Source organism: Amycolatopsis azurea DSM 43854 (assembly GCF_001995215.1).
Lineage (GTDB): Bacteria > Actinomycetota > Actinomycetes > Mycobacteriales > Pseudonocardiaceae > Amycolatopsis > Amycolatopsis azurea.
The window spans coordinates 1-54,802 of sequence record NZ_MUXN01000016.1; the positions used below are offsets into that span (position 1 = coordinate 1).

General features: G+C 68.8%; 60 protein-coding genes and 1 pseudogene (1 of these 61 cut by a window edge). 29 read left to right on the forward strand and 32 right to left on the reverse strand.

The annotated features are described in order from the left end of the window. Positions 1-358: 358 nt before the first annotated feature. From B0293_RS21045 to kstD, 7 genes are all read right to left on the reverse strand, one after another. Positions 359-814, reverse strand: a complete 456-nt coding sequence (locus tag B0293_RS21045) for a riboflavin kinase (RefSeq protein ID WP_005162162.1) — start codon at positions 812-814, stop codon at positions 359-361. 100 nt (positions 815-914) lie between these two features. Continuing rightward, on the reverse strand, positions 915-1,664 hold the full coding sequence (locus B0293_RS21050; RefSeq protein ID WP_039919061.1) for a methyltransferase domain-containing protein: 750 nt from the start codon (positions 1,662-1,664) through the stop codon (positions 915-917). A 52-nt stretch (positions 1,665-1,716) separates the two neighbouring features. Beyond that, complete coding sequence (locus B0293_RS21055) at positions 1,717-2,580, reverse strand: MaoC/PaaZ C-terminal domain-containing protein (RefSeq protein WP_005162168.1); 864 nt, start codon at positions 2,578-2,580, stop codon at positions 1,717-1,719. A 10-nt stretch (positions 2,581-2,590) separates the two neighbouring features. Beyond that, entirely contained in the window at positions 2,591-3,616 is a 1,026-nt protein-coding gene (locus B0293_RS21060; protein ID WP_005162171.1) for a ferredoxin--NADP reductase, read from the reverse strand. After that, positions 3,613-3,873 (reverse strand): hypothetical protein, encoded by a 261-nt coding sequence (locus tag B0293_RS21065; protein WP_005162174.1) that lies wholly within the window; start codon positions 3,871-3,873, stop codon positions 3,613-3,615. Before B0293_RS21065 ends, B0293_RS21060 begins: the two co-directional genes overlap by 4 nt. Continuing rightward, on the reverse strand, positions 3,870-5,009 hold the full coding sequence (locus B0293_RS21070; RefSeq protein ID WP_005162178.1) for a Rieske 2Fe-2S domain-containing protein: 1,140 nt from the start codon (positions 5,007-5,009) through the stop codon (positions 3,870-3,872). Before B0293_RS21070 ends, B0293_RS21065 begins: the two co-directional genes overlap by 4 nt. Beyond that, positions 5,006-6,676 carry a 3-oxosteroid 1-dehydrogenase gene (kstD, locus tag B0293_RS21075; protein WP_005162181.1) on the reverse strand — a complete coding sequence of 557 codons (1,671 nt, stop codon included), beginning with the start codon at positions 6,674-6,676 and terminating at the stop codon, positions 5,006-5,008. Before kstD ends, B0293_RS21070 begins: the two co-directional genes overlap by 4 nt. 99 nt (positions 6,677-6,775) lie before the next feature. On the opposite strand from kstD, the gene B0293_RS21080 reads away from it, so the two are divergent. The 6 genes from B0293_RS21080 (at position 6,776) to B0293_RS21105 (ending at position 13,180) form a co-directional block, all read left to right on the forward strand. Then, positions 6,776-8,374, forward strand: a complete 1,599-nt coding sequence (locus B0293_RS21080) for an FAD-binding protein (RefSeq protein WP_005162183.1) — start codon at positions 6,776-6,778, stop codon at positions 8,372-8,374. 43 nt (positions 8,375-8,417) lie between these two features. Beyond that, positions 8,418-9,593, forward strand: a complete 1,176-nt coding sequence (hsaA, locus tag B0293_RS21085; RefSeq protein WP_005162186.1) for a 3-hydroxy-9,10-secoandrosta-1,3,5(10)-triene-9,17-dione monooxygenase oxygenase subunit — start codon at positions 8,418-8,420, stop codon at positions 9,591-9,593. Beyond that, positions 9,593-10,441, forward strand: a complete 849-nt coding sequence (gene hsaD / locus B0293_RS21090) for a 4,5:9,10-diseco-3-hydroxy-5,9,17-trioxoandrosta-1(10),2-diene-4-oate hydrolase (RefSeq protein WP_005162189.1) — start codon at positions 9,593-9,595, stop codon at positions 10,439-10,441. The genes hsaA and hsaD overlap by 1 nt, the downstream gene beginning before the upstream one ends. Beyond that, positions 10,441-11,355, forward strand: coding sequence for an iron-dependent extradiol dioxygenase HsaC (hsaC, locus tag B0293_RS21095; protein ID WP_005162197.1), 915 nt, complete (start codon positions 10,441-10,443; stop codon positions 11,353-11,355). The genes hsaD and hsaC overlap by 1 nt, the downstream gene beginning before the upstream one ends. After that, positions 11,352-11,918, forward strand: a complete 567-nt coding sequence (gene hsaB, locus B0293_RS21100) for a 3-hydroxy-9,10-secoandrosta-1,3,5(10)-triene-9,17-dione monooxygenase reductase subunit (RefSeq protein WP_005162198.1) — start codon at positions 11,352-11,354, stop codon at positions 11,916-11,918. Before hsaC ends, hsaB begins: the two co-directional genes overlap by 4 nt. Positions 11,919-12,016: 98 nt before the next feature. Continuing rightward, positions 12,017-13,180, forward strand: coding sequence for a S8 family peptidase (locus B0293_RS21105; protein ID WP_005162202.1), 1,164 nt, complete (start codon positions 12,017-12,019; stop codon positions 13,178-13,180). Here B0293_RS21105 and B0293_RS21110 read toward each other — a convergent pair. Both B0293_RS21110 and B0293_RS21115 read right to left on the reverse strand, forming a co-directional pair. After that, positions 13,168-13,518: a hypothetical protein gene (locus B0293_RS21110; RefSeq protein ID WP_005162205.1), complete on the reverse strand. Its 351-nt coding sequence runs from the start codon at positions 13,516-13,518 to the stop codon at positions 13,168-13,170. The genes B0293_RS21105 and B0293_RS21110 overlap by 13 nt on opposite strands. Positions 13,519-13,549: 31 nt before the next feature. Continuing rightward, positions 13,550-14,596 carry a fatty acid desaturase family protein gene (locus tag B0293_RS21115; protein ID WP_005162208.1) on the reverse strand — a complete coding sequence of 349 codons (1,047 nt, stop codon included), beginning with the start codon at positions 14,594-14,596 and terminating at the stop codon, positions 13,550-13,552. A gap of 108 nt (positions 14,597-14,704) precedes the next feature. Between B0293_RS21115 and B0293_RS21120 the strand changes: the two genes are divergently transcribed. The 4 genes from B0293_RS21120 to B0293_RS43550 all read left to right on the forward strand — a co-directional run bounded on the left by B0293_RS21120 (position 14,705) and on the right by B0293_RS43550 (position 17,162). Beyond that, positions 14,705-14,992, forward strand: a complete 288-nt coding sequence (locus B0293_RS21120) for a DUF6881 domain-containing protein (protein WP_005162211.1) — start codon at positions 14,705-14,707, stop codon at positions 14,990-14,992. Positions 14,993-15,151: 159 nt separating this feature from the next. Beyond that, entirely contained in the window at positions 15,152-15,433 is a 282-nt protein-coding gene (locus tag B0293_RS21125; protein WP_005162214.1) for a hypothetical protein, read from the forward strand. A gap of 51 nt (positions 15,434-15,484) precedes the next feature. Continuing rightward, on the forward strand, positions 15,485-16,666 hold the full coding sequence (locus B0293_RS21130) for an HNH endonuclease signature motif containing protein (protein WP_077241360.1): 1,182 nt from the start codon (positions 15,485-15,487) through the stop codon (positions 16,664-16,666). 358 nt (positions 16,667-17,024) lie between these two features. Next, positions 17,025-17,162 carry a hypothetical protein gene (locus B0293_RS43550; protein ID WP_157376430.1) on the forward strand — a complete coding sequence of 46 codons (138 nt, stop codon included), beginning with the start codon at positions 17,025-17,027 and terminating at the stop codon, positions 17,160-17,162. Between the two features lie 164 nt (positions 17,163-17,326). Here B0293_RS43550 and B0293_RS21135 read toward each other — a convergent pair whose 3' ends face one another. After that, positions 17,327-17,704, reverse strand: coding sequence for a nuclear transport factor 2 family protein (locus B0293_RS21135; RefSeq protein WP_005162220.1), 378 nt, complete (start codon positions 17,702-17,704; stop codon positions 17,327-17,329). 94 nt (positions 17,705-17,798) lie between these two features. On the opposite strand from B0293_RS21135, the gene B0293_RS21140 reads away from it, so the two are divergent. Then, positions 17,799-18,719, forward strand: a complete 921-nt coding sequence (locus B0293_RS21140; protein WP_005162221.1) for an RNA polymerase subunit sigma-70 — start codon at positions 17,799-17,801, stop codon at positions 18,717-18,719. Between the two features lie 79 nt (positions 18,720-18,798). Here B0293_RS21140 and B0293_RS21145 read toward each other — a convergent pair whose 3' ends face one another. From B0293_RS21145 to B0293_RS21165, 5 genes are read right to left on the reverse strand one after another with little or no spacing between them, the layout of a single operon-like run. After that, positions 18,799-19,770: an acyl-CoA dehydrogenase family protein gene (locus B0293_RS21145; RefSeq protein WP_005162222.1), complete on the reverse strand. Its 972-nt coding sequence runs from the start codon at positions 19,768-19,770 to the stop codon at positions 18,799-18,801. Further along, complete coding sequence (locus B0293_RS21150) at positions 19,767-20,696, reverse strand: acyl-CoA dehydrogenase family protein (RefSeq protein WP_005162223.1); 930 nt, start codon at positions 20,694-20,696, stop codon at positions 19,767-19,769. Before B0293_RS21150 ends, B0293_RS21145 begins: the two co-directional genes overlap by 4 nt. Further along, positions 20,693-21,826, reverse strand: coding sequence for an acyl-CoA dehydrogenase family protein (locus tag B0293_RS21155; RefSeq protein WP_039919063.1), 1,134 nt, complete (start codon positions 21,824-21,826; stop codon positions 20,693-20,695). The genes B0293_RS21150 and B0293_RS21155 overlap by 4 nt, the downstream gene beginning before the upstream one ends. Then, complete coding sequence (locus tag B0293_RS21160; protein WP_005162224.1) at positions 21,826-22,665, reverse strand: enoyl-CoA hydratase; 840 nt, start codon at positions 22,663-22,665, stop codon at positions 21,826-21,828. The genes B0293_RS21155 and B0293_RS21160 overlap by 1 nt, the downstream gene beginning before the upstream one ends. Next, on the reverse strand, positions 22,662-24,152 hold the full coding sequence (locus B0293_RS21165; protein ID WP_005162226.1) for a FadD3 family acyl-CoA ligase: 1,491 nt from the start codon (positions 24,150-24,152) through the stop codon (positions 22,662-22,664). The genes B0293_RS21160 and B0293_RS21165 overlap by 4 nt, the downstream gene beginning before the upstream one ends. Before the next feature lie 72 nt (positions 24,153-24,224). On the opposite strand from B0293_RS21165, the gene B0293_RS21170 reads away from it, so the two are divergent. From B0293_RS21170 to B0293_RS21185, 4 genes are read left to right on the forward strand one after another with little or no spacing between them, the layout of a single operon-like run. Beyond that, complete coding sequence (locus B0293_RS21170; protein ID WP_005162227.1) at positions 24,225-25,343, forward strand: acyl-CoA dehydrogenase family protein; 1,119 nt, start codon at positions 24,225-24,227, stop codon at positions 25,341-25,343. After that, positions 25,340-26,107 (forward strand): SDR family oxidoreductase, encoded by a 768-nt coding sequence (locus tag B0293_RS21175; protein ID WP_005162229.1) that lies wholly within the window; start codon positions 25,340-25,342, stop codon positions 26,105-26,107. Before B0293_RS21170 ends, B0293_RS21175 begins: the two co-directional genes overlap by 4 nt. Before the next feature lie 7 nt (positions 26,108-26,114). Beyond that, entirely contained in the window at positions 26,115-26,717 is a 603-nt protein-coding gene (locus tag B0293_RS21180; protein WP_005162232.1) for a TetR/AcrR family transcriptional regulator, read from the forward strand. Continuing rightward, positions 26,710-27,861, forward strand: coding sequence for an acetyl-CoA C-acetyltransferase (locus tag B0293_RS21185; protein WP_005162235.1), 1,152 nt, complete (start codon positions 26,710-26,712; stop codon positions 27,859-27,861). Before B0293_RS21180 ends, B0293_RS21185 begins: the two co-directional genes overlap by 8 nt. On the opposite strand, the gene B0293_RS21190 is transcribed toward B0293_RS21185, so the two are convergent. Then, the gene (locus B0293_RS21190) at positions 27,845-28,990 is read right to left on the reverse strand and encodes an MFS transporter (RefSeq protein WP_077241353.1); all 1,146 of its coding nucleotides are present in this window, start codon (positions 28,988-28,990) and stop codon (positions 27,845-27,847) included. The genes B0293_RS21185 and B0293_RS21190 overlap by 17 nt on opposite strands. Before the next feature lie 70 nt (positions 28,991-29,060). Here B0293_RS21190 and B0293_RS21195 point away from each other — a divergent pair, with 70 nt between their 5' ends. Beyond that, positions 29,061-29,513 carry a winged helix-turn-helix transcriptional regulator gene (locus tag B0293_RS21195; protein WP_005164329.1) on the forward strand — a complete coding sequence of 151 codons (453 nt, stop codon included), beginning with the start codon at positions 29,061-29,063 and terminating at the stop codon, positions 29,511-29,513. 571 nt (positions 29,514-30,084) lie between these two features. Here the strand turns inward: B0293_RS21195 and B0293_RS21200 are convergent. Genes B0293_RS21200 through B0293_RS21220 form a run of 5 tightly spaced genes read right to left on the reverse strand, consistent with a single transcriptional unit; the run spans position 30,085 to position 33,590 of the window. Beyond that, positions 30,085-31,428, reverse strand: coding sequence for an NAD(P)/FAD-dependent oxidoreductase (locus tag B0293_RS21200; RefSeq protein WP_005164334.1), 1,344 nt, complete (start codon positions 31,426-31,428; stop codon positions 30,085-30,087). Further along, positions 31,421-31,657: a ferredoxin gene (locus B0293_RS21205; protein WP_005164337.1), complete on the reverse strand. Its 237-nt coding sequence runs from the start codon at positions 31,655-31,657 to the stop codon at positions 31,421-31,423. The genes B0293_RS21200 and B0293_RS21205 overlap by 8 nt, the downstream gene beginning before the upstream one ends. A gap of 32 nt (positions 31,658-31,689) precedes the next feature. After that, positions 31,690-32,295 (reverse strand): ferric reductase-like transmembrane domain-containing protein, encoded by a 606-nt coding sequence (locus B0293_RS21210; RefSeq protein WP_005164340.1) that lies wholly within the window; start codon positions 32,293-32,295, stop codon positions 31,690-31,692. Continuing rightward, entirely contained in the window at positions 32,288-33,055 is a 768-nt protein-coding gene (locus B0293_RS21215) for a DUF4142 domain-containing protein (RefSeq protein ID WP_005164343.1), read from the reverse strand. Before B0293_RS21215 ends, B0293_RS21210 begins: the two co-directional genes overlap by 8 nt. Continuing rightward, complete coding sequence (locus B0293_RS21220) at positions 33,039-33,590, reverse strand: hypothetical protein (RefSeq protein ID WP_245192058.1); 552 nt, start codon at positions 33,588-33,590, stop codon at positions 33,039-33,041. Before B0293_RS21220 ends, B0293_RS21215 begins: the two co-directional genes overlap by 17 nt. Positions 33,591-33,835: 245 nt before the next feature. On the opposite strand from B0293_RS21220, the gene B0293_RS21225 reads away from it, so the two are divergent. The 4 genes and pseudogenes from B0293_RS21225 (at position 33,836) to B0293_RS21240 (ending at position 36,302) form a co-directional block, all read left to right on the forward strand. Then, positions 33,836-34,387 carry a sigma-70 family RNA polymerase sigma factor gene (locus B0293_RS21225; RefSeq protein ID WP_039919256.1) on the forward strand — a complete coding sequence of 184 codons (552 nt, stop codon included), beginning with the start codon at positions 33,836-33,838 and terminating at the stop codon, positions 34,385-34,387. Further along, positions 34,384-35,133 (forward strand): anti-sigma factor family protein, encoded by a 750-nt coding sequence (locus B0293_RS21230; protein WP_005164347.1) that lies wholly within the window; start codon positions 34,384-34,386, stop codon positions 35,131-35,133. Before B0293_RS21225 ends, B0293_RS21230 begins: the two co-directional genes overlap by 4 nt. Before the next feature lie 224 nt (positions 35,134-35,357). Then, a pseudogene (locus B0293_RS44980) lies at positions 35,358-35,489 on the forward strand (DUF1996 domain-containing protein); the annotation flags it as partial. Between the two features lie 255 nt (positions 35,490-35,744). Then, positions 35,745-36,302 carry a sugar O-acetyltransferase gene (locus B0293_RS21240; protein WP_005164351.1) on the forward strand — a complete coding sequence of 186 codons (558 nt, stop codon included), beginning with the start codon at positions 35,745-35,747 and terminating at the stop codon, positions 36,300-36,302. A 122-nt stretch (positions 36,303-36,424) separates the two neighbouring features. Here B0293_RS21240 and B0293_RS21245 read toward each other — a convergent pair whose 3' ends face one another. Then, on the reverse strand, positions 36,425-36,892 hold the full coding sequence (locus B0293_RS21245) for an Lrp/AsnC family transcriptional regulator (RefSeq protein WP_005164352.1): 468 nt from the start codon (positions 36,890-36,892) through the stop codon (positions 36,425-36,427). Between the two features lie 103 nt (positions 36,893-36,995). On the opposite strand from B0293_RS21245, the gene B0293_RS21250 reads away from it, so the two are divergent. Beyond that, positions 36,996-37,472, forward strand: a complete 477-nt coding sequence (locus B0293_RS21250; RefSeq protein ID WP_005164353.1) for a DUF2000 domain-containing protein — start codon at positions 36,996-36,998, stop codon at positions 37,470-37,472. Between the two features lie 3 nt (positions 37,473-37,475). Here the strand turns inward: B0293_RS21250 and B0293_RS21255 are convergent, their stop codons facing one another. From B0293_RS21255 to B0293_RS21275, 5 genes are read right to left on the reverse strand one after another with little or no spacing between them, the layout of a single operon-like run. After that, a complete protein-coding gene (locus B0293_RS21255) occupies positions 37,476-38,267 on the reverse strand; it encodes an alpha/beta fold hydrolase (protein WP_005164354.1) in 792 nt (263 codons plus the stop codon). A 31-nt stretch (positions 38,268-38,298) separates the two neighbouring features. Next, the gene (locus B0293_RS21260; protein ID WP_005164355.1) at positions 38,299-39,345 is read right to left on the reverse strand and encodes an NAD(P)H-dependent flavin oxidoreductase; all 1,047 of its coding nucleotides are present in this window, start codon (positions 39,343-39,345) and stop codon (positions 38,299-38,301) included. After that, entirely contained in the window at positions 39,342-40,067 is a 726-nt protein-coding gene (locus B0293_RS21265; protein ID WP_005164366.1) for a CoA-transferase subunit beta, read from the reverse strand. The genes B0293_RS21260 and B0293_RS21265 overlap by 4 nt, the downstream gene beginning before the upstream one ends. Beyond that, positions 40,064-40,924, reverse strand: coding sequence for a CoA transferase subunit A (locus B0293_RS21270; protein WP_005164371.1), 861 nt, complete (start codon positions 40,922-40,924; stop codon positions 40,064-40,066). Before B0293_RS21270 ends, B0293_RS21265 begins: the two co-directional genes overlap by 4 nt. After that, complete coding sequence (locus B0293_RS21275) at positions 40,924-41,673, reverse strand: enoyl-CoA hydratase family protein (protein ID WP_005164374.1); 750 nt, start codon at positions 41,671-41,673, stop codon at positions 40,924-40,926. Before B0293_RS21275 ends, B0293_RS21270 begins: the two co-directional genes overlap by 1 nt. 91 nt (positions 41,674-41,764) lie before the next feature. On the opposite strand from B0293_RS21275, the gene B0293_RS21280 reads away from it, so the two are divergent. Together B0293_RS21280 and B0293_RS21285 are read left to right on the forward strand one after the other, a co-directional pair. Next, on the forward strand, positions 41,765-42,562 hold the full coding sequence (locus B0293_RS21280; RefSeq protein ID WP_005164377.1) for an SDR family oxidoreductase: 798 nt from the start codon (positions 41,765-41,767) through the stop codon (positions 42,560-42,562). After that, a complete protein-coding gene (locus tag B0293_RS21285; protein WP_005164380.1) occupies positions 42,559-43,464 on the forward strand; it encodes an SDR family oxidoreductase in 906 nt (301 codons plus the stop codon). The genes B0293_RS21280 and B0293_RS21285 overlap by 4 nt, the downstream gene beginning before the upstream one ends. A gap of 199 nt (positions 43,465-43,663) precedes the next feature. Here the strand turns inward: B0293_RS21285 and B0293_RS21290 are convergent, their stop codons facing one another. Further along, positions 43,664-44,536, reverse strand: coding sequence for a GNAT family N-acetyltransferase (locus tag B0293_RS21290; RefSeq protein WP_039919269.1), 873 nt, complete (start codon positions 44,534-44,536; stop codon positions 43,664-43,666). A gap of 57 nt (positions 44,537-44,593) precedes the next feature. Between B0293_RS21290 and B0293_RS21295 the strand changes: the two genes are divergently transcribed. After that, positions 44,594-45,448 (forward strand): SCO6745 family protein, encoded by an 855-nt coding sequence (locus tag B0293_RS21295; RefSeq protein ID WP_407640103.1) that lies wholly within the window; start codon positions 44,594-44,596, stop codon positions 45,446-45,448. A 40-nt stretch (positions 45,449-45,488) separates the two neighbouring features. Next, a complete protein-coding gene (locus tag B0293_RS21300; RefSeq protein WP_005164385.1) occupies positions 45,489-45,974 on the forward strand; it encodes a pyridoxamine 5'-phosphate oxidase family protein in 486 nt (161 codons plus the stop codon). A gap of 12 nt (positions 45,975-45,986) precedes the next feature. Here the strand turns inward: B0293_RS21300 and B0293_RS21305 are convergent, their stop codons facing one another. Then, positions 45,987-47,150: a steroid 3-ketoacyl-CoA thiolase gene (locus tag B0293_RS21305; protein ID WP_005164387.1), complete on the reverse strand. Its 1,164-nt coding sequence runs from the start codon at positions 47,148-47,150 to the stop codon at positions 45,987-45,989. Positions 47,151-47,392: 242 nt separating this feature from the next. Here B0293_RS21305 and B0293_RS21310 point away from each other — a divergent pair, with 242 nt between their 5' ends. The 3 genes from B0293_RS21310 to B0293_RS21320 are packed head-to-tail and all read left to right on the forward strand — an operon-like array spanning position 47,393 to position 50,528. After that, positions 47,393-48,619: a cytochrome P450 gene (locus B0293_RS21310; RefSeq protein ID WP_005164395.1), complete on the forward strand. Its 1,227-nt coding sequence runs from the start codon at positions 47,393-47,395 to the stop codon at positions 48,617-48,619. A gap of 49 nt (positions 48,620-48,668) precedes the next feature. After that, positions 48,669-49,457, forward strand: coding sequence for a transglutaminase-like domain-containing protein (locus tag B0293_RS21315; RefSeq protein WP_005164399.1), 789 nt, complete (start codon positions 48,669-48,671; stop codon positions 49,455-49,457). Positions 49,458-49,505: 48 nt separating this feature from the next. Further along, positions 49,506-50,528 carry a YhjD/YihY/BrkB family envelope integrity protein gene (locus tag B0293_RS21320; protein WP_005164405.1) on the forward strand — a complete coding sequence of 341 codons (1,023 nt, stop codon included), beginning with the start codon at positions 49,506-49,508 and terminating at the stop codon, positions 50,526-50,528. On the opposite strand, the gene B0293_RS21325 is transcribed toward B0293_RS21320, so the two are convergent. The 3 genes from B0293_RS21325 to B0293_RS21335 are packed head-to-tail and all read right to left on the reverse strand — an operon-like array spanning position 50,525 to position 53,773. After that, the gene (locus B0293_RS21325; protein ID WP_005164407.1) at positions 50,525-51,685 is read right to left on the reverse strand and encodes a thiolase domain-containing protein; all 1,161 of its coding nucleotides are present in this window, start codon (positions 51,683-51,685) and stop codon (positions 50,525-50,527) included. The two genes, B0293_RS21320 and B0293_RS21325, sit on opposite strands and share 4 nt — an antisense overlap. Continuing rightward, on the reverse strand, positions 51,682-52,737 hold the full coding sequence (locus B0293_RS21330; protein WP_039919258.1) for a thiolase domain-containing protein: 1,056 nt from the start codon (positions 52,735-52,737) through the stop codon (positions 51,682-51,684). The genes B0293_RS21325 and B0293_RS21330 overlap by 4 nt, the downstream gene beginning before the upstream one ends. A gap of 7 nt (positions 52,738-52,744) precedes the next feature. After that, a complete protein-coding gene (locus tag B0293_RS21335) occupies positions 52,745-53,773 on the reverse strand; it encodes a Zn-ribbon domain-containing OB-fold protein (RefSeq protein ID WP_005164411.1) in 1,029 nt (342 codons plus the stop codon). Between the two features lie 53 nt (positions 53,774-53,826). Here B0293_RS21335 and B0293_RS21340 point away from each other — a divergent pair, with 53 nt between their 5' ends. Further along, positions 53,827-54,802 carry the 5' portion of an acyl-CoA synthetase gene (locus B0293_RS21340; RefSeq protein WP_005164413.1) on the forward strand. It continues 584 nt past the right edge of the window, so the window shows 976 of its 1,560 coding nt (coding positions 1-976); it begins with the start codon at positions 53,827-53,829; its stop codon lies beyond the right edge, outside the window.

Genomic DNA, 54,802 nt, shown 5'->3' on the forward strand with positions numbered 1-54,802 from the left:
CGGCGAACGGGGGGAAGCTCACGCCTACGTCCAACGCCGCACCACAGAAGGCATCCCCAAACGACACATCATCCGCTGCCTCAAACGCTACACAGCCCGCGAAATCCACCGAGCACTCATCACAGACCTCACCCCTTGACATCAATAGGAGCATCTTTCGCAACGCTCAACGTTGCGAAAGTGGCTTTCACAACTTCGCGACTGTCTAGGCCGGATGCCGTGAAGGCCTCCTTACCTACCCTGAAGGTAGTGAAGGAGGCCTTCACTACCCGGTCGGCGTGAACGAGGCGAGTCAGACCAAGGAGGCGTGTTGCGAAAGTGGCTTTCGCAACGTCCGCGACACGGTGCGCCTGGCAGCTCAGGCGGTGACGCGGCGGACGACGCCGTCCCCGGCGTCTCCCGCGTCCGGCAGGCCCTCGGCAGGGTTGTCCGCGGCCCATTTGCCCGCGTCGGCGATGTCCTTGTCGAGCGCGGCGATCAGCGCCTCCGACGACGGGTACGCCTTCTGCTCCCGCAGGTGGTGCCCCAGCCACACGGTCAGCACCTCGCCGTACAGATCGCCGCTGAACTCCAGCAGATGCGCCTCGACGAGCCGGTAGCCGTCCGCGCCGTAGTACGTCGGACGCCTGCCGACGGAGACCGCGGCCGCGATCCGCGTGCCGTCCGCGCGCTCGGCCCAGCCCGCCCACACTCCGTCGCCGACCTGGCCGTCCTGGTCGCGCAGCGCGATGTTGGCGGTCGGGAAGCCCAGTTCCCGGCCCCGCTGATCGCCCTGCTCCACCTGGCCACGGACCACGAAGTACTCCGCCGTCATGCCGCCCCCGTCCTCGCTGTCACGAAAGCCATGAATACCACGCCTCGCAGCGGAGGTCGACCGCCGTCCATGCGGCGGGAGGTGTCCATTGTGTACTCGGTCACGTGCTGACGAGCCGGTACCCCAGATCGAGTTCCGTCCGGCCGAGCAGGCCGACGTGATGCCGGTGCCAGTGCCCGTCGGCGAGGTCGGCGCGCAACCGGCCGACGGCGTCGGCGACGACGTTCTGGTCCAGCAGCGCGACTCCGGACATCCCGGCGCGCACCCGCTCGGACAGGTAGGCCTCCGGCCTGCGCCAATACGCGCCGAGGAACCCGTCGACGCAGTCCGAGGGCACCGGCAGCGGAGCGACCGTGGGTGTCTCGCCCGCCGCGCGCAGCTCCTCGACGATCCTGTCGAGACAGGCCAGCCTGCTCTCGTGCTCGGCGATCTCCGGCAGGTAGTCCCGCACCAGCCAGAATCGCGAGAACACCGCCTGGTCCCAGGTCACGATCACCTGGCGGCGCGACACCCGCCGAAGCTCGGCCAGCCCTGCGGTCACGTCCGTCCAGTGGTGCACGGTGAGCACAGCCATGCCGACGTCGAAGGCACCGTCGGGGAAGGGCAGCCCTTCCGCGCGGGCCTGGACGGCGGCGGCCGCGGTGGCCGGACGCTGCGCGATCATCCGCGAAGACGGCTCGACGGCGACCACATCGCGATCACCCGGCTCGTAGGAACCGGCTCCGGCGCCCACGTTGACCACGGAGCGCGCGTCGCCGAGAGCGGCTGTCACGGTGGCCGCGATCCGGGGGTCCGGGCGTCTTGATCGCGCGTAGTCCCGGCCTAGTTCGGCGTACGGGTCGGAGATCAAGGGGCGCACCCGGCCGAGTGTAGCCAGACCCGCTACCAGCGGGAACGATGATTCAGTCTGTCGTGGTCAAGAAAGTGTCGGAAAGAACGGGCGCCTCGTCCCGATCCGGTGCCGACGTCGTGATCAGCAGCCCGGCGGGCTCACGCCAGACGCGGGTCCGCAGCGGTTCGCCGGGGAAGACGACGCCGGCGAACTTGGCCGAGAAGGAGGCGACGCGGGAGGTGTCGCCGTCGAGGAATTCGTCGGTGACGGCCTTCGCGACGACGCCGTAGGTGCACAGGCCGTGCAGGATCGGCTTGTCGAACCCGGACGCCGCGGCGAACCCGGGGTCGGCGTGCAGGGGGTTGCGGTCCCCGCAGAGCCGGTAGAGCAGGGCCTGCTGCGGCAACGTCGGTGTGTCGATGACGGCGTCCGGCTCCCGCGCCGGGAGCTCGACGCGGTCGGACGGGCCCCGCTCACCGCCGAAACCCCCTTCGCCACGGGCGAAGATGCTCGACCGCAGCGTCCACAGTGGAGTCCCGTCGGAGTCGGTGGCGACCGTCTCGTTCACGATCACGGCCGCCTTGCCCTTGTCGAAGACGTCGACGATCCGCGTCCGCGCCACGGCCTTGCCCGAGGTCGGGATCGGCCGGTGCGCGATCACCTCCTGCTTGCCGTGCAACACCTTCCCAAGGTCCACCTCGACGCCGGGGAAGGAGACCGCGGGCGGTTCGAACACGCGCAGGTTCGCCGCCACGGTCGCGAACGTCGGCAGTACCTGGAGGCCGTCCTCGTAGGTGTAGCGCAGCTCCCGCGGGCTCATCGGATCCGATCCGGCGCCCAGGGCCAGGTGGTAGAGCTGCACGTCCGACGCGGTCCAGGCGAAGCTCACCTCGCCGAGGTCGGCGCCGATCGCGACCGAAGGATCGATGGGCACGGGGGAACTCCTACTCGTAGGTGACGGTGACGTCGTCGGTCAGCGGCAGGGACTGGCACGCCAGCACGATGCCTTCGGCGATGTCGTCGCCGTCGAGGACCTCGTTGTTCAGCATCTTGACCTCGCCGGAGGTGATCCGGCAGGCGCACGCGCTGCACTGGCCTTCGCGGCACGAATACGGCGCGTCGAAACCCTTTTCCAGCAACAGGTCCAGCAGTTTCGTGCGGCGCGGCCAGTCTAGGTTCCTGGTCTCGCCGTCGAGGGTGACTTCGACCTTCACCGGGGTTTCGGCCTCTTCGACGGCCACCGGCTCGGCCACCTCGAACGGGTTCCCGCCGAGGGACAGGAACCGCTCCAGGTGGATCCGCTTGCGCGGCAGTCCGAGGTCCTTCAGCACCGTGCGCGCGGCGTCCATGAACGGGCCGGGGCCGCAGATGAACGCCTCGTGCGCGGTGTACGGAGCCACCAGCGCCCTCAGCTGCGCCTCGGTCGGCAGCCCTTGCAGGCTCTCCAGCCAGTGCACCACGACCAGCCGGTCCGCGTGCTTGGCGGCGAGGTCCGTGAGTTCCTTCGCGAAGATGACCGACCGCTCGTCGCGGTTGGCATAGAGCAACACCACCTTGCCGGTTCCGTGCGCCAGCGCGGACTTCAGGATCGACATCACCGGCGTGATGCCGCTGCCGCCCGCGAGCAGCAGGAAGTCCTCGTCGAGCGACGCGGGGCTGAACACCCCGGCCGGCGGCAGGACCTGGACCTCCTGGCCCGCCCGGAGGTTGTCGCAGAGCCAGTTCGACCCGTAGCCGTCGGCGGTGCGTTTGACGGTGACCTGGACCCGGTTCTCGTGCGGCGCGCTGGAGAGCGAGTAGCAGCGGGCCACCGAGCCCGTCCGCTCGCTCGGCACCCGGACGGTGAGGAACTGCCCTGGCGTGTAAGCGAAAACGGAGAGGTGCTCGGCCGGGATCTCGAACACGATCGACCGCGCGTCGGCCGTCTCGGTGATCACCTCGGCCACGGTCACGGTGACGGGACCGCTCATTCGGGCACCTCCAGCTCGCCGTCCTTCAAAGCGATCTCGATGCTCTCGCCGAGATTGCCGCAGGTGTCGAGCAACGCCGTCTGCGCTCCGGAAGCCTTCCGCTCCGCGAACACCGGGCAGCTGCGGGACGCGTCACTCGTCCACTGGATGCTGGTGTGCTGCATGCTGCTCTTCTTGACCAGCACGCACGTCCCGCACGCACGGCAGTTCAGCGGCCGTAGCCCGGCGGTGAGGAATTCGACGGTCTCGGGCTTCACACCCCGGCCTCTTCCGCTTGCTGCCTCGCCAGGTTGTCGGCCACCTCCGCCGCCCAGACCTCGTTGGCGCGGCTGGTGTCCACTTCGAACTCGAACCGCTGAGTCATGTCCTCGGTGACGTCGGCGGCGTCCACATAGAACTGGTCGTACCAGCGGCGCAGCTGGTAGACCGGCCCGTCCTCCTCGCACAGCAACGGGTTGTCGATCCGCGTCTTGTTGCGCCAGATCTCCACGTCCTGCAGGAAGCCGACGCCGATGCCCTTGGCGAACTTGCCGGCGATCTTGTCCGCGTGCTCGTCCGAGACGCCCTCGAACTTCTTCACGCTCACGCCCCATTGCAGCACGAACGAGTTCTCGGTGACCGGGTAGTGGCAGTTGATCAGCACGTTCTCGATCTCGAAACCCTGGTACGTGTTGAGCAGCTTGTTGATCATGTACGAGGGGCCGAAGTACGACGCCTCCGACCGCAGCAGGTTCTCCTCGCCGCCGTAGTTGGACGCCATTCCCTTGTCCGGACGGCCCTTCGTGTTCAGGTACTGGGTGGCGATGTGCCCCTCGAACACGTTCTTGAAGTAGGTCGGGAAGGCGTAGTGGATGTAGAAGAAGTGCGCCATGTCGACCATGTTGTCGATGATCTCGCGGCAGTTGGAGCCCTCGATCAGCACCGAGTCCCAGGTCCAGTTGCTCCACTCGCCGGTGAAGACGCCCTCGATCCGCGGGATGACGACGTCCTCGGGCGGCGGGTTGCCCTCCGGGTCGTGCCAGACGAACAGCTGCTTGTTCTCCTCCAGCACCTGCCACGTCTTCGTCCGCGCGCGCAGCGGAACCCGCTTGGCGTAGGGGATCGAGACGCATTTGCCGTTGCCGTTCCAGCGCCAGTCGTGGAACGGGCAGGCGATCTCGTCGCCCTTGACCTCGCCCTGGGTGAGGTCGCCGCCCATGTGACGGCAGTACCCGTCGAGCACGTTCAGCTTGCCGGACGAATCGGCGAAGACCACCAGTTTCGTCCCGAACGCCGTGATGGCGTGTGGCTTCCCGTCCCGGAACCGCTCGGCGAGGCCGAGACAGTGCCAGCCGCGCGCGAACCGCGAAGGGAGCGCGCCCGCGTCGATCTGCCGTACGGATTCCGTCGTCATCGGCTGCCTCCCGCTTTGGTGTGATCTTGCTTCGCGAGATGCTCGGCCGCAAGGTAGCCGAACACCATCGCCGGGCCGATCGTCGCGCCGGGGCCCGCGTAGGTGCGGCCCATCACCGCCGCGCTCGTGTTGCCCGCCGCGTAAAGTCCGTCGATCACCGAACCGTCTTCGCGCAGGACACGCGCGTGCGGATCGGTCCGCAAACCGCCCTTGGTGCCCAGGTCGCCGGGCACGATCTTCACCGCGTAGTACGGCGCGACGTCCAGCGGGCCCAGGCTCGGGTTGGGCTTGTTCCGCGGGTCGCCGTAGTAGTGGTCGTACGCGCTGCGCCCGCGGTGGAAGTCCTCGTCCACGCCGCTCTTCGCGAAGCCGTTGAACCGCTCGATGGTCGCTTCCAGCGCTTCGGCCGGGACCTCGATCCGCTCGGCGAGCTTCGCGATCGTGCTCGCTTTGACCGCGATGCCCGCTTTGAACCAGCGGCCGGGCAGCGGCTGGCGCGGGCCGAGGCCGGTGAACATGTACCGGTTGCGGTTGCGCTGGTCGAACACCAGCCAGGTCGGGATGTTCTCGCCGGGTCCGTCACCCTCGCCGTACATCGCGTGCACGGCCTCGACGTAGGGCGCCGACTCGTTGACGAAGCGTTCGCCCCGCGTGTTGACCATCAGGCAGCCCGGCCGCGACCGCTCGGCGAGCGCGAACCACGGGCCGCCGGTCAGCGGGATGGACGGGCCCCACCAGGCGTCGTCCATCAGGTCGACGGCCGCGCCCAGTTTGAGCCCGGCGTCGATGGCGTCACCGGTGTTGGCTTCGGCGCCGACCGTCCACTCCGTGCCGATGGGCGCGCGCTGATACTTGACCCGCATCTCCTCGTTGCGCTCGAACCCGCCGGCGCCGAGGACGACGCCGAGCCGCGCGCGGATCAGCTTCTCCTCACCCTCGTGGCGGACGACGACGCCGACCACGCGATCGCCCTCGACCTTCAGGTCCACGAGCGGCGTGTTCAGCCAGACGGGGACATCCGCGCGGCGCAGGCCCTCGCGCAGCCCAGCCGCAAGCGCTTGCCCCATGGAAAGAAGCCGCTGCCGCCGGATCCGGCCGACCAGCCAGCGTCCGCCGAGGCCGAGGACGCGGAGGATGCCCCGCGGGTGCCGCGCGAGCAGGCTCAGCCACCGATAGTCCGCCTGGGTGATCGGGACGCCCAGCGGGGGAGCGCTGTACGGCGGCTCCAGATTCGCCAGCTCCGGCCCGAGCAGGTTGCCGTCGAACGCGGCCGGTTCGACCGACCGTCCGCCGGGGCGCCCGCCGGGGGCTTCCGGGTGGTAGTCCGAGTAGCCGCGGACCCAGCGGAAGCGCAGCGGTGTCTTGTCGCAGACGAAGGACAGGACTTCGGGGCCGCGGTCGAGGAAGGCCGACCGGAGTTCCGCCGGGACCACGTCACCGACGATCGACTCCAGGTATTCGTGCGCCCGCTCCGGGGGTTCGGAGATCCCGGCCGCACGCAGCGCGTGGTTGCCCGGGATCCAGACGCCGCCGCCGGATCGCGCCGTCGAGCCGCCGAAGTGGGCGGCCTTCTCCACGACCAGGACGTCGAGTCCCCGATGGGCTGCGGACAGTGCGGCGGTCATCCCGGCGGCACCACTGCCCGCCACGATCACGTCGTAGTCCATACGCCCCTCACCTGAAACACGTTGTAGGAAGCATGTAGCAGCATTCGCGCTGCTCCAGTCACCATAGACGAGAACGTGTTCTAGTTCTAGGGTGGGGTCATGGACTCCCTCGTCGCGGATGTGGTGATCGTGGGCTTCGGGGCGGCCGGCGCCTGTGCGGCGATCGAAGCCGCCGACGCCGGAGCCAGGGTGCTCGTCCTGGACCGGTTCTCCGGCGGTGGTGCGAGCGCTGTCAGTGGAGGTGTCGTCTACGCCGGTGGCGGGACGGCGCAACAACGGGACGCGGGCGTCGACGACAGCGTCGACGCGATGTACGACTACCTGCGGCTCGAAGTCGGCGACGTCGTCTCCGAGGAGACCCTGCGGCGGTTCTGCGCGGGGAGCACGGAGATGATCTCCTGGCTGGAGGGCAACGGCGTGCCCTTCGGGGGCAGCCTCTGTCCCTATAAGACGTCGTATCCGAGCGACAAGCACTATCTGTACTACTCGGGCAGCGAGGCGGCGGGCGGCTTCCGTGACGCGGCCAAGCCGGCGCCGCGCGGGCATCGGGTCAAAGGTCCGGGGACGTCGGGAAAGCTGCTGATGAAACGCCTGGCCGACGCCGTACGGAGCCGCGGGATCCAGGTGCTGCCGCAGACCGCGGCTCGAAACCTGATCGTGGACGCCGACGGGACCGTGACCGGTGTCGTCGTGTCCACCCTGCGGGACGCGCCCGCGCGTGTGCGGGCGACACATCGGAAGCTCGCCGCGTACGCCGCGAAGCCGGGGATCTACGTGCCGTCGCTGCGGAAGTCGCTGCATCGACGGGTGGAGCGCATCGAACGCCGCTACGGCCGTGAGCTGCGGATATCCGCCTCGCGCGGGGTCGTCCTCGCGGCGGGCGGGTTCATCGCGAACCGCGAGATGGTGCGCGAACACGCGCCCGCGTACCGCGGCGGCCTCGCGCTCGGGACCTCCGCCGACGACGGATCCGGGATCCGGATGGGGGTCGAGGCGGGCGGGGCCACCGCGGAACTCGGGCGGATCTCGGCCTGGCGGTTCATCACCCCGCCGTCGGCGTTCCTCGGCGGCCTGCTCGTGAGCGAGTCGGGCGGCCGGATCATCGACGAATCCCGGTACGGCGCGGCCGTCGGCGAACGCATGATCACCGACCACGAAGGGCGTGGCTGGCTGCTGGTCGACGACGCCATCGTGCGCGAGGTGCGCCGTGACGCGCGCGGGCAAAGCCAGTGGTTCCAAGGGCTTCAGGTGCGTTACCTGCTGCGGCAAAGAGTCGTCGCGGGCTCGCTCGAAGACGTCGCGCGCAAGGCCGGGGTGGACCCGGCCGGGCTGGTCGCCAGCGTCGAAGCCTCGCGTTCCGGTGCGGATCCGATGGGGAAACCCCCGGAATTCGCGCGTCCGCTGGACCGGGCGCCGTACTCGCTGATCGACGTCTCGATCAAGCCGAACCTGGGCTATCCGTGCCCGATGCTGACGCTGGGCGGCCTGGTGGTGGACGAGGGGACCGGCGCCGTGCGGTCGTCGTCCGGCGTCCCGATCCGCGGTCTGTACGCGGCGGGCCGGACCGCGGTGGGAATCTGTTCTAGGTCCTATGTGAGCGGTCTGTCGCTGGCCGACTGCGTGTTTTCCGGGCGCCGTGCTGGAGCACACAGCGCCCTCGACCGGGGATCGGTCGACAAAAACGAGAACGTGTTCTAGTCTTGGATCCGGTTCACGGAGTATGGCGAGAGAGGGAACGCATATGAGCGAGCACGCCGCGCAGGACGTGATCGCGGGGATCCGGGAGCTGCTGCCGGTCCTGCGGGAACGGGCGCAGGAGGCGGAGGACGCCAGGCGCGTTCCCGAGGAATCCGTCAAGGCCCTGCAAGAGACCGGCTTCTTCAAACTGTTGCAGCCGAAGACGTTCGGTGGTCTCGAAGCCGACCCGGTCAGCTTCTACACCGCCGTCAAACTCGTCGCGAGCGCGTGCGGGTCCACGGGCTGGGTCGCCTCCATCCTCGGCGTCCACCCGTGGCACCTCGGCCTGTTCGAGGCGCAGGCGCAGCAGGACGTCTGGGGCGACGACACCGACGTCCGGATCTCCTCGTCGTACGCGCCGATGGGCAAGGCGGACGTCGTCGACGGCGGCTACCGGCTCAGCGGGCGCTGGAGTTTCTCCTCCGGCTGCGACCACGCGACCTGGGTGCTGCTGGGCGGGCCGGTGTTCAAGGACGGCAAACCCGTCGACTTCTGCACCTACCTGGTGCCGATCTCCGACTACACGATCGAAGACGTCTGGGACACCGTGGGCCTGCGCGGCACCGGGTCCAACGACATCATCGTGAACGACGTCTTCGTCCCGAAGCACCGTGCGCTCAGCTTCATCGCGACGTCGAAGTGCAAGACGCCCGGCCAGGAGATCAATCCCGGGCCGCTGTACAAGCTGCCGTACGGTTCGGTGCATCCGAGCACGATCACCGCGCCCATCATCGGGATGGCGCAGGGCGCCTACGACGCGCACGTCGAGTACCAGGGCAAGCGGGTCCGCGCGGCGTACGCCGGTGAACAGTCCAAAGAGGACCCGTTCGCCAAGGTGCGGATCGCCGAGGCGGCGAGCGAGATCGACGCGGCCTGGCTCCAGCTGACGCACAACATCGACGAGCTGTACCAGCTGGCGTGCAAGGGCGAGAAGCTGCCGTTCCCCACGCGGCTGCGGGTCCGCCGCGATCAGGTCCGCGGCACGGAGCGCGCGATTTTCGCGATCGACAGGCTCTTCGAGAACTCCGGTGGCCGTGCGCTGCAGGCCGGAACCCCGATCCAGCGGTTCTGGCGCGACGCCCACGCCGGCCGGGTGCACGCGGCGAACGACGCCGAGCGCGCCTACGTCATGTTCGGAACCGGCGCCTTCGGGCTGCCCGTCGAGAATGCGATGGTCTGATGACCGAAGGCAAGTACGCCACCGTTCAAGGTGGACTGAAGCTGCACTACCACGAAGCGGGCACGGAGCATCCGGAGACGGTGATCCTCCTGCACGGTGGTGGTCCCGGCGCGTCGGCGTGGAGCAACTTCGGCCGCAATCTGCCCGTGTTCGGCAAGAACTACCGGACGCTGGCCATCGACCAGCCCGGATTCGGCCGGTCCGACAAACCGACCGAGCATCCGCAGTACTTCAGGCACAGCGCGGACGCCGTCGTCGGGCTGATGGACGAACTCGGCATCGAGCGGGCGCATTTCGTCGGCAACTCGCTCGGCGGCGGGACTTCCGTGCGGCTCGCGCTCAACCATCCGAAACGCGCCGGACGGCTCGTGCTGATGGGCCCCGGCGGACTGAGCGTCAACCTGTTCGCGCCCGATCCGACCGAGGGCATCAAAAACCTGGGCCGGTTCAGCGCCCCGCCGGGCCCGAGCCGGGAGAAGCTAGAAGCCTTCCTGCGGATCATGGTGCACGACCAGTCCTTGATCACCGACGAACTGATCGACGAGCGGTTCGCCGTCGCGAGCGCGCCCGAGTCACTCGCCGCGATGAAGGCGATGGGCAAGTCGTTCGCCCAGCCCGAAACCTACGAAGAGGGCATGCTGTGGCGCGAGGCGCATCGCCTGCGTCAGCGGGTTCTGCTCATCTGGGGCAGGGAAGACCGGGTCAACCCGCTCGACGGAGCGCTGCTCGCGCTCAAGACGATCCCACGTGCCCAGCTGCACGTGTTCGGCGGCTGCGGCCACTGGGCGCAGCTGGAGAAGTTCGACGAGTTCAACCGGCTGGCACTCGACTTCCTGGGAGCCTCCTGATGGGTATCCGTTCGCTCGCCTACCTCCGCATCGAAGCCACCGACATGGCCGCGTGGCGCGAATACGGGCTGAAGGTCCTCGGCATGGTCGAGGGTTCCGGCACGAATCCCGAAGCGCTTTACCTGCGTATGGACGATTTCCCGGCGCGGCTGGTGGTCTTCCCCGGCGAGCACGACCGGCTCGCCGTGGCGGGCTGGGAGGTCGCCAACGCCGGCGAACTCGACGAAATCCGCGCCTCGCTCGACGCGCACTCGGTGCCGTACAAAGAAGGCACTCCGGATCAGCTGGCGGATCGCCGCGTCGACGGCTTGGTGTCCTTTGAGGACCCCTCCGGCAACACGCTCGAAGTCTTCCACGGCGTCGCTCTGCAACATCGGCGTGTGGTGAGCCCGTACGGCCACAAGTTCGTGACCGGCGAGCAAGGACTCGGGCACGTCGTACTGTCCACCCACGACGATGAAGCGTCCCTGCGGTTCTACCGTGACGTCCTCGGGTTCCGGCTGCGGGACTCTATGAAGCTGCCGCCGCAGATGGTCGGCAGGCCCGTCGACGGCGCGCCTGCCTGGCTGCGGTTCTTCGGCTGCAACCCGCGTCACCACAGTCTCGCGTTCCTCCCGATGCCGACCCCGAGCGGAATCGTGCATCTGATGGTCGAAGTGGAGAACACCGACGACGTCGGCCTCTGTCTCGACCGGGCCATCCGCCGGAAGGTGCCGATGTCGGCCACCCTCGGGCGGCACGTCAACGATCTGATGCTCTCGTTCTACATGAAGACCCCTGGCGGCTTCGACGTCGAATACGGCTGCGAGGGACGCCAGGTGGACGACGAGAGCTGGATCGCCCGAGAGAGTACGGCGGTTTCGTTGTGGGGACACGACTTTTCAGTCGGCGCCCGTCCGCCGGGTCAGTCGTGACCCCGGTGACGGAAGTCAGCTCCGACAGCGCCGCGGAGATCGATCCGGCGCGGTTCCGCACGGTGCTCGGACATTTCTGTACCGGTGTCGCCGTGGTGACCGGGCACGACGGCGAGGCGCCGGTGGGCTTCGCGTGCCAGTCGTTCGCGGCGCTCTCCCTCGATCCGCCGCTGGTGCTTTTCTGCCCTGCCAAGACTTCCCGGACGTGGGCGGTGCTCGCCGAGTCCGGCCGGTTCGCCGTCAACGTGCTCGCCGAAGACCAGCAGGACGTCAGCGCGGTGTTCGGCGCCCGGGGCGCGGACAAGTTCGCGTCGGTCGAGTGGGCGCCCGCACCGTCCGGATCTCCCTTGCTGGCAGGGGCTTTGACGTGGATCGACTGCACGCTCGAAGCCGTGCACGAGGCGGGTGACCACTACGTCGTCGTCGGCAGGGTGACCGCGCTCGGGGAGCCGTCCGACGATCGTCCGCTGCTGTTCCATCGCGGGCGGTACACGGTGACCGAACCGGTGACGGACGCGCTCGCCGCACTGATGCCGTGGCCGCGTCCGGACGATTGGCTTTAATGTATATCCGTATAAACGAAAAAATGTAAACCTGTCCTTTCCGGTGGCTTCCGCTTAGCGTTTTCGGCGGAAGCTCACCAAGGAATGGGGACAGCAACGTGAATTCTCGCAGACTGGCCGGAATCGGGTTGGCCGCCGCCGTCGTCACGGTCTTGGCAGGCGTGACGCCGGCGCAGGCCGCCGAGGGCGCGATCGTCGGCGCCGGTGCGGACGGCGCCATCGCTGACAGCTACATCGTCGTGCTCAAGGACGGCTCCACCGCCGACAAGCCTTCGCTGGCAAGCAAGTTCGGCGGCACCATCGGACGGCAGTACACGCAGGGTCTCAGCGGTTTCTCGGTGGCGCTGCGCGAGCGTCAGGCCAAGCGCCTCGCGGCAGACCCGGCTGTCGCGTTCGTGGAGCAGAACAAGGTGCTGCACGCCGAAGCGACGCAGACGAATCCGCCGTCGTGGGGGCTCGACCGGATCGATCAGCGTAAACTTCCGCTGGACACCAAGTACACTTATGCGACCACCGCTTCGAATGTGAACGTCTACGTTCTCGACACCGGGATCCGCGCCACGCACACTGATTTCGGCGGCCGGGTGAAGCAGGGGTACGACTTCATCGACAACGACACGAACGCGGACGACGGTTACGGTCACGGCACGCATGTCGCGGCCACGATCGCCGGCGCGAAGTACGGTGTCGCCAAGGGTGCTTCGCTGTATCCGGTGCGGGTCCTCGGTTCCGACGGCAGCGGCACGACCGCGGGCGTGATCTCCGGGGTCAACTGGATCACCCAGAACGCCAAGAAGCCCGCCGTGGCCAACGCGAGCCTCGGTGGCGGCGCGTCGACCGCGCTGGACACCGCGGTGCGGAACTCCATCAAGGCGGGGGTCACCTGGACGGTCGCCGCCGGTAATTCGAACGTGAACGCCGCCAACACTTCGCCCGCCCGGGTCACCGAAGCGCTGACGGTCGCCGCGGCGGACCGCACGGATCGCCGCGCTTCCTTCTCCAACTACGGTTCCGTGATCGACCTGTTCGCGCCGGGCGTCTCGATCACCTCGGCCTGGAAGGACAACGACACCGCGACCTACACCGGTGACGGCACCTCGTTCGCCGCCCCGCACGTCGCCGGTGCCGCCGCGCTGTACCTGTCTTCGCACACCGGTGCCACCGCGGCGCAGGTGGCTCAGGCACTGATCAGCGCTTCGACTCCGGGGCTGGTCACCAACCCCGGTAGCGGTAGCCCGAACCGCACGCTCTATGTCGGGTAGGTTCCCTCGGTGGTGGCTCGGTCCCGGCGTTGCGCCGGGACCGAGCTTTTCCGTCCGCGCGGCCGAGGCGGGCCCAGAAGCGAGCGCAAGGCCAAGGGCGGCAAGGACAACAGCTGTTCGAGCTCGGCCAGCGCCCGGAGGGATTCCGGACGTTCCGGTCTCCGTCTGCCGGACTGCCAATGGCTCAGCGTCGGCACGCTGATGGAGACGCCGCGCAGTTCGAGGCGATGGCGGATCCGGTCCAGCGGCAGCCCGCTGGCCGTGATCGCCGCGCGCAGGGCTCGCGGGAACGGATCTGGACGCAGGGTGGCGCCGGGGAAGATCTTCGAGGGCGTCATGCACTGAAAGTAAGAAGCCGTATCTGGAGTGTCAACGGCGTTCAGTGAACGTCCCAGCCGGTGAACCCTCCGAAAGTCGGATCGGCTCACCCGCTTCGTGCAGACTGCGCAACGCGAGCGCGTACGACTCGACGAGCCCCGTCTCGTGATACGGGACGCCGATTTCTTCGCAGTATCCTTGGACGATGGGCCGGGCGCGGCGAAGATGCGGCGACGGCATACTCGGGAACAGATGGTGCTCGATCTGGTAGTTGAGCCCGCCGAGCGCGACGTCGACGATCCTGCCGCCGCGGACGTTGCGGGACGTGAGCACCTGCTTGCGCAGGAAGTCGAGTTCGGTGTCGCCGGACAGGATCGGCATGCCCTTGTGGTTGGGCGCGAAGATCGATCCCATGTAGACACCCCACAGTGCTTTGTGGACGATGAAGAACACGAGCGCCTTGCCGGGCGAGAGGACGACGAGCAGCGCGCTGAAGTAGAGCGCGAAATGCGTCAACAGCAAGGCCGCTTCGAGCCCGCGCCGCCGGATGCCCGGCTTCGAGACCGCGCGGATGCCGGAGAAGTGCAGGTTCAGGCCTTCGAGGGTGAGCAACGGGAAGAACAGGAAAGCCTGATAGCGGCCGATGAACCGGGGGAGTCCCTTGCTGGCCCTCGCCTGCTCCTTCGACCACACGAGGATGTCCGGATCGACGTCGGGGTCGAGGTCCTCGTGGTTCGGGTTCGCGTGGTGGCGGGTGTGCTTGTCCATCCACCAGCCGTAACTCATGCCGACCCCGAGATTGCCCGCGATCCGGCCGGCGATCTCGCTCGGACGGCGGGTCCGGAACACCTGACGGTGCGCGAGATCGTGCGAAAGCAGGGCGATCTGACCGAACATCACCGCCTGGAACACGGCGATCCCCAGCTGCCACCACGAGTCCCCGATCGCGAAGAAGGCGATCCAGCCGGAGACGAAGAGGGTGGCGACCAGGCCGATGCGGAAGACGTAGTAGCCGGGACGGCGGTCGAGGAGGCCCGCTTCGCTGACGCGGCGGGACAGGCGGGCGAAATCGCTGCCTGTGCGGAGGTTTGCGGTCACCGGTGTGAGTCTGGTTCGCGGGGCGGGTGGGGTGAATGCGGTGCGCCGGTGGGTTGGTGCGGGGGTTGGCCCTACCCTGGGACTGGGACGGGTGGGAGTGATGCGTGGATGTGGTACCTGAGGTGCTTTTGGTCGCACGAGTTCGCCGAGGAAGCCGTGGAGATGTTCAGCGAGGTGGGCGCGGACGGCTACGAATGCCGGAAGGTGGAACGCTTCCGGGACGGCCGCCTCGGCTGGGCCGACGAGCGGCACGAGGTGGGCGGCACGAGTTTGGGCGAGGTTCCCGTCCCGCCGCTTGACGAGATCAACGCGCAGCGAGAGTTCTCGGCGTCCCGGATCGACGGCGACGAGTTCGAGCGGATATGGAAAGAGGCCATCGCCGGCCAAGGGGACTGAGTGCGTCGCCTTGCCCTCGACCGCGCTTGAGGTTCTACCGTCTCCCTATGAGAAGTGCCAAGGGAGGCATGACATGACGGCTCAGCCGGCTACACGCAGCCCCAGTTCTGGCTGCTGCGCGACCTGTCGGCGAACGACATCTCGCCCGACGGCCGGGGAATGACCTCGGCCGAACTGCAAGCGGCGATGGTCTCCTACATCCGCCCTGAGGACGATCTGGCCGCGGAGGCCGAGGTGCTCCTGGAACGTGGCTGGCTGACCCGGGACACCGAGCACCGGCTGTGGCTCACGAAAGAGGGAGAACAGGCCCGGGTCGATCTCGCGCGCAACGCTCCCGCCATCCGCGCCGCCCTCCACGACGGCATCGAAGACGCGGACTACGTCACCACGGTGAAGGTGCTCCAGCGGCTGATCCGCAATGCGGGCGGGGCGAGCTCTTAGCTTCGACCTCATTCCTGGCGCTCGAACGCGTGTTCGAGTATGATCTTGGTCATGACCACAACTCTTGTTTTCAATCCGAAAGCCGCTCGCTTTCTCGATGCCGCCCACGACGAAGAAGTCTCGCTTCGGCGGGCTCAGGGTCGGCAAGTGCGGTTCATAGCCGAGTTCGCCGCCGTGGGTGGCTCGCGAAGATCGGTGACCGAGGAGGTCGCCTTGCGCTTCTCGGTCTCCCGCAACCAAGCCTTCCTGCTGGTCGAAACGTCCTGCGCTCTCGTGGCGCGGCTGCCGAACACGTTGGCGGCGCTGGAGAAAGGTGACATCGATCTGTTCAAGGCGTCGAAGGTCAGCCACCTGACCCGCGAGGTCTCGGATGAGGTCGCCGCGCAGGTGGACGCGTTCATGGTCAAACGACTCGCCGGCCGCGATCCCACAGCGATCCGTAAATCGGTGAGCGGTGCGGTGCAGAAGTTCGACCGTGCGGGCTATAAAGCACGGGCGGAAAAGAAACGTGCGCGGCGGCACATCTCGTTGGAACACGAAGACGAGACGATGTCCACCCTCTCCGGCTTTCTGCCGTCCGAGGTGGCCGGCTCGATTTACGCGTCGATGAGCCGCGCCGCTCGAGCGCGCCGGGCGCAGGACAAGTCCCGGACCCTGGATCAGCATCGCGCCGACATTTTCGCCGAACGCCTGCTGGCCGAGGACGGTCACGGCAAGCCTCGTGCGCACATCCATGTCTACGTCGACTTCCTTACCCTGGCCGGCGCCCGTGACGATCCCGCGATCCTGGCCGGTTACGGGCCCATCCCGGACTGGCTCGTGCGAGAGATCGCCTCCGACCCCGGCTCGACCTGGTCGCGGTTGATCACCGACCCCGCCACCGGACAGCTCCTGGAGGCCGGTGCCGACAAGTACCGGTCCCCGGCCTCGCTGGCTCGATTGATCAGGGCACGTGACCGGGAATGCACTCATCCCGGCTGCCACCGACCGGCCGAGTTCTCCGAAATCGACCACATCATCAACTGGGCTCGCGACGGCCGGACCGACCACCACAACTGCCATGCCGCCTGCAAGATCCACAATCTGCTCAAGGAAGAACCAGGCTGGTCCGCTGCGCCGACCGGCAACGGCGGCATGACCATCACCACTCCGTCCGGTCGTACCTACGACGCGACACCGGAACCACTCCACGACCCGCGGCCCGAGCCGGAGGACGACACCCCACCGTTCTGAGCGGCACTGTCCGAGTTCAGGACCTGTCGGACAGTTGGTGTCTCAGGTCCTCACGGACACCGACCGGCCTGTCGGTGTGGTGACCAGGTGGCGCGGTTCTGTCGTGAGCATGGCGTGTCCTGGGACACCGCCCCGCACCTCGCTGGCGGCTCGGGGACGCAGGGTTCGTGCCGTTGCCCTCACAGGCCTCGATCCACCGGATCTTGTGCCATCACGGCCAGAGCACCATCTGGCCGACGGCAGCGAGAACGGTATGGACACCTGGATCGCCTTACGGCGGGCGTTCGATCGCCACGGGCTGCCGGTGAAGATCCTGTCCGACAACGGCCTGGCCATCTCCGGCGAACACCGTGGCTGAATGGCCGAACTGGAACGACACCTCGCCACGCTCGGCATCGACACGATCGCGTCCACGCTTTATCACCCTGGGTCGCCGCAGGGTCGGACATATCGCCATCATGTTCTGGCAGAACGACCGCGTCGCGATCAGACGTGAGTGGTGTCGTGTTCTGCCGATGCCCTGTTTCAGGACATCGTGAACAGGACGCCGCTCTCTCCGAAAAGCCTGTGGCGAGGCGCCCATAGCGTCCGCTCGCCGGGCCAACCGCCTCTCGCCAGCACCGTCCACCTGGGCGCGGCGATGGCGGAGACGATGCCGACCTACGCCGACGCCGACCCAGCAGCTGCCTCCCGAGCCGCATCGAAAGGAGCCCGATCGAACACGATCCGCAACTCCACGATCTTCCCCTCCCGCACGGTCACCAACTCGGCTCCGGGAGCACTCGCCACCGGCAGCGTCGCCGTGTCGTACATCAGCAGCGCCGTCGTCTCGTCCCCGAACGCCGAGAGCAGGGTCGACCCGGTCAGGATCTCGGTGAACGGGCCCATGAACCCGCGGAACGCCTCCGCGCCGGAGAGTGGCCCACCGGGGCTGTGGCAGACGATGTCGTCGGCGACGTAGGTCATCGCCTTCTCGAAGTCCTTGCCGGTCCACGCGTGGTGGTAGGCGAGCGCGATGTCCAAGGCGGGACTGGTCATGATGGTTCCTTTCGTCGAGCTTCACCCCGTCAGACACCACCTCCGCCGGAAACGGAACGGTGCGCGGCGAAAAAGGTCGTGACAGGATCGGCCAGTGGTCACCAGGACAACAGACGAGCAGACCTTCCGCGAGCTCACCGACACTTACCGGCACGAGCTGCACCTGCACTGTTACCGCATTCTGGGCTCCGTCACCGACGCCGAAGACGCCGTCCAGGAGACGCTCCTGGCCGCGTGGCGAGGCCTCGACGGGTTCGAGGGCCGCTCGTCGCTCCGCACCTGGCTGTACCGCATCGCCACCAACCGCTGCCTCAACGCACTGCGGGCCGCGGGCCGCCGCCGTCCACCCGATCCGGTGCCGCCGTTCGACCCGCCGGAACCAAGCCGCCGCGGCGAGGTGACCTGGTTGCAGCCGTACCCGGACGAGCTCCTCGAGCGTGTCGCCGACAGCGAACCCGGTCCCGAAGCGCGCTACACCGCCAGGGAGGCGATCGAACTCGCCTTCGTCACCGGTCTCCAGCTCCTCCCGCCGAGGCAGGCGGCCGCGCTCGTCCTGCGGGACGTCCTGTGTTTCCCCGCCGGTGAGGTCGCGGGCATGCTCGACACCACGGAGACGGCGGTCAAAGGCATCCTTCAGCGCGCTCGCGCCTCGCTCGACAAGCATCGCAACGCCGCCGGGCACCGGCCCTCACCTCAGGAACGCGAGCTGACCAGGCGATTCGCCGACGCCTTCACCGCGGGCGACCTCGACGGCGTCCTCAGCCTGCTCACCGACGACGCCTGGCTCGCCATGCCGCCGGCACCGCACGAGTACCACGGCCTCGAAGCGATCGCGGGCTTCCTCCGCGTCTCCATGGCCGTCCCGGTCCCCGAGGGTTTCACCATGGTGCCGACGCGGGCGAACGATCAGCCCGCCTTCCACTGTCGCCACGGTGGGAAACCGGCCGGGTTGATCGTCCTCACGCTCGACGGCGACCGGGTCCGGGCCGTCACCCGGTTCCTTGATCAGAAGTAGCCCGCCAGCCGGCCGCAGAGCGCGTCGATGTCCATGACCGGCGCACCGCTCCACGAAAGACCGTCCATCCGGCGATGGCTCACGATATCGGCGGTCGCACCCGCCCCAGGTGATCACCGGGCGACCCGAAGAGCCGCGCCGCCCCGTGCGCCCGCTTGAAATAGCGGTGCGCCGGATGTTCCCAGGTGATCGCGATCCCGCCGTGCAGCTGGATCATCTCGCCCGCCACCGTCGCGAGTGCCTCCGAGCAATGCACCTTCGCCACCGCGGCCAGCCTGCTCGACTCCGGAGCCGCGTAAGCCGCCGATCGCGCCGTCTCCACCAGGACGTGGAGATCCGCCATCCGGTGCTTCAGCGCTTGGAAGCCGCCGATCGGCCTGCCGAACTGGTGGCGTTGCTTGCTGTACTCCACCGTCAGCTCGAAAGCGCGTGCCGCGGCCCCGGCCTGTTCGGCGGCCAGGACGGCGCACACGACGTCGCGCAGCGCGCCGAGGTCGACCGGGCCGAGCAGCCGCGCGGGGACACTGTCGAAGGTCACGCGGGCCAGCCGCCGCGTTTCGTCCATCGCCGGAGTCCGGACGCGGCGCGCGTCGGTGACCTCGTACAGCGAGCCGTCCGCCACCACCAGGAGGATCTCGGCTTCGTCACCGTGGAGGACATAGTGCGCCTCGCCCTCCACGACGGAGCCGACGACACGGCAGGCCGGCGTGTCCCACCGGCCGTCGGCGTCGGTCCAGGCGACCGCGCCGACGACACCTTCGGCGAGGCGGGGGAGCAGCCGCTCGCAGGCCTCGTCGTCGCCGGTGGCCAGTACCGCGTGCACGGCGAGCACCGCCGAACCGAGGAACGGGACGTCGGCGAGAACCCGGCCCAGCTCCTCCGCGACGACTTGCAGTTCGGCGGTCCCGGCGCCGAGCCCGCCGAACCGTTCGGGAACGGCCAGCGCCGCCACACCGATCTGCTCACACAGCTGCGGCCAGGGATCCGCTTCCCGGTCCAGCAGCTTCCGGACGCTGTCCCGCAGCGCGTCCTGCTCGGCGGTGAACGTCATGCCAGCACCCGCTCCCGGTGGAACCGCGGCGTACCCCAGGCGCCGACCAGCGCGCGGACCCGGGTCAGCCGCAGGCCGAGCGCGTGCTCCGCGGTGTAGCCGATCGCGCCGTGCACCTGCAGCCCGGTCCGGGCGGCGAGATGCGCGGCGTCGCCACACGCCACCTTAGCCGCGGAGACATCGCGGGGGTCCAGGGTGACGGCCGCGCCGAACAGCAGCGGTTCGGCCAGCGCGATCGCGGTCGCGACGTCGGCGAGCAGATGCTTGACCGCCTGGTACTCACCGATCTCCCGGCCGTACTGCTTGCGTTGCGCGGCATACGCGACGGACGTGTCGAGCAGCCACCGTCCCGCGCCGAGGAGGTGCGCGGCGGTGGCCAGGCAACCCAGCTCGAACGCCCGATCCGCGTCGAGCGCAGTGCCGAGATCGTCTCCCGCCTCCGGAGTGAACAGCCGACGTGAACCGTCCACAGAGGACAAAAGAGTGCCAGGGGTGAACGCGCGCAGCCTGCCGTTCTCGATGATGAGACGCGCATCGGCGACGTCGGAATCCAAGGCGTACGGCACCTGCGGCGTGAACGCGACCGACGCCAGCGTCTCACCGGACGCGACCGAGGTCAGCAGCTCGTCGTCCAGCAAGGACGGCAGCACCGCGACGGTGTCGGTCCACGGTCCGGGAACGCAGTGGTAGCCGAGCCGTTCGAAGCCGACGGCCAGGTCGACCGGCGTCGCGCCGAGCCCGTCGTACTTCTCGGGGACGGCCAGCGCGGTCACCCCGAGTTCCGCCAGCCGTCGCCAGATCTTGAGGCCGGGGCCGTGATCGCCCGTCGCCCAGGACCGGTTGGCCGAGTCGGCGTCCATATCGGACAGCAGATCGTGGAGACTGCGGGAGAACTGCTCCTGCTCACCGGAAAGCGCGAACCTCATCGAGCCCCCTTCGGCAGGCCGAGCAGTCGTTCGGCGACGATGGACCGCTGGATCTGGTCGGTCCCGCCGTAGATCGGGCCCGCCAGGGAGAACAGCCAGCCGTCGCTCCAGCGGCCCCGCAGTTCGGCGTCCGGACCGAGGACGTCGAGCGCGGTCTCGTGCAGTTCGACGTCCAGATGTGACCAGAACAGCTTGTTGACACTCGATTCCGGCCCGAGTTCGGCGCCGTCCGCGAGGCGGGTGACCGTGCCGAGGGTGTACAGCTGATACGCCCGGGCGCCGATCCACGCGTCGGCGACCCTGTCGGCGGTGTGCGCGGGCCGCCCGGCGTCGTTCCAGAGCGAGACCAGCCTGTCCGCCGCGGCGAGGAACCGGCCGGGGCTGCGCAAGGACAGCCCGCGTTCGTTGTTCGCCGTCGTCATCGCGACCCGCCAGCCCTCACCCGGCGCGCCGATCACGTCCTCGTCGGGGACGAAGACGTCGTCGAAGAAGATCTCCGCGAATCCCGGTTCGCCGTCCAGCTGGGGGATCGGCCGGACCGTGACGCCCTCGGACCGCAGATCCACCATCAGATAGGTGAGGCCCTTGTGCCGCACCGACTCCGGATCGCTGCGGAACAGGCCGAACGCCCGGTCGGCGAACGTCGCGCGTGAACTCCAGGTCTTCTGCCCGCTGACCCGCCAGCCGCCGTCGCAGCGGGTCGCGGTGCTGCGGAGCGCGGCGATGTCGCTGCCCGCCTCGGGTTCCGACCACGCCTGCGCCCAGACCTCCTCCGAGCGCGCCATCTTCGGCAGGATCCGGCGCTGCTGGTCCTCCGTGCCATGGGAGAACAGGGTCGGCGCGAGCATGAAGATGCCGTTCTGGTTGACCCGCAACGGCGCTCCCGTCGCGTAGTACTCCTCCTCGAACAGCACCCATTCCAGGAGACTCGCGTCCCGTCCGCCGAATTCGCGCGGCCACGAGACGACCGACCAGCGGGCGTCGGCCAACCGGGATTCCCATTCGCGGTGCTGCGCGAATCCTTCGGTGGTGTCGAACGACTTCAGCGGTTCGGCCGGTACGTTCGCGGCGAGCCAAGACCGTGCTTCGTCGCGGAAGGCGAGCGTGCGCTCGTCGAGATCGAGATCCATCACGAGGTCCTGTTCGCGTCGCGCATCGAGCGCGCGTCCTGCCCGCCCAGCGAGTCGCCGCCGGACATCTCGGCGTTGTGCGCGTGCGCGAAGTGATGCAGCCCGAACACGGAGTCCATTCCGGACCGCAGGCCCATCAGGTCTTCGGCCTGGTTGACGGCCTTTTTGGCGAGCGCGAGCCCCATCCTCGGCATCACCGCGATCTTCTCCGCCAGCGCCATGGTCTCGGTTTCGAGGTCGGCGCGGGGGACGACGCGGTTCAGCATGCCCCACTCCTTGGCCTGCTGCGCCGTGAAGCGCTCACCGGTGAACAGCACTTCCTTGGCCGCGCGCGGGCCGAGGACCCAAGGATGCGCGAAGTACTCGACACCGGGAATTCCCATGCGCACCACGGGATCGGCGAAGAACGCGTCATCGGAGGCGACGATCATGTCGCACACCCAGGCCAGCATCAGCGCGCCCGCGATGCACGCGCCCTGCACACTCGCGATGGTCGGTTTCGGGATCTCGCGCCAGCGGCGGCACATGCCGAGGTAGACCTCCGACTCGCGCGCGAACCGCTGGTCACCGCCTTCGGCGCCGACGTGGTCCCACCACAGGACCGCCTTGCGCTCGAAGGAGACGTCCACGTCGCGTTCCGGCGTCCCGATGTCGTGCCCGGCGGAGAAATGCTTGCCCGCCCCGGCCAGCACGATCACCTTGACCTCGGGATCGTCGACGGCGCGGCCGAACGCGGCGTCGAGCGCGTAGGTCATCGCCGAGTTCTGCGCGTTCCGGTACTCCGGCCGGTTCATCGTGACGACGGCCACCGGCCCGCGTCGCTCGTACTCGACGGTCATCCGTTCTCCTCCCGCAACACGCGTTTCAGCACCTTTCCCGACAGATTTCGCGGCAGTTCCCCCACGAAGTCGACAAATCGGGGAATCTTGTAGTTGGCCAGTTCGGCCTTGCACCACGCCAGTACGTCCTCTGTGGACAGTTCGGCTCCGCCGCGCAGCCGGACGAAGGCCTTGCCGACCTCGCCGAGCCGGTGGTCCGGCACGCCGACGACGGCGGACTCCGCAACACCGTCCAGCCTGCTCAGCACCTGCTCGATCTCGGCGGGGTAGACGTTGAACCCGCCGCAGACGTACATGTCCTTGATCCGGTCGACGATCTTCAGATAGCCCTGGCCGTTCAGGACGCCGACATCGCCGGTGTGCAACCACCCGTCGGCGTCGACGGCCTTCGCGGTGGCCTCCGGATCGTCGAGATAGCCGAGCATCACGTTCGGCCCGCGCAGCAGGACCTCGTCGTGCTCGCCGAGCTTCACCTCGAAGCCCGCCGTCGCGCGCCCGGAGTAGTTCGCCACCAGTTTCGCGTCGTCGCCGGGCCGCGACATCGTCGCCACCACGGCTTCGGTGAGCCCGTACGCGGTGAGCACGGTGTCGAAACTCAGCTCCGTCTGCATGCGTTCGACGAGCGTGACCGGAACCGTGGCGGCCCCGGTCACGGCGAGCCGCAGGCTGGACAGATCGTGGTCCGCGCGTTCGGGCGCGTCCAGCAGGACCTGGTGGATCGTCGGGGCGCCGGGCAGCACCGTGACGCGCTCGGTTTCGATGAGCCGCAAGGTCTCCCGCACGTCGAAGGTGCGCTGCGGCAGGATCGCCGCCCCGCGCAGCACGGCCGCGACGATCCCCGCCTTGTACCCGAAGCTGTGGAAGAACGGGTTGATCACGAGGTAGCGGTCCTGCTCGGTCAGCTCGCCGCAGTCCGCCCAGGCCTCGGCGACGCTCAGCGTCTGCCGGTGGCTGCTCATCGCGCCCTTGCTGCGGCCGGTGGTCCCGGAGGTGAACAGGATGTCGCTGACGTCGCCGGGCTCGACGTGGCTGACGAAGTCGCTGTCGAGACCGTCGAGCGCGGCCCATTCGGTGACGCCTTCCACCGGCTCTTCGAGGCCCTCGACGGGGATCCGCAGCACCGTGCGGGGCCGTGAGGTGCCGAGGTCCGCCAGCCGGTCGGTGCCGAGGAACGTGCCGGTGATCACCAGCGCGGAAACCTTCGCGCGTTCGAGGACGTCGATGGTCTCGCGCGCGGTGAACCGGGTGTTGACCGGGATCAGCGTCGCGCCGGCGTACAGCGCGCCGAGCCCGGCGACCACCCAGTGCCAGGTGTTGGGGGAGCAGATCGCGACCCGTTCGTGGCCCTCGAAGAACCGTGCCGCCTGCCGCACCCGCCGCGCGAGTTCGGCGTAGGTGAGCCGGACGTCGCCGTCGACGAGTGCTTCCCGTCCGGCGAAGCGCTCCGCCGCCTGGTCGAGCGTCGCCGGGATGGTTCCTTCTGTCATCGAAGTCTCCCTAGCAAGTGCTTGGTAGGGTAGCCTACGCAGCAGGCTCTGGTTTGGCTAGAGGAGGCACGTGTGGCTCAGGACGGTTTCCGCGACCGTGTGCGCACCTGGCTGGCGGACAACCTGCCGCCGGAACTGCGGGGCTTGGGCGGTCCCGGGCGGGAGCACGAGGCCTTCGACGAACGCGTGGAGTGGGAACGACGGCTCGCCGCGGCGGGCTGGACCTGCGTCGGCTGGCCGGTCGAGCACGGCGGGCAGGGTGCGACGCTGGAACAGCAGGTCGTCTTCCACGAGGAGTACGCGCGAGCGGGCGCGCCGGCGCGGGTGAGCCATCTGGCGCAGGAACTCCTGGGCCCGACCCTGCTCGCGTTCGGCACGCCGGAACAGCGGAAGCGGTTCCTGCCGCCGATCGTGGCCGTCGAGGAACTGTGGTGCCAGGGCTATTCCGAACCCGGCGCCGGATCCGATCTCGCCGCGGTGTCGACCACGGCCACCCTCGAAGACGACGAATGGGTGCTGAACGGCCAGAAGGTGTGGACGTCGCTCGCGCATGTGGCCGACTGGTGTTTCGTCCTCGCCAGGACCGAACCCGGCTCCAAACGCCACAAAGGACTGTCCTATTTGCTCGTTCCGATGCGGCAGCCCGGGGTCGAGGTCCGTCCGATCCAGCAGCTCACCGGGACCTCGGAGTTCAACGAAGTCTTCTTCGACGGCGCTCGCACGGCCAAGGACCTGGTCGTCGGCGAACCCGGCGACGGCTGGCGGGTCGCCATGGGGACGCTCGCCTTCGAGCGCGGCGTCGCCACCCTCGGACAGCAGGTCGGCTTCCGGCGGGAACTCGAAGAACTCAGCAGGATCGCGCCGGACGACCCGGTGATCGCCGAGCGGATCGACCGTGCGTGGGTCGGCCTGGAGGTCATGCGGGCACAGGCGATCCGCACCCTGGGCGACTCTTCGCCGGGAGTCGCCGAAGTGTCCAAACTGGTCTGGGCGAACTGGCACCGCGACCTGGGAGAGCTGGCGATGCTCGTCCGCGGCGCGCGGGGCATGCTCGCGGAAGACGGGCTCGACGCCTGGCAACGGCTTTTCCTCTTCACCCGGGCCGACACGATCTACGGCGGCTCCAACGAGATCCAGCGCAACGTCATCGCCGAGCGGGTGCTCGGCCTTCCCCGAGAGGTGCGACCGTGATTCCGGTGCCGAAATACCCCGAGGGGGCGAATCTCCTGCGGGAAAAGGTGGTCGTGGTGACGGCGGCGGCCGGCACCGGGATCGGTTCCGCGGTGGCGAAACGCGCGGTGGAGGAAGGCGCCCGGGTCGTGATCAGCGACTGGCACGAGCGACGCCTGGGCGAAAAGGCGGCCGAACTCGGCGACGTCCACGCGATTCCCTGTGACGTCACCCGAGAAGACCAAGTGCGGGCGCTCATCGACGGAGCCGCCGCGCACTACGGCCGGATCGACGTGCTCGTCAACAACGCCGGCCTCGGCGGTACGAAGTCCATTGTGGACATGACCGACGAGGAATGGTCGCGGGTCATCGACGTGACCCTCAACGGCACCTTCCGCGCGACGAGGGCCGCGGTGAACCGGTTCATCGAGCAGGGCGACGGCGGGGTGATCGTCAACAACGCGTCCGTGATCGGCTGGCGCGCACAAGCCGGGCAGGCGCACTACGCGGCCGCGAAGGCCGGTGTCATGGCGCTCACCCGCTGCACCGCCGTCGACGTCGCCGAACACGGCATCCGGGTCAACGCCGTCGCGCCGAGCCTGGCGATGCATCCGTTCCTGGCCAAGGTGACCAGCGACGAACTGCTCACCGAACTCACCGCCCGCGAGGTCTCGGGGAGGGCGGCGGAACCCTGGGAAGTGGCGAATGTGATGGTGTTCCTCGCCAGTGAGTACTCGTCGTACCTCACCGGCGAGGTCTTGTCCGTGAGTTCCCAGCATGCGTGAGGTAGCGATGAAAGCCAGTCCAGGGTCCCGCCGCGCCGAACTGCTCGCCCTCGCGGCGAAGCTGTTCGCCGAGCGCGGCTACGTCTCCACCACCGTGCGGGACATCGCGGACGCGGCGGGGATCCTTTCGGGCAGCCTTTACCACCATTTCGACTCGAAGGAGTCGATGGCCGACGAGATCCTCACGGTGTTCCTCGACGAACTCTTCGGCGCCTACGCCGAGATCGTCGCGGAAGGCAGAGGCCCGCGGGAAACGCTCGAAGCCGTCGTCGTGGCGTCGTTCGAATCCATTCACCGGCGGCCCGCCGAAGTGGCGATTTACCAGTCCGAAGCGAAGCATCTGATGCAGTTGCCGCGGTTCGACTACCTCAACGACCGCAACACCGAATTCCGCAAACTGTGGAACGGGATCCTCACCGACGGCATCGCGGCGGGCGTGTTCCGCGAGGACCTCGACGTCGAACTCACCTACCGGTTCATCCGCGACACCGTCTGGGTGGCGGTGCGCTGGTACAACCCCGACGGATCGCTGAGCGCGGACGACGTCGCGCAGCAGTACCTCGGGATCCTGCTGGACGGCATTGCAACCAAAAGGAGGCGGCGTGGCTGAGGCGTATGTACTGGACGCGGTCCGGACTCCCGTCGGCAAACGCGGGGGAGCGCTCAGCGGCGTCCACTCCGCCGACCTCGGCGCCCACGTCATCCAGGCCGTCGTCGAACGATCGGGGGTCGAGACCGACCTGGTCGACGACGTCATCCTCGGCTGCTGCGACACGATCGGATCGCAGTCGGGGAACATCGCGCGCACCGCGTGGCTCGCGGCGGGATTCGGGCACCACGTCCCGGGCGTGACGGTCGACCGGCAGTGCGGTTCGAGCCAGCAGGCCGTGCACTTCGCCGCGCAGGCGGTGCTGTCCGGGACGATGGACCTCGTCCTCGCCGGCGGCGTGCAGAACATGAGCGCGATCCCGATCAGCGCGGCGATGCTGGCCGGGCGCGAGTACGGCTTCGAAGATCCGTTCTCCGGGTCGAAGGGCTGGCAGGCGCGGTACGGCAGCGTCGAGGTCTCGCAGTTCCGCAGCGCCGACATGATCGCCGAGCACTGGGACCTGACCCGCGAGGCGATGGAGGAGTTCGCCTACCGCAGCCATCAGCGCGCGATCGCGGCCATCGACGAAGGCCGGTTCGCCGCCGAGATCGCACCGTTCGCCGGTGTCGGCCTGGACGAGGGGCCCAGGCGCGACACCACACTGGAACGGATGGCCGGGCTGAAGCCGCTGAGCGAGGGTTCGCGGATCACCGCGGCCGTGGCCAGCCAGATCTCGGACGGCGCCAGCGCGACACTCATCGCGTCGGAGAAGTTCGTCGAGGAACACGGCCTCACCCCGCGCGCCAGGATCCACCACCTTTCGGTCCGGGCGGCGGATCCGGTGTGGATGCTGACCGGGCCGATCCCGGCGACCGCGCACGCGCTGCGCAAGACCGGCTTGCGCATCGAGGACATCGACCTGTTCGAGGTCAACGAGGCGTTCGCGAGCGTCGTCCTGGCGTGGATCGAGGAGACGGGCGCCGATCCGGACCGCGTCAACGTCAACGGCGGCGGGATCGCGCTCGGTCATCCCATCGGGGCGACCGGGACGAAACTGTTCGCGACCCTGCTGCACGAACTCGAACGCCGCGGCGGACGCTACGGGCTGCAGACCATGTGCGAAGGCGGCGGGACGGCGAACGTCACGATCATCGAGCGCCTTTGACACTCCACACGGCGAGTGCCGACGCGCTGAAAGCCGCGCCGAGCAGGCAGACCCCGGTCCAGCCCGCGACCGCGTAGACGGCCGTCGAGCCGATGGCTCCGACGCCGCTGCCGACCGAGTAGAAGATCATGTACCCGCCGATCAACCTGCTCCCGGCGTCCGGCCGGAGCGGGTAGATCAGCGTCTGGCTCGTGACGTGCACGGCCTGCACGGCCAGGTCGAGCAGGATCGCGCCCGCCACCAAGGCCCACAGTGACGCGCGCGTGAAACCCAGCGGCAGCCACGACACCAGCAGCAGTCCGAGCGCGAGCCCGGTCGTCCACTGTGCCCGGCCGCGGTCCGCGAGCCGTCCGGCGGGCGCCGCCGCCAGCGCGCCCGCCGCCCCGGCCAGCCCGAACGCGCCGATGGCGGTATGCGACAGGCCGTCCTCGCTGAGCGGCAGGGCGACGGAACTCCACAAGGTGCCGAACGCGGCGAAGATCAGCAGCGCGAGCGTTCCGCGCGTCCGGAAGACCGGTTCCTCGGCGAAAAGCGACAGCGTGGACCGCAGCAGCCGCCGGTAGCTCATGCCGTCTCCGGCGGGGGCCGAGGCGGGCAGGACGCGGTACAGCACGATCGCGATCAGCACGGTCACGCCGGCGGACACCACGTACACCGCGCGCCAGCCGGCGACGTCGGCCAGCGCCCCGGAAACCGTGCGTGCCAGCAGGATCCCGAGGACGACGCCGGTCGTCACGAGCCCGACCACCCGTCCTCGTCCGGCCGGATCCGCCAGCGACGCCGCGAACGCGACCAGGAGCTGGGTCACCACCGCGAGCACGCCGATCGCCGTCATCCCGGCGAGCAGGACCAGGCCGTTCGCGGCGGTCGCGGCGACCAGTTCGGCGACCGCGAGCAGCGTCAGCAGCCCGGTGACGAGCCGACGGCGTTCGAGCAGGTCACCGAGCGGGACCAGCAGGAACAGGCCCAGGCCGTAGCCGAGCTGCGTGAGCGTGACGATGCCGCCCACGGTCGACGCGGCGATCCCGAGATCGGCGCCCATGGTGACGAGCAACGGCTGCGCGAAGTAGATCGTGGCGACGGCCGTCCCGGCGGCCACGGCGAACAACAGGACGACTCCGAGACGCACTACCCCTCCAGTGTGGTTTCAACTTGCTACCACTGGCGACGGTAGAGCACTCCGGTTGTAAGATGCAACCATGGTGAAGCGGACGACGTTCGACGAAGCCCCGTGCCCGGTGGCGCGCTCGCTCGACACGATCGGCGACTGGTGGTCGCTCCTGATCGTGCGTGACGCCTTCGACGGCGTCCGCCGCTTCGGTGAGTTCCAGCGCGGCCTGGGCGTCGCGAAGAACATCCTGTCCGCCCGGCTGCGGGCGCTCGTCGGGCACGGCGTGCTCGACGTGGTCCCGGCTTCGGACGGGAGCACATACAGCGAATACGTGCTGACGGCGAAGGGGCGCGACCTGTTCCCGGTGATCGTCGCGCTGCGGCAATGGGGCGAGGCGCACTTCTTCGCCGAGGGTGAGCCGCGGTCCGAACTGGTGGACCGCGACGGCGGGCTTCCGTTGCGGGCATTGGAAGTCCACGCCTCGGACGGGCGCTCGGTCGGCCCGGACGACACCGTGGTGGTGAAGGCACCCGTTTCGTGAGTGGCGGGACGACAGTCCGTGAAGGCCTCCTTCACTACCTTCAGGGTAGGCAAGGAGGCCTTCACGGCAAGGCGACCGTTGTGCCGGGTGATCACCACGGCTCTCCGGCCACGACCTCGGCCTGTGGTGTCGCGAAAGCCACTTTCGAGACATCAGGTGTCCCGAAAGTGGCTTTCGCGTCACCCGGCGCCGACCCGGTGCGGTCTGGCGGGAGCCGACGTTGCGAAAGCCACTTTCGCAACGTTGAAGGTTGCGAAAGTGGCTTTCGCAACGTGTTCCGCCGTGGGCGCTCGACGCGAAGGGAGCCGTCCGCGTAGGCGATGCGGTGAACGACCACTCGCAGGCGCAGGCATAGATCGGGGCCCTCCCAGGTGAGTCAAGCCTGGAAGGGCCCCGACCGGATGCGGGGAGCCGGAAGGGCGGCACCCGACGGAGCCCGAATCACCGTCGGTCCCGGGATCCTCCCGGCATCCCCAAGGGGGTGGCGGTGGGCGCGGAGGCCCAGCTGCCCACCGCCACCTGAGGGGACCGCGGCCGCCGCGCGCGGCCCCGGTCCGGTCGCGATCCCGGGTCACCCGGCGGGAACGCGAGCCCAGGGCATCTCCTCCTGTGCGGGTACGGCCGCGGTCGGGGTGTCGGACAGGAAGTCCCGCTCGAACGGGGCGAGGACGTCCTCCCCGATCGGCGTCGACTCCCCGAGACCGGCGGCGAACGACGGCTCGGCGACAGCGGGAGCGGGGAACACCGGCTCGGGCACCGGCAGCCGCCGGTCGAGTTCGGCGGTCCAGTGGATCATCGCCTTCGGCCGGTCCCAGCCCGCCGCGCCGATCAGCCTGCCGTCACGGACGAAACCGGTGACCCCGTCGGAAAGCTCGATCGTGTCCTTGCCCAGCGAGGGCATCCCGACGGTCTGCAGGCGCGCGTCGTACAGGGACGACCAAGCGCGGGGGAGCGGCGTGTACGGCCTCGCGTTGCCCCGGCCCAGCATCAGGCTTTCCGCCGCCGCGCGGCCGGATTCGACGCCGTTCATCCAGTGCTCGACCCGGCGCGGGGTTTCGTCGATCCGCAGGTTCGGCCATTTCGCGACGTCGCCCGCGACCACGACGTCTTCGGCCCCGGTCGCGAACAGGGTCGCCTCGCAGAGGACGCCGTCCTCGATGGTCAGCTCCGAGCCGCGCAGCCAGTCCACCGCGGGCACACTGCCGATCGAGAGCACCACGCAACTGGCCACCAGGAACTGGTTGTTGGTCAGGTGCAGCCCGACCGTCTCCTTGGTGCTGATCCAGTTCCGCACCTCGGTGTTCATCGCCAGCTTGGCGCGATGGTGTTGGTGCTCCTTGGTGAGCGCCGACGCGATCCGCTCCCCGAAGCGGTGCAAAGGCGCCTTCGCGTGGCCGATGAGCGTGACGTCGCGGCCCATGTGCCGCATCGACGCGGCGAACTCGTTCCCGATCAGGCCGCTGCCGATCACCACGACGGATTTGTTGCTGTTCCCCAGCGCCCGCCGGACGGCCAGTGAATCCTCCACGGTGCGCAGCACCCGGACCCGGGGGTCGTGGCGCGGCGAGCCGGGGAGGTGCCGCGGGTAGACGCCGGTCGCGATGATCAAACCGTCGTACCACAGGGATTCCCCGCCGGGCAGGTGCACGGTGCGTTCCTTGCTGTCGAGCCAGGTCGCGCGGGTGCCGAGCCGCCAGTGGACGTCCAGGTCGAGGTACGGCTCCAGGCTCGCGGCCACCGGTTTCACACCACCGGTGATGAGCTCTTTGGACACCATCGGCCGGTGGTAGGGCTTCCGCGGCTCGTCGCCGACCAGCACGATCTCGCCGTCGAAACCGAGTTCCCGCAGTCGTTCCGCGGAACGGAGCCCGGCGACGCCCGCACCGACGATGACGATCCGATCTCCGTCACTCATCGTCGTACGCTCCTTCTCCCTTGACTCTGATGGCCTGTTTCGGACAGAGCCTGGCCGCCGAAATGGCCTGGTCCAAGCCGTCCCGGTCGACCATGCGGCGGATGCGGAGCTTGCCGTCCGGCCCGATCTTGAACGTGGCGGGTGCCTCCATCTCGCAGAAGCCGAAGATTTCGCACCGTTCGTTGTCGACGCTGACCCGAGTGCCGCGCCGTACGCTTCCGAAGATCATCTTTCTTCTCTCCCAGTCGTTTCGTGCGGCCGTCAGACCAGTTCCTCGACCAGGCCCAGCCGTTCCAGGTACCGGGTGGGCGTGAACCGCAGCGCGGTCAGCAGGACCACGGGGACCAGCAGCGTGATCCCGCCGAACCACAGGAGACCGAGGTGGCCGTTGGCCATGGCGCCGAAGAACGAATGCAGTGCCGTGATCGCGACCGCCGGATAGGCGAGCCGGTGGATCCACAGGAAGCGCCGGTAGGAACTGAACCGGCTGATCCCGCCGGTCAGCGCGACGGCGATCATGACCTCGAGCCCGACGACGCCGAGTTCGTGCCGCGCCAGCGTGCCCGGCAGGAGCGGGATCGAGATCTGCGCGAGGGTGAACCCGTCGGGCAGGAACACGAACGACATCGCGTGCACGACACCGAACGACAACGTCAGGATGCCGAGCACCATATGCGAGCTGCGCAGGGCCTTCCGGCCGGTCAGCGACTTGATCCAGCCGGTCGCGGTGAACACGCCCCAGCACAGGGTCAGGCACATGAAGCCGTACGCGATCCGGGCGGAGGTCTGCGCCATGCCCTTGATGCCGGGGTCCGTGTTCGTCTTCTGGGTCAGGACGACCACCACCTCGGACCACTGGTCATACATTGATCTCTCCAGGGGCACTGGGAACCAGGTCTGGTTCGGCGGCGGCCGCGCGTTTGCGGGTCCGGGTGTTCTTGGCGCGCAGGGTCCGGAGGGCGAAGAACAGTCCGCCGCCGAGTACGACCGCCAGCAGCAGGCCGAGGGCGAGGTCACCGAAACCGACGTCCATCGAGGCGTTGGCCGTGTTCGACTGCGGCGCCGGCGCTTCCGGCATCAGCGACTGGTCGACGACGCCGGTGCTCTCCAGCAGGGTCATGTGCCGCAGCACCGCCTGATTGGCCGTGGTGGCGTAGTCACGGACGACGTCGTTGCGGGTACCGGCCCTGACCTGCGCGATGATGGGGAACAGCACGCCGTGCGCGTACCGGAGCCGGTTGGCGAAGATGCGGTCGAACTCGGTGTCGTCGCGGGCGGCCTTCATCTCGCCGAGCCACGCGGACTGCTGGTCCGACGGCTCGGTCGGCAAGGTGATGCCGAACCGGTCGGCGATGGAGTGCGTCGCGGTGTCGAGCCTGCCGTGGTCGATCATCAGTGTCCGGCCGACTTCGCGGGTCCTCTTGCCCTTCCCGCGTTCCTGCGCCCACATCCCGGCGGGCATTTCCCACAGCCCGGCCAGTTTGACGTTGACGATCAGGTTCCGGTCCGCGGCGGACAGTTGCTGGGCGCGTGCGTCGCCGACGGGGCCGAGCAGGGTCACCGCGGCCGTGATCAGCAGGACCAGCAGCGGGCGGGAGAATCTGGGAAGGTCAGATGCCGAGGTCATCGGCCTGCCAGGTGTCCGCGGTGAGCAGCACTTTCGTGCCGTCCGGTTTGGCCGGGAACCACGCGTCGTCGACACCCTGCCCGCCGGTGTTGCCGGGCATCGCGTCGTTGGCGTTGCGGTAGAGCGGCCAGCCCGCGAGCGTGACCTGCTCGGTGCCGTCGTCCCTGGTCACGGTGCCGACCAGCGCGCGATCGATCCCGGTCACCACGAGGTCGCCGCCCGCCTTGGCGGGAATCCAGGTGCGCGAACAGGTTTCGGCGCAGTTCGACTTGGGCGGATTGACCGTGTCCTTGTCGTAGCGGTAAAGCGTGAAGCCATTGGTGTCGGTGACTATCGGTCCGAGGTCGAACAGGATCGCCGCCGTGACACCGGGAGCCGGTTCGGCCGCGGGGTCGGGCATACCCGGGATCTGGGCGGCTCCGGCGGCGGGAGCCGCGCCCGGGGAACCGTTCGGTCCCGCGGTACCGGTGGTGCAGGCCGAGGTCAGCGCGATCGCGGACAGGGTCAGGGTCAGAGGTATGACCGAGCGTGACACGGGGTTCACGGAAATCCTCCTGTCGGGGCCAGAGGAGTGTGCGCAGGCAGGTTTAAGTACACTGTGGACAGTCATGATCCACAGTGGATTCGGCGATGCGGGGGACAGCGCCGGGTCGGGGTCTTCGGTAGGGGATACGGTCACGAGTCGGGAACGGTTCAAAAAACTTTCACCGCGTGGAGAAACCGGTACCGAACGGTTTTGGTACTGGACTTATCGCCCCTGAGCACACAAAGATGTGCCGCGTGGGACGCCACTCTCGGATACTGCAGCCAATTGTCGATCATGAACCCGTGTCGAACGGGCATGACGACCTCATCAGGGCGTTGTACCAGGAGTTCGGGTCGAGCCTGATGGCGTTCGTGCTGAAGCTGACCGGTCACGATCGCCAGTGGGCCGAGGACGTGGTCCAGGAAACGCTCATCAAGGCGTGGCGCAACGCCGGCAAGCTCGACCGGCAGCCGGAGATGCTGCGCGCCTGGCTGTTCACCGTGGCCAGGCGCATCGTCATCGACGGCTGGCGGAGCCGGAGCGCCCGCCCTCAAGAGGTGGAGGAACTGGAGTCGGATTCGATCGGAGTACCGGACGAATCGGAGAAGACGCTCGCGGCCATGATCGTTTACGAGGCCCTGCGCAATCTTTCCCCGGAGCAACGTGAGGCCGTCCAGCAGACCTACCTGCGTGACCGGACCGTGAACGAGGTCGCGGCGACGCTCGGGGTTCCGCCGGGTACGGTGAAATCGCGGATCCACCATGCTGTGCGCGCGCTGCGCAGGGCGCTGCAGGAGCGGGGGTGAGCGAGGTGTCCGGAGCGCCGCACACGGATATCGCCGCCTACGTGCTCGGCGTCCTCGGCGAGGAGGACCACGTCAGGTTCGAGACGCATCTGCTGGAATGTCCTGAATGTCAGGTCGAGCTGGTGGAGATGTACCACCTGCCCGACATCCTGGACATGGTCAAGAAGAGCTGGCCGGACCCGCCCGTGAAGGGACCGGGTCCGCGTGTGCTGCGGATGCTGCTCGCGGACGCCGCCAAGGCGAACCGCCGCCGGAAGATCGTCCGGCTCGCGACGGCCGCCGCCGTCCTCGTGCTCGTCGTCGGCGGCCCGCTCACCGTCCTTTCGCTCACGAACCGTGAACCGGTCATCACGCAGGCCGCGCCCACGGTGGTCACCTCGGTGGTGTCGCCTACGCCGTCGTCCAGGGAAGCGGGCCCGGACGGCGGCGCCGCCCCGTTCGGCTGGTCCGAGGCGGGCAACGCGGTCGCCGCCGAGGTCACGGTCCAGGAGAAGGAGTGGGGCAGCGCCGTCGAACTCGAACTGCGCGGCCTCATCGGACCGATGACCTGCCAGCTCTTCGCCTACTCCCACGGTGGAGAGGCCTACGTCGTCAACAACTGGAGCGTTCCGGCCAAGGGGTACGGGGTTCCCGGCTCCCCGGATCCGCTCGTCATCACCGGTTCGACGGCCCTGCGGAAAGCCGACATCGAACGGTTCGAGGTGCACAAGCAGGACGGCACCGTGCTGGCCGTCGTGCGCCGATAACTTCTTTCGATCTTTTTTTGAACCGGTTCCCGGCGGGAACCGTATTAATCAGTAACCGGATCGAAATCCGGTGAAGGTGTAACTCATCCCCGGGTCTGCGTTTCGACGCGTCCGGAAAGGAATGAGGTGAGCAATCAATGGCACGAAATCAAGGGTGTCACCGTATCGCCCGGAGGACCAAGCTCGCGACCGCGCCGCTGGGTCTGTCGATCGCGAACTCGCCGGCAGTGGACTCTTTCGCTGAAGAGGACCACAACCCGTTCTCCGACCACGACGATTTCGCGAACGTGATGCCGGACCGGATCATGGATCGGCTCGTCGGTTGCGTCAACGAAGGCCGCAAGTGCCGCGAATGAGGCGCTGAGCGACCACTCCAGACGTCCTCGGCTCACTCCGACGGCCGAGGCGGTTCAACGCCCAGTGAGCACCGGCGAACAGGAGGAAGATACTCCGGCCCGGCGGGTCCCCCCTACACCTCACCCACCCGCCGGGCCGGCCCTACCCGAAATCGATCGACACAACTGAAGAACGCTCCGCAAGCGTTTACCCCGCCCTGTCGGCAGCCTCCCAGCGGAGGCCCGCCGACAGGGCCCTTTCGGTAGGTTGGCGGCATGGGTGAGCAAAAGGACCGCATGCTGCGCGGCGAGCTGTACCGGGACAACGACCCTGAACTCGTCGCGGATCGTAGGCGCGCGCAGGCCCTTGTGGACCGTTTCAACGGCACGGGCGCCGAGGAGACCGGTGAGCGGGACACGATTTTGCGTGAGCTGCTGGGAAAACTCGGTGAGGGTTCCTGGATCATGCCGCGGTTCCAGTGCGACTACGGCTATCTGATCGAGATCGGCGCCAACAGCTTCCTCAACTACGACGCGATCCTCCTCGACTGCGCCCCGATCAAGATCGGCTCGGACTGCTCGATCGGCCCGCGCTGTCAGCTGCTGACCGCGTTGCATCCCATGGAGGACCACGAACTGCGGCGGCAGCGCTGGGAATCGGCCGCGCCGATCACCATCGGGGACAACGTCTGGTTCGGCGGCGGCGTCATCGTCTGCGCCGGGGTGACCATCGGGGACGACACCGTGGTGGGTGCGGGCAGCGTCGTCACCCGGGACCTGCCGTCGAAGGTGTTCGCAGCAGGCAACCCGGCCCGCGTCATCCGGGAGCTCTGAGGCTTGGGCTGAAGGGGACCTTCCCCGCGTCTCACGCGGTCACTGTCCCCAATGAGGCATTGGAGACGCTCAGTGTCCCCAATGCCTCATTGGGGACACCAATCCCGCTATGTATCGCCCGCTCAGCGGTCCACCGGCGTGATCCGGGTGCGCCTGCTGTGCTCGAAGACCATGGAGGTCCGCACGTCCGCCACCTCCGCGCGCTCGGTCAGCTTGTCGATCACGAAGGCGTAGAGGGCGTCGTTGTCGGGAACCGCGACATGCAGGATGAAGTCCTCGGTCCCGGTGGTCACGTAGAGCCCGACGAGGTCGGGCAGCGCGTTGACCCAGTTCCGGAAGCCTTCGATGTTCCGCCGCGAGGGCGGGCGCACCCGCACCGCGATGAGCGCCTGCACCCCGCGGCCGATCGACGGCAGATCGACGTCCAGCAGCGCGCCGCGGATCACGCCGCGTTCCCGTAGCGCGCGGGTGCGATCCAGCGCCGTCGTCGGCGAAACCCCCACGGCGGCGGCCACCTCGCGGTTGGTCTTCCGTGCGTCCGACTGCAATTGCGCCAGGATCGCCTTATCAAGTTCGTCCAGTCGCGCCATCTCGGACCCGTCACCGTATTAAGTACGAACACGGTGGACTCTACTCGTATGTCCTCTTAGCTTGGCCTTGTTCATCCGTTGATGTGAGCAGGAGACCAGCTGAATGTCCGAGTACGGTACGGCCGTCGGGTTCGCCCCCGACGAGGTCGACTTCACCGCGTCCACGAGGTCGGCCCGGTTGAAATGGGTCATCGTGGTCAACAGCGAGCTGCCGCCCGGCCGCGCGGTCAACGCGGCGGTCTGCACCGCCGTCGCCACCGCGAAAGCCGTGTCCGGTCTGCTCGGTGACGAAGCGGTCGACGCCGACGGCGAGCACTACACGGGCTTGCCCTGGGTCGGCTGCTCGATCCTGTCGGCCGACGCCGAGAAGCTGCGGGCCATCCGCGCCAAGGCCGCGGCCTCACCGGGCTGCCACGTCGCCGACATGCCCGAGATCGCCCAGCGGATCCGGGTCTACGACGACTTCCTCGCGACGATGAAGGAGATCCCGACCGGGGAGATGGGCTACTGCGCGATCGGTATCGTCGGGCCGCGCAACCGGATCGACAAGCTGGTCGGGAAGCTGCCCCTGATGGCGTGACGCTCAGCCTTCGAGCAGGTCCCGCAGCGCTTCGGTGAACTGGGCGGGGTTCCGCTGCGGTGCCAGATGCGCTCCCGGCATCTCCGTGAACGGCAACCCCAGTTCCAGCGCGAGGATCTTGGCGGGCTGGTAGTGGTAGTGCCCCCGGCTGCCGGCACCCGCGACGGGGAAGATCTCGGTCCTCGCCCTGCGCAGGGCCCGCAGATCGGGCAGGTAGTCGAGGATCTCGGCCAGCTCGCGGGCGAACAGCCGCTTCCAGTCCTCCTCGTTCGGCAGCCGGATCGCGCGGAGTTCGGGCAGCGCGGCACCGGCGATCCCGTCGGTGAACCGTTTGAACGCCCCCATCAGGTCGCCCGCCTGCGCGAGCCGCACCTGCGCGTTGGCCTCGTCGAGCCAGCCGAGCGCGTCCGGGAGCAGCTGGACGGCGGGAGGTTCGTGCGCGACCAGGACGCTCGCCGCGTCCGGGTAGCGGGCGACGAGGTCGAGGCCGATCAGGGCGCCCGCGCTGGTCCCGAACACACTCGCCGGTCCGCCGCCGACGTGCTGGAGGACGGCGTGGGCGTCGTCGGCCTGCTTTGGCACGCTGACCGGCCCGGTGCTGGTGTCGGTGCTGCGGAAATGGCCGCGCCGGTCGTAGGTGACGACGGTGTGGTCGCCGGCGAGCAGCTTCGTCATCGCCCGGAAGGTGTCCGCCGAGCCCAGCCCACCGGCGATCAGGAGCAGAAGCGGCCCTTCGCCGGTACTGCGGACGTACAGCTCACCGTCCTCGACCGGACAACGACTCTCCGAGATCATGGCCGAAGTCAAGCACAGCGCGCTCGGTCCTTCACTCGGAGCCCAGCCGCCGCAGGACCTCGGAGGCGTCCGCCACGATCTTCTCGATCAGCTCGCCGATCGCGGGCAGGTCGTCGAGCAGGCCGACGACCTGCCCGGACGCCAGCACCCCGGCGCTCCGATCGCCCTCGACGAGCCCGGCGCGCAGCAACATCGGTGTGTTGGCGGCCATGAGCACCTGCGACCACGTCCGGTCGCCGCCGCGTTTCATGCGCAGCCCCTCGGTGGCCAGCGAACGCCACGACAGCCCGCTCAGCTTCCGGAACTTCGCGGCGTTGCGAGCCGCCCTGGCGAGCCCGCTGACCGGACCGGCGGACTCGAGCGCGTCGACCAGTTCCGTCCGCAGGACGCGATGCGGCATCCCGTCCACCTTGCGGGTGACGACGGTGCCGTTGAGGTCACGGGCGAGGTACGCCCGCTTGATCTCGTCGGGGACGGTGCTTTCCTTCGTCAGGAGGAACCGGGTGCCCATGGCGACCCCGGCCGCCCCGTAGGCCAGCGCGGCGGCCAGCCCGCGGCCGTCGAAGAAACCGCCCGCCGCGACCACCGGGATGTCGACGGCGTCCAGCACCGACGGCAGCAGCAGTGTCGTCGCGACCCCGCCGGTGTGCCCGCCGCCCTCGCCGCCCTGCACGATGACGGCGTCGGCGCCCCAGCCCGCGACCTTCTCCGCGTGCCTGGCCGCGCCGACCGAGGGGACGACGAGGACGCCGTTGTCCTTCAGCCGCGCGATCATGTCCTTCTTCGGCGCGAGCGCGAAGGAAGCGACCCTGACTTCCTCGGTGATGAGCAGTTCGACCCGGCGCCCGGCGTCTTCCGCGTCCGCGCGGAGGTTGACCCCGAACGGCCGCGACGTGCGGCTCTTGACCTCCTTGATCGCCGCCGCCAGTTCGTCGTAGGTCATCGTCGCGGAGGCGAGGATGCCGAGGCCGCCCGCTTCCGCCGTCGCGGACACCAGCCGCGGCCCGGCGACCCAGCCCATCCCGGTCTGCACGACCGGATGCCGGATCCCGGCCAGTTCGGTCAACGCTGTCTTCACGACGGGACTTCCTTGTCCCGCGAGGACTTCGGATCGAGACTGGTCCGGATGAGGAGCAGTTCGGACTCGGTCGGCAGCCGGGTTTCCGTGACGCCGTCGGTGATCAGCGGGAACGACGTCGCCTCGACGACATCGTCCACGGAAACCCCCGGATGCACGGAAAGCAGCCTCGGCGCGTGGTCTTCGCCGCCGAAGTCCAGGACGCCGAGGTTGGTGACGACGCGGTGGACGTCGTGATGCCGCAGGCCGGCCTCGCGCGCCCTGACATAGCCGACACCGGACACGATGTCGACCTGATCGACGAAGACCCGCTTGCCGTGCCGCGGAACCCAGTAGCTCGTGCGGTGGTTGGCCGTGTTGCCCGGTCCGCCGCGCACCCCGAGAAGTTGTTTCTTGGGACGGGAATGCTCGCCGATCGCCGAGATGTTCTGGTTCCCCTCCCCGTCGATCTGGTTGGCGCCCATCACGACGTGACGTTTTCCGCGTGGTACGACGGTGTCGAGGACCTTGCGGAACGGCTGCCAGCCTTCGACGACGGCGTCCGGCGTCATCAGGTACGCCTCGCCGTCGGACAGCAGGATGTCCGGTTCGAACGTCAGCCTGGCGAGCCGGGCGCCCAGCGACGGGATGAAACCCATGGGGCTCACCACGATTTCGCCGTCGCCGCGGAACAACTCGGCGCAGGCGACGACCGCCACTTCGGCACGACTGATGTCACTCATGCGGACTCCCCGAATTCGGCGACGGCCTTCTGGTACTGCGCTTCGTCCCCGGACAGGAACCGGTCGACGAAGTCCGGCCACGCGTCCAGATCCTTGGCGGCCTGGGCGTAGTGGCGCTGGAAGCGTTCGTCGCGTCCGTAGTCCGGGACGGCGGTGGTGAAATGCGCGCCGTTCGGCGTTTCTGCGACCCCGGTGACGAGCATGCGGCTCAGCAGCAGGCTCTGCACCGGTCCCGCTTCGGCGAGTTCGGCCGTCTCCACGATCTTTTCCGTGGACACGTAACACTTGTCGGCGGCGAGCGCGAACAGTTCGTCGAAGTACGGATCCGGGCCGAGGTACTGCGCGTTGCCCCGGACGTCGGCGCGGTTGAGGTGGACGAAGGCCGCGTCGAGGGTGAGCGCGGGCACGGCCAGCAGTTCCTCCGCGTCGTCGTACGGCGAGCGGACGACGCGCAGTGACGGGTTCAGGTCCATGACGCCCGAGCCGAGGCCCGCGCGCGTCGGCAGGAACGGAAGCCGTTGCGCGGCAGCGGAAAGGCCGGTCCCGAAAACGCCTTCGTCGTACTCGGTGACGGTGATCGCCCCGGTCTCCCGCGCCCGCGAGAACCACGGGTCGTAGGGGATCGTGTCCAGGGTGACGAAGCCGAAGACGAGGTGCTTGATCTTGCCCGCCGACGCCAGCAGCCCGACGTCGGGGCCGCCGTAGGAGACCACGGTGAGGTCCTTGACCGGTGAACGCAGGATCGCGCGCACCAGCGCCATGGGCTTGCGCCGGGAACCCCAGCCGCCGATCCCGATCGTCATGCCGTCTTCGAGTTCGCCGGCGATCTCGTCCGGCGTCATCCGCTTGTCGGCCATCACTTCCCCTTACCGTCCAAGAACTCCTGGCGCGCTCCGTCGGAGACGCCCGCCAGGTTGAGTTCGAAGGTGAATCCCTGTTCGAAGCGGTAGCTGCGGTGCACGGGCTGGACGTCGATGCCGTTGATGGCCTGTTTCGCGGCGCGGATAACGCGGGTGTCCTTCGCCGCGATCTGCCGGGCGACGCCGAGCGCGGTCTCGTCGAGTTCGTCCCGCGAGACCACGGCGTAGACCGAACCGTGGTGGTGCAGCTGAGCCGCGGTGATCGTCGAGGCCGTGTAGTACAGGGCCCGCATCAGATGCTGGGGGACCAGCCGCGCGAGGTGGGTCGCCGCGCCCAGCGCGCCGCGATCGACCTCGGGAAGCCCGAAAGTGGCGTCCTCGCTGGCGACCACCACGTCCGCGTTGCCGACCAGGCCGACCCCGCCGCCGAGACAGAAGCCCTGCACCGCGGCGATCACCGGGACCGCGCAGTCGTACACGGCGGAGAACGCCGCCGCGCAGCCCTCGTTCGCGCCGATCAGCGCGCCGTACCCGGGATCGCGCTGGATCTCCTTGATGTCGACCCCGGCGTTGAACCCCCGGCCCTCCGCGCGCAGCACCACGACATGCGTCGCGGGATCCCGCCCGGCGTCGGTGACGGCGGAGGCGAGGGCGAACCATCCCTTCACGCTCAGCGCGTTCACCGGGGGCGCGTCGACCGTGACCACGGCGATGCCGGGCTCCGGGGAGTGGGTGGAAACGGTCATCGGGCACCCTCCACAGCTACCAAACCTAGCACTTGCTTGGTACGTTAGCAGGACGCCCGGCCCGGGTACAGCGACCGTGAAGGAGGCCCGCATGGCACTCGAACTCCGGCTCGACGGCGCCGTGGTGCTGGTGACCGGCGGGGTACGCGGCGTCGGCGCCGGTGTCACCAGGACTTTCCTGCGGGCCGGCGCCGAAGTCGTCACCTGCGCCCGCACCGAACCCGAGCGGCCGGTGTGCGCCGGTGACCAGGTGTCGACGTTCATCTCCTGCGACGTCCGCGACCCGAAGGAGGTCGACGCGCTCATCGAGGAGATCGTCCGGCGGCACGGCAGGCTCGACGTCGTGGTCAACAACGCGGGCGGCGCGCCGTACGCCAAGGCGTCGGACGCGTCACCGCGGTTCCACGAGAAGATCGTCGCGCTGAACCTGCTGGCGCCGCTGACCGTCGCCCGCGCGGCGAACGCGCTCATGCAGCGTCAGGACGGCGGCGGCGTCATCGTGAACATCAGCAGTGTCAGCGCGACGAGACCTTCGCCCGGGACGGCGTCCTACGGCGCGGCGAAAGCGGGCCTGGACAACCTGACCGCGACGCTCGCCGTCGAGTGGGCGCCGAAGGTGCGGGTCAACGCGCTCGACGTCGGCATGGTGCGGACGGAACACTCGCATCTGCACTACGGCGACGAGGCGGGGATCGCGGCCGTGGGCGCGACTGTCCCCTTAGGACGATTGGCCGACCCCGACGAGATCGGTTCTTGCGCGGTGTTCCTGGCGTCTCCGTTGGCGTCCTACGTCAGCGGTGCCTGTCTGACCGTGCACGGCGGGGGAGAGCTGCCCGCTTTCCTCGCCGCTTCCAATTCCCAGGCAAAAGAACGAAAGGAGCCGGTGTGAGCGGGATCGCCGACGGCCGGATCGTGGTGGTGACCGGAGCCGGTCGAGGCATCGGACGGGCGCACGCGCTCGCGTTCGCCGCCGAGGGCGCGCGGGTGGTGGTGAACGACCTCGGCGCCGGCATCGACGGCAGCGGCGGGTCGGCGGGTCCGGCGCAGGACGTCGTCGACGAGATCGAGGCGCTCGGCGGCAAGGCGGTGGCGAACACCGACGACATCGCTTCCTGGGACGGCGCGGCTTCTTTGGTCCGCACCGCGATCGAATCCTTCGGCGGGCTGGACGTCCTGGTCAACAACGCGGGTTTCCTGCGCGACCGGATGCTGGTCAACCTCGGCGAGGACGAGTGGGACGCCGTCATCCGCGTCCACCTGAAGGGCCATTTCGCGCCGACGCGGCACGCCGCGGAGTACTGGCGGGCCGAGGCGAAGGCGGGCCGGACGCGGGCCGCGCGGGTGATCAATACCAGCTCCGGCGCGGGTCTGCTCGGCAGTGTCGGGCAGGGGAACTACGCGGCCGCGAAGTCCGGGATCCTCGGGCTCACGCTGGTCGCCGCGACCGAATTCGCGCGCTACGGCGTCACCGTGAACGCGATCGCCCCGGCCGCCCGCACCCGGATGACCGAAGAGGCGTTCGCCGACGACATGGCCGCGCCGGAGGCCGGTTTCGACGCCATGGCACCGGAAAACGTGTCGCCGCTGGTGGTGTGGCTCGGCAGTGAGGAGTCGTCCGGGGTGACCGGGCGGGTGTTCGAGGTCGACGGCGGACGCGTCTCGATCGCGCAGGGCTGGCGACACGGCACGGTGCGGGACAAGGGATCGAGGTGGTCGCCCGCCGAACTCGGACCGGTGGTGGCCGAGTTGCTGGCGGAGGCTCCGGTCCCTGAAGCCGTCTACGGGACTTAGGTCTTCAGGGCCCGCCGCTCACGTCCCGGCCAGGGGCAGCGTCCGGGCTCGGGCTCCGCAGACAGGGTGCGAAAGCCACTTTCACAACGTTGAGTGTTGCGAAAGTGGCTTTCGCAACACGGCGTGGTGGGTGGAAATAGGGACACTCGGCCGCCCTCCACCGCGTGAGACTCGGGGAAAGCCCCCTCAGCCACGGGGCTTAGGCGTCCCTCGTCAGGTCCCGGGTCTCGGCCCACGGCTGGAACCCGCCCGACTTGTAGGTCGTCACGGCGGCGACGTTGGAGCTGGGTGTGTTCACGGTCGCGCTCGACGAGCCGAGCTCCTGGAGCGCGGCCGCCGCGGCGACGGTGATCGCCCGGCCGTACCCGTGTCCGCGCTGGTCCCGGTGCACGCCCATCGGTTCGAGCAACCCGGGCTTGCCGACACCGGCCGACCACACGGCCACCGCCGCGACGGCAGCGCCGTGGTCGTCATAGCCGAGCAGGCACCGGGCATCGGCGTAAGCAGTCCCGGAGGCCAACGTCCGCCACGTCTCGGCGGTGAACGTCGAGCCGTTGAACGCCGTCCCGATCACTTCGGCCCACTCGGCCGCCAGGTCTGCTCCGACCGTCTCGATCCGCAGGTCCGGGGCCTTCACCGGCTCGGTGAGATCGAGGCTCAGCGGCGTCCACGGTTCCTCCTCGTCGACGTGCCAGCCGTGCCCGGGCAGCAGGTCCTGGAGCAGCGCGTCCATCGGTGCCTCGACGAACACCTTCCCCTCGGGCAGGACACCGCGCTCCGGCGTGGCCACGTCTTCGGCCAGCTGTCGCGTCAGTTCCTCGTCCCGGCGGACGTCCGGCGCGGTCGTGAGCCGCAGCAGGTCGGCTCCGTCCAGGAACCCGACGGCGAGGATCCGGCCGTCCCGGCGCCAGATCCGGACCGCCTCGGCAGTCGCGTCCGCCCCCTTGCGCCAGTACCAGCCGAGGTCACCGGGATGCAGTTGCCACGCCACCCCGTCGGACTGCCACTCCCGCAACGCGGCCACGGCCTCGTCCAGTCCGTCGGTTCCCGGCTTTTCCACGGTGATCGCCATGCCCGTGATCACACACCACCGCGCGAGGAGTCGCATCCGGTTTTCGGCGAGGCCAAGATGAGGGGTGTGACGTCACTTCAGCGCCGCTTCTGGGAGGCGGTCGAGCCGCTGCACGCCGTCGTCTACTTCGCGCCGGAAACGGCGGCCGCGGCCAAGGCTGTCGGCCTGCCGAGCTGGTGGATGGGCTATTTCGCCGGTCGCGTCGCGCCGCTGGGGCCGCTGCCGGAACCACCCGTGACCGCGATGCTGTTCGGGTTCGCCCCGCGCATGGTCGCGCGATCCCTGCCCGACGCGTGGAAGTACGCCGAGCCTGCCGTCGTGCTCCAGAGCCGGATGGACGCCGTCGAGGCGGCCTTGAAGCGGATCCTGCCCGTGGACGCGCCTTTCCACGAACTCGCCGACTTGCTCGAACAGGCCGTCACCGGATGCGAGTACGCGGGCAGGCCACTCGCCGCCGCTTGGTCCTCGGTCGCCAAGCCGGCCACACCGATCGGGAGGATCTGGCTCGCGGCGACGGTGCTGCGCGAGCATCGCGGGGACGGTCACGTCCTCTCCGCCGTCGCCGCCGGGTTGCGCGGGCTCGACACCACGATGACCCACATCGGCAGCGGGGCGGTGACGCGTGAGGTCATCCAGGTCAACCGCGGCTGGTCCGACGAAGACTGGGACGAGAGCGTCGCGCGCCTGACCGGGCGGGGCATCCTCGACGGCGACCTGAAACTCACCGAGTCCGGAATCGTTCTACGCCAACGGATCGAGGACGACACCGACCGCCTCGCCACCGGCCCGCTCGACGCGCTGGGATCCGACGGCGTCGCCGACGTCGTGCGGATGGCCGTCCCGTTGAGCCGCCGGATCTTCGACGACGGAGCGATCCCGCTGCCGAACCCGATGGGGGCGCCGCGACCCTGAGCCCCCGAAACTGTCGGACCCCGGTGGGACGCTGTTCCGCATGGCGACGTGGCAGCAGTTCAGTGAAGAGGCGCCCGCGATGGCGGCGAAGATCAAGGAGCGGTTCACCGCGACGAAGTCGCATGTGCTGGCGACGGTCCGGCGGGACGGCTCGCCCCGGGTCAGCGGCAGTGAGGTCGATTTCCGTGAACAGGATCTGCTGATCGGTTCGATGATCGGCGCCGTGAAGGCGAAAGACCTGCAACGCGACGGCAGGTTCGCGATCCACGCCGCCTCGGCGATCGACGAGGGCGGCGCGGACGCGAAGGTGTCGGGAAAGGCCGTCGAGATCACGGATCCGGCGGAGGTCGCCCGGCTGCAGGGTGACGACGGCGAGGCCCACGTGTTCCGGCTCGACCTCACCGAGGCGGTGCTGACCTGGGTCGAGGGCAACACCATCTATTTCGACTTCTGGAAGGAGGGCCAGGGGAGCAAACGGCTCGCGAGGCCGGACAACGGTCCGGTGGTCGAGGTCGCCTTGGACTAGTCCCGCGTGGCGCTAGATCCGTTCGATGATGGTGCCGGTGGACAGCGCGCCGCCGGCGCACATCGTCACCAGCGCGGTGCTCGCGTCGCGGCGTTCCAGTTCGTGCAGCGCCGTGGTCAGCAGGCGGGCGCCGGTGCTGCCGACGGGATGCCCGAGCGCGATCGCGCCACCGTTCACGTTGACCTTGTCCTCGTCGGGCCGGTGCACCCGTTGCCACGACAACACCACCGAAGCGAACGCCTCGTTGACTTCGAAGAGGTCGAGGTCGCCGATCGTCATGCCCGCCTTGGCCAGGACGCGTTCGGTCGCCTGGACGGGGCCGTCGAGGTGGTAGTACGGCTCCGCGCCGACCAACGCCTGCGAGACGATCCGCGCCCGGGGCTTGAGGCCCAGCGCCTTGGCCCGGTCCGAGTCCATCAGCAGGAGCGCGGCCGCGCCGTCGGAGATCTGCGAAGACGTCCCGGCCGTGTGCACGCCGCCTTCGAGGACGGGCTTGAGCTTGGCGAGCCCTTCGACGGTCGTCTCACGGAGTCCCTGGTCACGGGTCACCAGCCGGGTCTCGCCGGTCGGCTTGCCGTCCTCGCCGAGCACGGGCGCCTTCACCGCGACGACCTCGCGGTCGAAGTGCCCGGCCGCCCACGCGGCGGCGGCCTTGGCCTGCGACGCCGTGCCGAACCGGTCGACGTCCTGGCGGGTGATCCCGCGGCGTTCCGCGATCCGCTCGGCCGCGCCGTACTGGTTCGGCATGTCGATCGACCACGACTCGGGCCGCGGCGTGCCGATGCCTTCGCCGCGGTTAGCGCCCAGCGGTACGCGGCTCATCGCCTCGACGCCGCAGGAGATGCCCGCGTCGATCGCCCCGGCGGCGATGAGCCCGGCGATCAGATGGGTCGCCTGCTGCGCGGAGCCGCATTGGGCGTCGATGGTGGTCGCGCCCGTGGTCTCGGGGAGACCGGCGTGCAGCCACGCCGTCCGCGTGACGTTGCCTGCCTGCTCACCGGCCTGGGTCACGGCACCGCCGATCGCCTGTTCGACCAGCTCGGGAGCGAGTCCCGCGCGTTCGAGCAGGGCGCGCTGCGCCGCGCCGAGGATCTCGGCGGCGTGCAGACCCGCCAGCTGGCCCCTGCGCTTGCCGACAGGGGTGCGGACCGCCTCGACGATCACCGGACTACCCACGTTCGCCTCCTGGGAAACACCGTTCACTACGGAAAAAGTAGAACACGTTCTTGATTTGAGCAAGTCGCCCCAGGGTTGGCCCGATTTTGATCACTGGTCGCGGTTTCCGCTTCTTGCTGGGTATCCATGATCGGACGTGGTTGAGTTAACGGGTTTCACTAAACCCCTTCACGTGACGGACGCCATATGCTTCAATCGGGCCTAGAACGTGTTTCATTGGCGAACCGCGTAGGAGGTAGCCCGTGGCCGCTCCCCTGATCCCCGCCGGTTTCGATTTCACCGATCCGGACCTTTACGCCACCAGACTGCCTCTGGAGGAGTTCGCCGAACTCCGCCGCACGGCACCGGTCTGGTGGAACCCTCAGCCGCACAACACCGCGGGTTTCCGCGATGACGGCTACTGGGTGGTCAGCCGGCTCGAGGATGTCAAGGCGGTGTCGAGGGACAGCGAGCTGTTCTCCTCCCGGGAGAAGACCGCGATCATCCGCTTCGACGAGCACATGACCGACGACAGCCTCGAAGCCAACCGGCTGGTCCTGCTCAACATGGACGCCCCGCAGCACACGAAGCTCCGGCGGATCGTGTCGAAGGGCTTCACGCCGAGGTCGATCGCGAAGCTCGAAGACACCCTGCGCGACCGCGCCGAGCGAATCGTCAGCGAGGCCAAGAAAAAAGGCTCCGGCGACTTCGTCGTCGACGTCGCGTGCGAGCTTCCCTTGCAGGCCATCGCCGAACTGATCGGCATCCCGCAGGAAGACCGGCTGAAGATCTTCGACTGGTCCAACCAGATGGTGTCCTACGACGACCCCGAGTACGAGGTCGAACCGCTCGCCGCGTCGGCGGAGATCGTCGGCTACGCCTGGAACATGGCCGAAGAACGGCGTAAGTGCCCGATGGACGACATCGTCACGAAGCTGGTGCAGGCCGACGTCGACGGCGAATCACTGGCCTCCGACGAATTCGGCTTCTTCGTCATCCTGCTCGCCGTCGCGGGCAACGAGACGACGCGCAACGCGATCACCCATGGCATGAAGGCGTTCCTCGACCACCCCGATCAGTGGGAGCTGTACAAGAAGGAGCGTCCGAAGACCGCGCCGGACGAGATCGTCCGCTGGGCCACCCCGGTGGTCGCCTTCCAGCGCACCGCGACCCGGGACACCGAGCTGGGCGGGCAGCGGATCCGCAAGGGCGACCGGGTCGGGATGTTCTACAGCTCCGCGAACTTCGACCCGGACCACTTCGACGAGCCGGAGAAGTTCGACATCCTCCGCGAGGACAACCCGCACGTCGGCTTCGGCGGCACGGGTTCGCACTACTGCATCGGAGCCAACCTCGCGCGGCTGGAGATCGACCTGATCTTCAACGCCATCGCCGACGTCATGCCGAACATCAGCGAGGTCTCCCAGCCCGACCGGCTCCGGTCGAGCTGGCTCAACGGGATCAAGCACTACCAGGTGCGCTATGCCTGACCAAGCAGCCTGATCGGCCGGAAGCGAGTCCGTGGGGCACCATGAGGCCATGGGTCCCCACGTACAGGTCGACGTCGAAATGTCCTTCCGGGTCACGAAACCCGGCTCCGCCGCGTTCGTGGTCGCGTTCGCGGGCGGGGCGGGCCAGGAGGAGTTCGCTTATCCCGCGCCGCCGCGCCAGGTGGCGTTCGAACACGGGACCCGCGCCCAGGTCGTCGATCTCCCCGAAGGCGAGCACGTCGTGCGGTATCGGGCCCAACGCGCCCTCGGCCCGGTCGAAGCCGGGCGCGTCAGCACGGAAGACCTCATCCGCTACACCAGGCCCAGCCGGTACTGCCCCTCGGACCGGATGGGCGGGCTCGCGCTGTCCCGTTTCGGCGGCCTGCCCGACGCGCGCACCCAGGTCGAGGCGATCGTCCGGCACGTGGGCGAGCACTTGTCCTATGTGGTCGGTGCGGGTTCCCCGGCCGACGACGCCGTGGACACCTACCTGGCCGGGGAAGGGGTTTGCCGCGATTTCGCGCACGTCTGCATCTCGCTGTGCCGCGTGATCGACATCCCCGCCCGGTTCGTCGCGGTCTACGCGCCCGGACTGTCCCCAATGGACTTCCACGCCGTGTTCGAAGCCGCGATCGACGGCCGCTGGTACGTCTTCGACGCGACCGGTCTCGCGCCGAGGCAGAGCCTGAGCCGGATCGCGACCGGGCGGGACGCCGCCGACACCGCGTTCCTCTCCACCCTCGGCTGTGAACTGGACTTTCTCGGCAACACCGTGCTGGCGACGGCCGGCCCGTCGCTGCCGGAGGACGACGGCTCGGAGCTGATCGCGCTCGCCTGATCGCGTGTTGCCCACGAGCCGTGACCTGCCTGAGGTAGACATTGGCGTGTGAGGGAGAAGAAGGCACCGACGAAATGGAAGCGGCTGCGTGCCCGCTACCGCTGGCTGGACCACGTGGCGCGGGCGGTGAACCGCTACATCGAGTACGGCGGGTACCACTACGTCGCGTCGATCACCTACTTCAGCCTGTTCTCGCTGGTGCCCATCCTCATGGTCGCGGTGTCGGTGGCCGGCTTCGTGCTGGCGAGCCAGCCGCAGCTGATCGAGTCGATGCTGAACGCGATCACCGGCACGCTGCCCGGCGGCCTCGGCGACAAGGCGGGGGAGCTGCTCACCGGATTCGTGGAGCAGCGCACCAGTGTCGGGCTCATCGGTCTGATCATCGGGTTGTACTCCGGCTGGAACTGGATGAACTCACTGCGGGACGCGCTCACCGCGCTGTGGGGCCAGAACCGGTCGGACCTGCCGCTGCTGCGCACGATCGCCGCGGACCTGCTCGCGCTGCTCGGCCTCGCGAGCGCGCTGCTGGTCTCCTTCGCCATCACCATTTCCGGGTCCGCGCTCGGCCGGTACCTGCTGGGCCTGGCGGGGGTGGACGACACCGCCTGGGGGCACAACGTGCTGTCGGCGATCTCGATCCCGCTGGCGCTGCTGGCCAACTGGCTCGTGTTCCTCTGGGTGCTCACCCGGCTGCCGCGGAAACCGGTCGGGGTCCGCAGCGCGATGCGCGGCGCGGTCGCGCTGGCGGTGGGCTTCGAACTGCTGAAGCAGGCCGGTGGGATCTACCTGCGCCTGATCGGGAACTCGCCGACCGGGGTCGCGTTCGGCTCCATCATCGGTCTGATCTTCTTCATCTCGCTGGTGGCGCGGATGCTGGTGTTCGTGACGGCTTGGACGGCGACGGCGCGCGACGCCCCGCCGGACCCGGTCAAGCCGCCGCCTCCCGTGGTGGTCCGGCCGGTGGTGGAACAGCCCGACCGGCACGGCCTCAAGCCCGCGCTGGTCGGGGCGGTGACCGGAGTGGTCGCGACCTTGGCCGCGCAACGCCTCCGGCCCCGCCGCCGTCCTTAGCTCGGTTTCGCCGAGCCCACCACCCACATCGAGAAGAACTGCGAACCGCCACCGTAGGCGTGCCCGAGCGCGATCCGGGCGCCGTCGACCTGGTAGTCCCCGGCCCGGCCCATCACCTGTTTGGCCGCTTCGGAGAACCGGAGCATGCCGGACGCGCCGATCGGGTTCGACGACAGCACGCCACCCGACGGGTTGACCGGCAGCCGTCCGCCGAGCGCTGTCTCACCCGCCTCGGTGAGTTTCCAGCCCTTGCCCTCGTCGGTGAATCCCAGGTTCTCCAGCCACATCGGCTCGAACCACGAGAACGGCACGTAGATCTCGGCGGCGTCCACTTCGGACAGTGGATCGGTGATGCCCGCGTCGCGCCACAACGCGGCGGCCGCGTCGCGTCCCGCCTGCGGGTTGACCTGGTCGCGTCCAGCGAACGTCGTCGGTTCGGTGCGCATCGCGGTCGCGTGGATCCACGCCGCGCCACCGGCGACGGCGTCGCCCGCCGCCTCGTTCCCGATCACCATCGCGCACGCGCCGTCCGAGGACGGGCATGTCTCGTCGTAGCGGATCGGGTCCCACAGCATCTGCGACGCCTGCACCGATTCCACCGTGATGTCGGACTGCCGCAGATGCGCGTACGGATTCAGGGCGCCGTTGCGCCGGTCCTTGGCGGCGACGATCGCGCCGACGTGGTCGGGCGCGCCGGACCGCCGGATGTAGGACCGCACGTGCGGCGCGAAATAGCCGCCCGCGCCGGCACCCACCGGCATCTGGAACGGCGGCAGGATCGACAGGCCCCACATCGCGTTCGATTCGGACTGCTTCTCGAAGGCGACCGTCAGGACTCGCTTGTGCACACCGGCTTGCACCAGCGACGCTGCCACGAGCGCGGTCGACCCGCCGACCGAACCCGCGGTGTGCACGCGCAGCAACGGTTTCCCGTTCGCGCCGAGCGAGTCGGCCAGGAACAGTTCGGGCATCATCACGCCCTCGAACAGGTCCGGTGCCTTGCCGAGGACGACGGCGTCGATGTCGTCCCAGCCGGTCTGCGCGTCGAGCATCGCCCGGTCGATGGCCTCCCGGAGCAGTCCGGGCATGGACACGTCGGTGCGCTTGGCCTTGTGGTGGGTCTGGCCCGTTCCCAGTACGGCCGCGAGGTGCTTCACGAGAGGACCTCCAAGGTCGCGACCAGGTTCTGCTGGAGGGCGGGGCCGCTGGTCGCGTGGGCGAGGGTCTTGCGCGCGCTGCCGTCGAGGATGCGGTTCGCCGCCTCGCCGATCCGCGCCAAGCCCGCCGAGAACATCGGATTGCCTGCCAGGACGCCGCCCGAGGGATTGATCCGCACCTGCTCACCGAGGCCCAGCGCCTCGCGCAGGATCAGTTCCTGGTGGGTGAATGGCGCGTGCAGTTCGGCGACCTCGACGCCGTCGAGGTCCAGTGCCCGCCCGGCGGCCACTGTGGACGGTGAGACGGTGAGATCCCGCACGCCGAGCGCGGGGGAGTCGACCCGGTGCTCGATCCCGGTGATCACGGCGGGGCTGTCGACGAGGTCCGCCGCCCGCTCGGCCGACGCGAGCACGAGGACGGCGGCGCCGTCGGTGACAGGCGCGATGTCGTGCGCCCGCAAGGGATCCGCGAAATAGGGTGCGTCCAGGAGTTCGGCGACCTCGACCGGTCCGGAGACCTGGGCGGCGGGATTCCCGGCGGCGTCGGCGCGGCTGCGCGCGGCGACCTCGGCGAGATCCTTCTCCGACCACAGACCCGCTTCGAGCCCCAGCCGCGCCTGGATCCCGGCGACGCTCACCGAATCCGGCCACAGCGGCGCGACGACGTACGGGTCCATCTGCAGGGCCAGCACCCGCCGCAACTGCCCGGCGGAAGACTTGCCGAAGCCGTAGACGAGCGCGGTCTCGACCTCGCCCATCCGGATCTTGAGCCACGCCTCGTAGAGCGCCCAGGCGGCGTCCATCTCGACGTGCGACTCGTGGATCGGCGGGAAGGCGCCGATGGCGTCGACCGCGGCGATGAACGAGAACGCGCGGCCGGCGAGGTAGTCCGAGGAACCCGAGCACCAGAACCTGATGTCCTCTTTGGACAGACCGGTTCGCTCGAAGACCTCGGCGAAGATCGGCACCAGCATTTCCACGCCGTTGGTGGTGCCCGGGGTGCTGCGGACGTTGGGGGCCTGCGCGAAGCCCACGACTGCTACATCTGGCACGGTGTCCTCACAGATGGTGGGCGAAGGATTCGTACGGCGCGTCGGGCTCGCCGGTCGGTTCGAAATGGCCGATGTTCTCCAGCGACGTCCACCATTCGTCCCGTGGCCTCCAGGCGGCGCGCACGCGCATGCCCATCCGGACGTCGGCGGCGTCGCAGCCGAGGACGAGATGGAGGAACGCGATGTCCGCGCCGTCGAGCAGGATGTACGCGGCCACGTACGGCGGTTTGATCTTCTGGCCGAGGAACGGCACGTTCACGATGCAGAACGTGGTGACGATGCCGGTGTCGGGCAGTTCGACCTCGTCGGTGGTCGGCACGCCGTCGGTCGGGCAGGCGCCGCGCGGCGGGATGTAGACCTTCTCGCACGACGGGCAGCGCTGGCCGATCAGCTTTCCCTCGGCGAGCCCGCGCAGGTACCGGCTTTCCTCCGGCGACGCGGAATGCTGATAGCGCAGATGGATCGGCGTGATCACCACGCTGACCGGCGCGTCGTCCTCGCGTTTCGCGGCCGGGGGAGGAGCCTCGGTGGGTTCGGTGTCGGGGCCGTCGGCGGGGACGAAGTAGGCGATGTCCCGGATGTGGCCGACGGTCTCCTCCGCCCACCGGATCCGCACGCGCTGTCCGGTGTGGACCTTCGAAGGATCGCCGGCGTCGACGGCGTGCAGGATCGAGGTGTCGGCGCCGTCGAGTTTGACCAGCGCCCACGCGAACGGCCGCGACAACGGCTGGCCGTCGACCGGTTCGGCGATCCAGGACCAGGAGACGATCTCGCCTTCGGAGGCCACCGGGACGAACTCGGACAGCGCCTCGGCGGTCACGGGATCGTATTCCAGCGGTGGCACATGGACGCGGCCGTCGCTGCCCCGGACGCCTTCGACACGGCGCTCGCGCAGGGCGTTGACGAACCGGCCGAGCACCGGGCCGACCGAACGCGTGTAGTCGAAGCCCACGTTGAGCGGGGCCGACAGCGGGAGTTCAGGTGCGCTCACCGTTTGAGTGAAACATGTTCTCGATTTGACGGCAAGATCGAGCATCTGGGCCCGCCTGGTGGTTGCCCTTGAGTGGAACGCGTTCTAGATTCGCGGGTATGTCGACTGCCACCGGGACCCTTGGGGTCTGGAACATCGCCGCGCAGGAACCGGAGCGGGTCGCGCTCGTCGATCCGGACGGCCGCTCGATCGGTTACGGGGACCTCGCCGCGAAAGCGAACGCGTACGCCCGGGGCCTGCGGGCCCTCGGGCTCGAGGCCGGGGACGTGGTCGTCGTCCTGCAGCCCAACGGCGACGAACTCGTGGCGGCCTACTTCGCCGCCATCCAGTCCGGTCTGTACATCGTCGTGGTCAACTGGCATCTGGTCGGGCCGGAGGTCGCGTACATCCTTGCCGACAGCGGCGCCAAGGCGTTCCTCGCGCACGAACGGTTCGCCGACGTCGCGATCGCCGCCGCCGACGAAGCCGGGATCCCCGAACGCGGGCGGTTCGCCGTCGGCGACGTCGAGGGCTTCCGCCGGATCGAGGAACTCGGGTCCGGTGAGGGCGACGGCCGTCCGGAGGGGCGCACGGCGGGCTCGCCGATGCTCTACACCTCGGGCACCACGGGGCGACCCAAGGGCGTCCGCCGTCCGCTGACCGGCGCCGACCCGGACTCCGTTCCTGCCGCGTCCACCTGGTTCTTCGGCATCTTCGGACTGGCACCGCACGACGGGCACGTGCATCTGTGCGGCTCGCCGCTCTATCACACGGCGGTGCTCAACTTCGTCGCGATTTCCCTGCAACTGGGCCATACCGCGGTGCTGATGGACCGCTGGGACGCCGAGGACATGCTGCGGCTGATCGACCGGCACCGCGTCACGCACAGCCACATGGTCCCGACGCAGTTCCGGCGTCTGCTCGGGCTGCCGGACGACGTCCGCGCCGCCTACGACATGAGTTCCCTGCGCGTGATGATCCACGGCGCCGCGCCGTGCCCGCTGGAGGTCAAACGCCGGATGCTCGACTGGTGGGGCCCGGTCGTCACCGAGTACTACGCGGCCACCGAAGGCGGCGGCACGGCGATCTCGGGGG

What these genes read in the sequence shown, in the direction of transcription:
- B0293_RS21045 (WP_005162162.1), bottom strand. Translation starts at nt 814, where the DNA reads ATGACGGCGGAGTACTTCGTGGTCCGTGGCCAGGTGGAGCAGGGCGAT.
- B0293_RS21060 (WP_005162171.1), bottom strand. Translation starts at nt 3,616, where the DNA reads ATGAGCGGTCCCGTCACCGTGACCGTGGCCGAGGTGATCACCGAGACG.
- B0293_RS21070 (WP_005162178.1), bottom strand. Translation starts at nt 5,009, where the DNA reads ATGACGACGGAATCCGTACGGCAGATCGACGCGGGCGCGCTCCCTTCG.
- kstD (WP_005162181.1), bottom strand. Translation starts at nt 6,676, where the DNA reads ATGGACTACGACGTGATCGTGGCGGGCAGTGGTGCCGCCGGGATGACC.
- B0293_RS21080 (WP_005162183.1), top strand. Translation starts at nt 6,776, where the DNA reads ATGGACTCCCTCGTCGCGGATGTGGTGATCGTGGGCTTCGGGGCGGCC.
- hsaA (WP_005162186.1), top strand. Translation starts at nt 8,418, where the DNA reads ATGAGCGAGCACGCCGCGCAGGACGTGATCGCGGGGATCCGGGAGCTG.
- hsaD (WP_005162189.1), top strand. Translation starts at nt 9,593, where the DNA reads ATGACCGAAGGCAAGTACGCCACCGTTCAAGGTGGACTGAAGCTGCAC.
- hsaC (WP_005162197.1), top strand. Translation starts at nt 10,441, where the DNA reads ATGGGTATCCGTTCGCTCGCCTACCTCCGCATCGAAGCCACCGACATG.
- B0293_RS21110 (WP_005162205.1), bottom strand. Translation starts at nt 13,518, where the DNA reads ATGACGCCCTCGAAGATCTTCCCCGGCGCCACCCTGCGTCCAGATCCG.
- B0293_RS21120 (WP_005162211.1), top strand. Translation starts at nt 14,705, where the DNA reads ATGTGGTACCTGAGGTGCTTTTGGTCGCACGAGTTCGCCGAGGAAGCC.
- B0293_RS21125 (WP_005162214.1), top strand. Translation starts at nt 15,152, where the DNA reads ATGACCTCGGCCGAACTGCAAGCGGCGATGGTCTCCTACATCCGCCCT.
- B0293_RS21130 (WP_077241360.1), top strand. Translation starts at nt 15,485, where the DNA reads ATGACCACAACTCTTGTTTTCAATCCGAAAGCCGCTCGCTTTCTCGAT.
- B0293_RS43550 (WP_157376430.1), top strand. Translation starts at nt 17,025, where the DNA reads ATGGCCGAACTGGAACGACACCTCGCCACGCTCGGCATCGACACGATC.
- B0293_RS21135 (WP_005162220.1), bottom strand. Translation starts at nt 17,704, where the DNA reads ATGACCAGTCCCGCCTTGGACATCGCGCTCGCCTACCACCACGCGTGG.
- B0293_RS21145 (WP_005162222.1), bottom strand. Translation starts at nt 19,770, where the DNA reads ATGACGTTCACCGCCGAGCAGGACGCGCTGCGGGACAGCGTCCGGAAG.
- B0293_RS21150 (WP_005162223.1), bottom strand. Translation starts at nt 20,696, where the DNA reads ATGAGGTTCGCGCTTTCCGGTGAGCAGGAGCAGTTCTCCCGCAGTCTC.
- B0293_RS21155 (WP_039919063.1), bottom strand. Translation starts at nt 21,826, where the DNA reads ATGGATCTCGATCTCGACGAGCGCACGCTCGCCTTCCGCGACGAAGCA.
- B0293_RS21160 (WP_005162224.1), bottom strand. Translation starts at nt 22,665, where the DNA reads ATGACCGTCGAGTACGAGCGACGCGGGCCGGTGGCCGTCGTCACGATG.
- B0293_RS21165 (WP_005162226.1), bottom strand. Translation starts at nt 24,152, where the DNA reads ATGACAGAAGGAACCATCCCGGCGACGCTCGACCAGGCGGCGGAGCGC.
- B0293_RS21180 (WP_005162232.1), top strand. Translation starts at nt 26,115, where the DNA reads ATGAAAGCCAGTCCAGGGTCCCGCCGCGCCGAACTGCTCGCCCTCGCG.
- B0293_RS21195 (WP_005164329.1), top strand. Translation starts at nt 29,061, where the DNA reads ATGGTGAAGCGGACGACGTTCGACGAAGCCCCGTGCCCGGTGGCGCGC.
- B0293_RS21200 (WP_005164334.1), bottom strand. Translation starts at nt 31,428, where the DNA reads ATGAGTGACGGAGATCGGATCGTCATCGTCGGTGCGGGCGTCGCCGGG.
- B0293_RS21205 (WP_005164337.1), bottom strand. Translation starts at nt 31,657, where the DNA reads ATGATCTTCGGAAGCGTACGGCGCGGCACTCGGGTCAGCGTCGACAAC.
- B0293_RS21210 (WP_005164340.1), bottom strand. Translation starts at nt 32,295, where the DNA reads ATGTATGACCAGTGGTCCGAGGTGGTGGTCGTCCTGACCCAGAAGACG.
- B0293_RS21215 (WP_005164343.1), bottom strand. Translation starts at nt 33,055, where the DNA reads ATGACCTCGGCATCTGACCTTCCCAGATTCTCCCGCCCGCTGCTGGTC.
- B0293_RS21240 (WP_005164351.1), top strand. Translation starts at nt 35,745, where the DNA reads ATGGGTGAGCAAAAGGACCGCATGCTGCGCGGCGAGCTGTACCGGGAC.
- B0293_RS21245 (WP_005164352.1), bottom strand. Translation starts at nt 36,892, where the DNA reads ATGGCGCGACTGGACGAACTTGATAAGGCGATCCTGGCGCAATTGCAG.
- B0293_RS21250 (WP_005164353.1), top strand. Translation starts at nt 36,996, where the DNA reads ATGTCCGAGTACGGTACGGCCGTCGGGTTCGCCCCCGACGAGGTCGAC.
- B0293_RS21255 (WP_005164354.1), bottom strand. Translation starts at nt 38,267, where the DNA reads ATGATCTCGGAGAGTCGTTGTCCGGTCGAGGACGGTGAGCTGTACGTC.
- B0293_RS21265 (WP_005164366.1), bottom strand. Translation starts at nt 40,067, where the DNA reads ATGAGTGACATCAGTCGTGCCGAAGTGGCGGTCGTCGCCTGCGCCGAG.
- B0293_RS21270 (WP_005164371.1), bottom strand. Translation starts at nt 40,924, where the DNA reads ATGGCCGACAAGCGGATGACGCCGGACGAGATCGCCGGCGAACTCGAA.
- B0293_RS21275 (WP_005164374.1), bottom strand. Translation starts at nt 41,673, where the DNA reads ATGACCGTTTCCACCCACTCCCCGGAGCCCGGCATCGCCGTGGTCACG.
- B0293_RS21280 (WP_005164377.1), top strand. Translation starts at nt 41,765, where the DNA reads ATGGCACTCGAACTCCGGCTCGACGGCGCCGTGGTGCTGGTGACCGGC.
- B0293_RS21290 (WP_039919269.1), bottom strand. Translation starts at nt 44,536, where the DNA reads ATGGCGATCACCGTGGAAAAGCCGGGAACCGACGGACTGGACGAGGCC.
- B0293_RS21295 (WP_407640103.1), top strand. Translation starts at nt 44,594, where the DNA reads ATGAGGGGTGTGACGTCACTTCAGCGCCGCTTCTGGGAGGCGGTCGAG.
- B0293_RS21300 (WP_005164385.1), top strand. Translation starts at nt 45,489, where the DNA reads ATGGCGACGTGGCAGCAGTTCAGTGAAGAGGCGCCCGCGATGGCGGCG.
- B0293_RS21315 (WP_005164399.1), top strand. Translation starts at nt 48,669, where the DNA reads ATGGGTCCCCACGTACAGGTCGACGTCGAAATGTCCTTCCGGGTCACG.
- B0293_RS21335 (WP_005164411.1), bottom strand. Translation starts at nt 53,773, where the DNA reads ATGCTCGATCTTGCCGTCAAATCGAGAACATGTTTCACTCAAACGGTG.